At 68.1% G+C, this 56,348-nt stretch carries 56 protein-coding genes and 4 tRNA genes (1 of these 60 running past the window's edge); 36 read left to right on the forward strand and 24 right to left on the reverse strand.

Features of this window, described 5'->3' with window-relative positions:
• From JWQ81_RS27665 to JWQ81_RS27680, 4 genes are all read right to left on the reverse strand, one after another.
• On the reverse strand, positions 1-483 hold a 483-nt coding region (locus JWQ81_RS27665), incomplete at its 3' end, for a carotenoid biosynthesis protein (RefSeq protein ID WP_297546052.1).
• A 55-nt stretch (positions 484-538) separates the two neighbouring features.
• Positions 539-2,047, reverse strand: coding sequence for an FAD-dependent monooxygenase (locus tag JWQ81_RS27670; protein ID WP_297546054.1), 1,509 nt, complete (start codon positions 2,045-2,047; stop codon positions 539-541).
• Positions 2,044-2,949, reverse strand: a complete 906-nt coding sequence (locus JWQ81_RS27675; RefSeq protein WP_297546056.1) for an alpha/beta hydrolase — start codon at positions 2,947-2,949, stop codon at positions 2,044-2,046. The genes JWQ81_RS27670 and JWQ81_RS27675 overlap by 4 nt, the downstream gene beginning before the upstream one ends.
• A complete protein-coding gene (locus JWQ81_RS27680; RefSeq protein WP_297546057.1) occupies positions 2,946-3,740 on the reverse strand; it encodes an alpha/beta hydrolase in 795 nt (264 codons plus the stop codon). The genes JWQ81_RS27675 and JWQ81_RS27680 overlap by 4 nt, the downstream gene beginning before the upstream one ends.
• Before the next feature lie 215 nt (positions 3,741-3,955).
• Here JWQ81_RS27680 and JWQ81_RS27685 point away from each other — a divergent pair, with 215 nt between their 5' ends.
• Positions 3,956-4,609: a TetR/AcrR family transcriptional regulator gene (locus JWQ81_RS27685; protein WP_297546058.1), complete on the forward strand. Its 654-nt coding sequence runs from the start codon at positions 3,956-3,958 to the stop codon at positions 4,607-4,609.
• Between the two features lie 293 nt (positions 4,610-4,902).
• Here the strand turns inward: JWQ81_RS27685 and JWQ81_RS27690 are convergent.
• From JWQ81_RS27690 to JWQ81_RS27700, 3 genes are all read right to left on the reverse strand, one after another.
• A tRNA-Lys gene (locus tag JWQ81_RS27690) sits at positions 4,903-4,978 on the reverse strand.
• A gap of 249 nt (positions 4,979-5,227) precedes the next feature.
• Positions 5,228-6,076 (reverse strand): SAM-dependent methyltransferase, encoded by an 849-nt coding sequence (locus JWQ81_RS27695; protein ID WP_297546060.1) that lies wholly within the window; start codon positions 6,074-6,076, stop codon positions 5,228-5,230.
• 22 nt (positions 6,077-6,098) lie between these two features.
• Positions 6,099-7,040 carry an MlrC C-terminal domain-containing protein gene (locus tag JWQ81_RS27700; protein WP_297546062.1) on the reverse strand — a complete coding sequence of 314 codons (942 nt, stop codon included), beginning with the start codon at positions 7,038-7,040 and terminating at the stop codon, positions 6,099-6,101.
• Between the two features lie 62 nt (positions 7,041-7,102).
• Here JWQ81_RS27700 and JWQ81_RS27705 point away from each other — a divergent pair, with 62 nt between their 5' ends.
• The 3 genes from JWQ81_RS27705 to JWQ81_RS27715 are packed head-to-tail and all read left to right on the forward strand — an operon-like array spanning position 7,103 to position 9,890.
• Positions 7,103-7,348, forward strand: a complete 246-nt coding sequence (locus tag JWQ81_RS27705; protein WP_297546064.1) for a hypothetical protein — start codon at positions 7,103-7,105, stop codon at positions 7,346-7,348.
• Complete coding sequence (locus JWQ81_RS27710; RefSeq protein WP_297546065.1) at positions 7,348-8,976, forward strand: ABC transporter ATP-binding protein; 1,629 nt, start codon at positions 7,348-7,350, stop codon at positions 8,974-8,976. The genes JWQ81_RS27705 and JWQ81_RS27710 overlap by 1 nt, the downstream gene beginning before the upstream one ends.
• The gene (locus tag JWQ81_RS27715; RefSeq protein ID WP_297546066.1) at positions 8,973-9,890 is read left to right on the forward strand and encodes an ROK family protein; all 918 of its coding nucleotides are present in this window, start codon (positions 8,973-8,975) and stop codon (positions 9,888-9,890) included. The genes JWQ81_RS27710 and JWQ81_RS27715 overlap by 4 nt, the downstream gene beginning before the upstream one ends.
• On the opposite strand, the gene JWQ81_RS27720 is transcribed toward JWQ81_RS27715, so the two are convergent.
• Together JWQ81_RS27720 and JWQ81_RS27725 are read right to left on the reverse strand one after the other, a co-directional pair.
• A complete protein-coding gene (locus tag JWQ81_RS27720) occupies positions 9,871-10,407 on the reverse strand; it encodes a universal stress protein (protein ID WP_297546068.1) in 537 nt (178 codons plus the stop codon). The genes JWQ81_RS27715 and JWQ81_RS27720 overlap by 20 nt on opposite strands.
• Before the next feature lie 214 nt (positions 10,408-10,621).
• Positions 10,622-11,494 carry a LysR family transcriptional regulator gene (locus JWQ81_RS27725; RefSeq protein WP_297546069.1) on the reverse strand — a complete coding sequence of 291 codons (873 nt, stop codon included), beginning with the start codon at positions 11,492-11,494 and terminating at the stop codon, positions 10,622-10,624.
• Between the two features lie 90 nt (positions 11,495-11,584).
• On the opposite strand from JWQ81_RS27725, the gene JWQ81_RS27730 reads away from it, so the two are divergent.
• On the forward strand, positions 11,585-12,994 hold the full coding sequence (locus JWQ81_RS27730) for an MFS transporter (protein WP_297546070.1): 1,410 nt from the start codon (positions 11,585-11,587) through the stop codon (positions 12,992-12,994).
• A 122-nt stretch (positions 12,995-13,116) separates the two neighbouring features.
• On the opposite strand, the gene JWQ81_RS27735 is transcribed toward JWQ81_RS27730, so the two are convergent.
• Both JWQ81_RS27735 and JWQ81_RS27740 read right to left on the reverse strand, forming a co-directional pair.
• Positions 13,117-13,494 carry a hypothetical protein gene (locus JWQ81_RS27735; protein ID WP_297546395.1) on the reverse strand — a complete coding sequence of 126 codons (378 nt, stop codon included), beginning with the start codon at positions 13,492-13,494 and terminating at the stop codon, positions 13,117-13,119.
• Between the two features lie 22 nt (positions 13,495-13,516).
• Positions 13,517-13,879 (reverse strand): hypothetical protein, encoded by a 363-nt coding sequence (locus JWQ81_RS27740; RefSeq protein ID WP_297546397.1) that lies wholly within the window; start codon positions 13,877-13,879, stop codon positions 13,517-13,519.
• Positions 13,880-14,333: 454 nt separating this feature from the next.
• Here JWQ81_RS27740 and lanKC point away from each other — a divergent pair, with 454 nt between their 5' ends.
• From lanKC to JWQ81_RS27760, 4 genes are all read left to right on the forward strand, one after another.
• Positions 14,334-16,940 carry a class III lanthionine synthetase LanKC gene (lanKC, locus tag JWQ81_RS27745; protein WP_297546072.1) on the forward strand — a complete coding sequence of 869 codons (2,607 nt, stop codon included), beginning with the start codon at positions 14,334-14,336 and terminating at the stop codon, positions 16,938-16,940.
• Positions 16,941-16,976: 36 nt separating this feature from the next.
• The gene (locus tag JWQ81_RS27750; protein WP_297546074.1) at positions 16,977-17,132 is read left to right on the forward strand and encodes a SapB/AmfS family lanthipeptide; all 156 of its coding nucleotides are present in this window, start codon (positions 16,977-16,979) and stop codon (positions 17,130-17,132) included.
• Positions 17,133-17,259: 127 nt separating this feature from the next.
• Positions 17,260-18,927, forward strand: coding sequence for an ABC transporter ATP-binding protein (locus tag JWQ81_RS27755; protein WP_297546075.1), 1,668 nt, complete (start codon positions 17,260-17,262; stop codon positions 18,925-18,927).
• Entirely contained in the window at positions 18,924-20,642 is a 1,719-nt protein-coding gene (locus JWQ81_RS27760) for an ABC transporter ATP-binding protein (protein ID WP_297546077.1), read from the forward strand. The genes JWQ81_RS27755 and JWQ81_RS27760 overlap by 4 nt, the downstream gene beginning before the upstream one ends.
• A gap of 84 nt (positions 20,643-20,726) precedes the next feature.
• Here the strand turns inward: JWQ81_RS27760 and JWQ81_RS27765 are convergent, their stop codons facing one another.
• Positions 20,727-21,134, reverse strand: coding sequence for a thioesterase family protein (locus JWQ81_RS27765; RefSeq protein ID WP_297546079.1), 408 nt, complete (start codon positions 21,132-21,134; stop codon positions 20,727-20,729).
• Positions 21,131-22,414: a hydroxyacid-oxoacid transhydrogenase gene (locus JWQ81_RS27770; protein WP_297546081.1), complete on the reverse strand. Its 1,284-nt coding sequence runs from the start codon at positions 22,412-22,414 to the stop codon at positions 21,131-21,133. The genes JWQ81_RS27765 and JWQ81_RS27770 overlap by 4 nt, the downstream gene beginning before the upstream one ends.
• A 135-nt stretch (positions 22,415-22,549) precedes the next feature.
• Here JWQ81_RS27770 and JWQ81_RS27775 point away from each other — a divergent pair, with 135 nt between their 5' ends.
• From JWQ81_RS27775 to JWQ81_RS27855, 17 genes are all read left to right on the forward strand, one after another.
• Positions 22,550-24,202, forward strand: a complete 1,653-nt coding sequence (locus tag JWQ81_RS27775) for a thiamine pyrophosphate-dependent enzyme (protein ID WP_297546083.1) — start codon at positions 22,550-22,552, stop codon at positions 24,200-24,202.
• A gap of 262 nt (positions 24,203-24,464) precedes the next feature.
• The gene (locus JWQ81_RS27780) at positions 24,465-25,400 is read left to right on the forward strand and encodes a fatty acid desaturase (protein WP_297546085.1); all 936 of its coding nucleotides are present in this window, start codon (positions 24,465-24,467) and stop codon (positions 25,398-25,400) included.
• A 23-nt stretch (positions 25,401-25,423) separates the two neighbouring features.
• Complete coding sequence (locus JWQ81_RS27785; RefSeq protein ID WP_297546087.1) at positions 25,424-25,600, forward strand: hypothetical protein; 177 nt, start codon at positions 25,424-25,426, stop codon at positions 25,598-25,600.
• Between the two features lie 239 nt (positions 25,601-25,839).
• Positions 25,840-26,043 (forward strand): cold-shock protein, encoded by a 204-nt coding sequence (locus tag JWQ81_RS27790; RefSeq protein ID WP_297546089.1) that lies wholly within the window; start codon positions 25,840-25,842, stop codon positions 26,041-26,043.
• 77 nt (positions 26,044-26,120) lie between these two features.
• Complete coding sequence (locus tag JWQ81_RS27795) at positions 26,121-26,336, forward strand: heavy-metal-associated domain-containing protein (protein WP_297546091.1); 216 nt, start codon at positions 26,121-26,123, stop codon at positions 26,334-26,336.
• Between the two features lie 73 nt (positions 26,337-26,409).
• A complete protein-coding gene (locus JWQ81_RS27800; RefSeq protein ID WP_297546093.1) occupies positions 26,410-26,592 on the forward strand; it encodes a hypothetical protein in 183 nt (60 codons plus the stop codon).
• A gap of 23 nt (positions 26,593-26,615) precedes the next feature.
• On the forward strand, positions 26,616-27,764 hold the full coding sequence (locus JWQ81_RS27805; protein ID WP_297546095.1) for a histidine kinase: 1,149 nt from the start codon (positions 26,616-26,618) through the stop codon (positions 27,762-27,764).
• Entirely contained in the window at positions 27,761-28,447 is a 687-nt protein-coding gene (locus JWQ81_RS27810) for a response regulator transcription factor (RefSeq protein ID WP_297546096.1), read from the forward strand. Before JWQ81_RS27805 ends, JWQ81_RS27810 begins: the two co-directional genes overlap by 4 nt.
• Positions 28,448-28,552: 105 nt before the next feature.
• On the forward strand, positions 28,553-29,989 hold the full coding sequence (locus JWQ81_RS27815; RefSeq protein WP_297546098.1) for a hypothetical protein: 1,437 nt from the start codon (positions 28,553-28,555) through the stop codon (positions 29,987-29,989).
• Positions 29,990-30,012: 23 nt separating this feature from the next.
• Complete coding sequence (locus tag JWQ81_RS27820) at positions 30,013-30,963, forward strand: glutamate ABC transporter substrate-binding protein (RefSeq protein WP_297546399.1); 951 nt, start codon at positions 30,013-30,015, stop codon at positions 30,961-30,963.
• A 545-nt stretch (positions 30,964-31,508) separates the two neighbouring features.
• Positions 31,509-33,899, forward strand: a complete 2,391-nt coding sequence (locus JWQ81_RS27825; protein WP_297546401.1) for a serine/threonine-protein kinase — start codon at positions 31,509-31,511, stop codon at positions 33,897-33,899.
• Between the two features lie 41 nt (positions 33,900-33,940).
• A complete protein-coding gene (locus JWQ81_RS27830) occupies positions 33,941-34,711 on the forward strand; it encodes an ESX secretion-associated protein EspG (RefSeq protein ID WP_297546100.1) in 771 nt (256 codons plus the stop codon).
• 31 nt (positions 34,712-34,742) lie between these two features.
• Positions 34,743-35,294, forward strand: coding sequence for a hypothetical protein (locus tag JWQ81_RS27835; RefSeq protein ID WP_297546102.1), 552 nt, complete (start codon positions 34,743-34,745; stop codon positions 35,292-35,294).
• A gap of 445 nt (positions 35,295-35,739) precedes the next feature.
• Positions 35,740-36,234, forward strand: coding sequence for a hypothetical protein (locus JWQ81_RS27840; RefSeq protein ID WP_297546104.1), 495 nt, complete (start codon positions 35,740-35,742; stop codon positions 36,232-36,234).
• A 32-nt stretch (positions 36,235-36,266) separates the two neighbouring features.
• Positions 36,267-36,785 carry a DUF3558 family protein gene (locus JWQ81_RS27845; protein ID WP_297546402.1) on the forward strand — a complete coding sequence of 173 codons (519 nt, stop codon included), beginning with the start codon at positions 36,267-36,269 and terminating at the stop codon, positions 36,783-36,785.
• A gap of 14 nt (positions 36,786-36,799) precedes the next feature.
• The gene (locus JWQ81_RS27850; protein WP_297546106.1) at positions 36,800-38,260 is read left to right on the forward strand and encodes a hypothetical protein; all 1,461 of its coding nucleotides are present in this window, start codon (positions 36,800-36,802) and stop codon (positions 38,258-38,260) included.
• 229 nt (positions 38,261-38,489) lie between these two features.
• Complete coding sequence (locus tag JWQ81_RS27855) at positions 38,490-38,702, forward strand: DUF397 domain-containing protein (RefSeq protein ID WP_366942343.1); 213 nt, start codon at positions 38,490-38,492, stop codon at positions 38,700-38,702.
• A gap of 76 nt (positions 38,703-38,778) precedes the next feature.
• On the opposite strand, the gene JWQ81_RS27860 is transcribed toward JWQ81_RS27855, so the two are convergent.
• Positions 38,779-39,357, reverse strand: coding sequence for a PaaI family thioesterase (locus tag JWQ81_RS27860; RefSeq protein WP_297546108.1), 579 nt, complete (start codon positions 39,355-39,357; stop codon positions 38,779-38,781).
• 189 nt (positions 39,358-39,546) lie between these two features.
• Here JWQ81_RS27860 and JWQ81_RS27865 point away from each other — a divergent pair, with 189 nt between their 5' ends.
• Positions 39,547-40,905 carry an MFS transporter gene (locus tag JWQ81_RS27865; protein ID WP_297546110.1) on the forward strand — a complete coding sequence of 453 codons (1,359 nt, stop codon included), beginning with the start codon at positions 39,547-39,549 and terminating at the stop codon, positions 40,903-40,905.
• 168 nt (positions 40,906-41,073) lie between these two features.
• Here the strand turns inward: JWQ81_RS27865 and JWQ81_RS27870 are convergent, their stop codons facing one another.
• From JWQ81_RS27870 to JWQ81_RS27885, 4 genes are all read right to left on the reverse strand, one after another.
• Positions 41,074-41,556 carry a hypothetical protein gene (locus JWQ81_RS27870; protein WP_297546111.1) on the reverse strand — a complete coding sequence of 161 codons (483 nt, stop codon included), beginning with the start codon at positions 41,554-41,556 and terminating at the stop codon, positions 41,074-41,076.
• 6 nt (positions 41,557-41,562) lie between these two features.
• The gene (locus JWQ81_RS27875) at positions 41,563-42,114 is read right to left on the reverse strand and encodes a SigE family RNA polymerase sigma factor (protein WP_297546112.1); all 552 of its coding nucleotides are present in this window, start codon (positions 42,112-42,114) and stop codon (positions 41,563-41,565) included.
• A 12-nt stretch (positions 42,115-42,126) separates the two neighbouring features.
• The gene (locus JWQ81_RS27880) at positions 42,127-42,435 is read right to left on the reverse strand and encodes a hypothetical protein (RefSeq protein WP_297546113.1); all 309 of its coding nucleotides are present in this window, start codon (positions 42,433-42,435) and stop codon (positions 42,127-42,129) included.
• A gap of 91 nt (positions 42,436-42,526) precedes the next feature.
• A complete protein-coding gene (locus tag JWQ81_RS27885; protein ID WP_297546406.1) occupies positions 42,527-43,735 on the reverse strand; it encodes an Ig-like domain-containing protein in 1,209 nt (402 codons plus the stop codon).
• Positions 43,736-44,140: 405 nt separating this feature from the next.
• Between JWQ81_RS27885 and JWQ81_RS27890 the strand changes: the two genes are divergently transcribed.
• Positions 44,141-44,344, forward strand: a complete 204-nt coding sequence (locus JWQ81_RS27890; RefSeq protein WP_297546115.1) for a cold-shock protein — start codon at positions 44,141-44,143, stop codon at positions 44,342-44,344.
• 115 nt (positions 44,345-44,459) lie between these two features.
• Here JWQ81_RS27890 and JWQ81_RS27895 read toward each other — a convergent pair whose 3' ends face one another.
• Complete coding sequence (locus JWQ81_RS27895; protein WP_297546116.1) at positions 44,460-44,879, reverse strand: hypothetical protein; 420 nt, start codon at positions 44,877-44,879, stop codon at positions 44,460-44,462.
• Positions 44,880-45,481: 602 nt separating this feature from the next.
• On the opposite strand from JWQ81_RS27895, the gene JWQ81_RS27900 reads away from it, so the two are divergent.
• From JWQ81_RS27900 to JWQ81_RS27915, 4 genes are all read left to right on the forward strand, one after another.
• Positions 45,482-45,736: a hypothetical protein gene (locus tag JWQ81_RS27900; RefSeq protein WP_297546117.1), complete on the forward strand. Its 255-nt coding sequence runs from the start codon at positions 45,482-45,484 to the stop codon at positions 45,734-45,736.
• A 407-nt stretch (positions 45,737-46,143) separates the two neighbouring features.
• Positions 46,144-46,216 (forward strand) — tRNA-Glu (locus tag JWQ81_RS27905).
• Positions 46,217-46,316: 100 nt separating this feature from the next.
• Positions 46,317-46,390, forward strand: a tRNA-Asp gene (locus JWQ81_RS27910).
• Between the two features lie 37 nt (positions 46,391-46,427).
• Positions 46,428-46,501, forward strand: a tRNA-Phe gene (locus tag JWQ81_RS27915).
• Positions 46,502-46,611: 110 nt separating this feature from the next.
• Here the strand turns inward: JWQ81_RS27915 and JWQ81_RS27920 are convergent.
• The 4 genes from JWQ81_RS27920 to JWQ81_RS27935 all read right to left on the reverse strand — a co-directional run bounded on the left by JWQ81_RS27920 (position 46,612) and on the right by JWQ81_RS27935 (position 50,820).
• A complete protein-coding gene (locus JWQ81_RS27920) occupies positions 46,612-49,269 on the reverse strand; it encodes an EAL domain-containing protein (RefSeq protein WP_297546119.1) in 2,658 nt (885 codons plus the stop codon).
• 110 nt (positions 49,270-49,379) lie between these two features.
• On the reverse strand, positions 49,380-49,622 hold the full coding sequence (locus tag JWQ81_RS27925; protein WP_297546121.1) for a toxin-antitoxin system HicB family antitoxin: 243 nt from the start codon (positions 49,620-49,622) through the stop codon (positions 49,380-49,382).
• The gene (locus tag JWQ81_RS27930; protein ID WP_297546123.1) at positions 49,619-49,867 is read right to left on the reverse strand and encodes a hypothetical protein; all 249 of its coding nucleotides are present in this window, start codon (positions 49,865-49,867) and stop codon (positions 49,619-49,621) included. The genes JWQ81_RS27925 and JWQ81_RS27930 overlap by 4 nt, the downstream gene beginning before the upstream one ends.
• Positions 49,868-50,058: 191 nt before the next feature.
• Positions 50,059-50,820, reverse strand: a complete 762-nt coding sequence (locus JWQ81_RS27935; RefSeq protein ID WP_297546124.1) for a rhomboid-like protein — start codon at positions 50,818-50,820, stop codon at positions 50,059-50,061.
• Between the two features lie 159 nt (positions 50,821-50,979).
• Here JWQ81_RS27935 and JWQ81_RS27940 point away from each other — a divergent pair, with 159 nt between their 5' ends.
• Both JWQ81_RS27940 and JWQ81_RS27945 read left to right on the forward strand, forming a co-directional pair.
• Complete coding sequence (locus tag JWQ81_RS27940; protein ID WP_297546126.1) at positions 50,980-51,525, forward strand: hypothetical protein; 546 nt, start codon at positions 50,980-50,982, stop codon at positions 51,523-51,525.
• A 107-nt stretch (positions 51,526-51,632) separates the two neighbouring features.
• Complete coding sequence (locus JWQ81_RS27945; protein WP_297546127.1) at positions 51,633-53,576, forward strand: amino acid transporter; 1,944 nt, start codon at positions 51,633-51,635, stop codon at positions 53,574-53,576.
• On the opposite strand, the gene JWQ81_RS27950 is transcribed toward JWQ81_RS27945, so the two are convergent.
• Positions 53,509-54,873: a nucleobase:cation symporter-2 family protein gene (locus JWQ81_RS27950; protein WP_297546408.1), complete on the reverse strand. Its 1,365-nt coding sequence runs from the start codon at positions 54,871-54,873 to the stop codon at positions 53,509-53,511. The genes JWQ81_RS27945 and JWQ81_RS27950 overlap by 68 nt on opposite strands.
• 181 nt (positions 54,874-55,054) lie before the next feature.
• Between JWQ81_RS27950 and JWQ81_RS27955 the strand changes: the two genes are divergently transcribed.
• Positions 55,055-55,897 (forward strand): IclR family transcriptional regulator, encoded by an 843-nt coding sequence (locus JWQ81_RS27955; protein WP_297546129.1) that lies wholly within the window; start codon positions 55,055-55,057, stop codon positions 55,895-55,897.
• A 31-nt stretch (positions 55,898-55,928) separates the two neighbouring features.
• Positions 55,929-56,348: the beginning of a cytochrome P450 gene (locus tag JWQ81_RS27960; protein WP_297546131.1), read on the forward strand. It continues 771 nt past the right edge of the window; the window shows 420 of its 1,191 coding nt (coding positions 1-420); its start codon is at positions 55,929-55,931; the stop codon falls past the right edge of the window.

Consider the following 56,348-nt stretch of genomic DNA (forward strand, 5'->3'; position numbering starts at 1 on the left):
CCAGATCCAGGTTTGCTTGATGGTCGAGCTGGAGGGGTCGAAGGCCAGGTCCCAGGCGGTCATGGCGAATGCGCCGATGACGGGGGTGCCGATGGTGGTCAGCCAGGTCGAGTTGCGGCGGACGTCGCCGAGCAGGACGGTGGCCACGATCCAGGCGAGGTAGCCGGTGGCTAGGTAGGCCGGGCCGATGAACCACGGCACCTGGAAGATCTTGCCGCCACTGGTGTAGTGGTAGTGCCCGAACGGGAAGCCGGTCCGGATGCTGAGGTTTTCCAGGATGTTGCTGATCACGAGACCCGCGGCGACGAAGACCCCGATGGCGCGCCAGCCGTAGCGCCGCGCTCCGTGCAGGAGCGCGAACCCCACCTGCACGACGATCAGCGGCAGCTTGACCCCGGGAACGAAGGCCGAAACGAGCAGTCCGCAGACGACCAGGGCGGTGACGGCCCACAGGGTCCGGGCGGAACGAGAAGTGGTGGACATGCGGCAACTCCAGGGTTTCGGGCCACATCCGGGCGTGCGCCGGGTGCTGGCGTGTTCACAGTGCGGCGAAGACTTCGGTCCCGGCATCGAAAGCGGCGATCAAGTCGGCCGTAACGATGCTCGCGATGTATCCGTCCGGGCGGATCAAGATCAGCGTGTCCCCGGTTATTCCGTAGCTACTGGCGATCAGGCCCGTGGTGTCGGCGAGCCCGTCGGCATCGCTACCTTGCCCGGCGTGGATCGCATAGCGGTGTATCTCGGCACCGCCGGTCGGCCAGCTCAGGTCGGGCAGCGAGTCGATGGCGTTGGGGCCAAAGGCCAGCAGGGTGAACTGCGGTCCTTTGTAGACATCGAACAGACGCTCGACCCCGGGCCCGGCGCAGGGGGCGTCCGGGGCCCGGTCGCCGGTTCGCAGCGTCTTGGTGGCCGCACCGACGGCGGGGGCGAGCGGACCGCCGTGGTACGAAAGCCCAAGCTGTCGTTCCTCGTCTCCGCGTTTGAGGCTGGCGAGGCGGCGTTCATCGAGGCCGGCATACAGTTCGGTGGACTTGCCGAGGACCCGGGCGGCGACGGGTTGCCGTTCGGCCTCGTAGCTGTCGAGCAGGGAGTCCGGCGCGCCGGCGATGACCTGACCGAGTTTCCAGCCCAGGTTGTACGCGTCCTGCACGCCGGTGTTGAGTCCTTGGGCCCCGGCCGGGGTGTGCACGTGGGCGGCGTCGCCCGCCACGAAGACCCGGCCGGCCCGGTAGTGCTCGACGATCCGGATGTTCGGCCGGAACACCGAAGTCCAGGTGACGTCGTGGAGCCGAAGGCCGGTGGCCGAGCGGAACCGGGCCGCCAGCGCGGTTTCGTCGATCTCCGGGGTCTCGTCCGGCCGTAGCTTGATCATCAGCTGGAATTGGTCAGAGTGGGGAAGCGGGCACGCCCCGACGAATTTGCCGCCCGTGCCGGGCCAGACGTGCCAGCGCTTGCGGGACAGCCCGTCGATCGTGGCGTCGACGATGAGGGTCCGGTCGGACTGGTCGGTCTCGCCGGCGAACCGGAGACCGGCGGCCTTGCGGACCGCGCTCGAACCGCCGTCGGCACCGACGAGGTACTTGCTGTGGATTCGCTCGCCCGAGGAGAGTGTCGCTGTCACGCCGTCGTCGTCTTGCTCGAAGCCTTCCAGCGCGACACCGAACTCGATGCGCAGGCCGAGGCGGTCGAGCAGGCCGTGCAGGATGGCGTCGGTGCGGGATTGCGGCAGCAGCAGGATGTTCGGGTAGGGCACGTCCGGGGTCGGCTGGTGCCGGCGCTGCATCCGCCACGGCACCGTGACCGGCCCGAGGTGGATACCCATCAGCGGGTACATGCCGCCTTCCGCGTGTGCCTCGGCCAGCACGCCGAGGTCCTCGAAGACCTCCTGGGTGCGCGGCTGCACCCCCTTGGCACGGGAGCCTTCGAACGCGTGCGGCGCCTTGTCGACCAGGCGGACGCGCAGGCCCCGGCGCAGCAGGTCGGCGGCCAGCGTGGAGCCGACCGGGCCGGCTCCGACGACGAGGACGTCGATGTCGTGTTCGGTCATGTCGGTCGACCTCCGATGGTCTGCTGGATGAAGGCGGTGAGCAGGGTTGCGGTGCCGTGCGGGTCCTCGAACGGGACCATGTGCCCGCACTCGGCGATCACGTGGCACCTGTCGGGGCGGAGGAGCTCCCGGACGGCGTCAAGGTGCTCGATGGGCGTGACCTGGTCGTGCTTGCCCCACACCACCATCGTGGGGAAGGGCTCCCGGCCGGCCCGCCGGTAGAGGTCCTGCTGCGCGGTGAGCGGGTAGTCCCTGAGAGTGGACAGCAGTGCGTAGATCGAGCCGTGGAATCGGCAGGGCTCGCCGACGAGACGAACGAGCCGTTCCGCGTCGTCGTTCGAGCGGACGTTGTGCGCCAGATGTGTGCTCAGAGCGCGGTGCCCGAAGACCTTCCCCAGGATGCGAGCCGGCGGATCGATGGCCAGCAGCCGCGTGCCGGCCTGGCGCCGCGCGGTCAGCCCCGCCGGGCCGATCAACGTCAGCGACAGCGGTTTCGGGACATCGTCGCGCGTGGCGTAGGCCATCGCGATGAGACCGCCCATGGACGTCCCAACGACGTGCACCGGGTCTCGAACCTCGACCGCGTCGAGAAGCTCGTCCAGCTGGCGAAGGAACAGGGCCTGGCCGTAGCGGCCCTCGACGCGGTCGGACCATCCGCGGCCGTACGCGCTGTAAGCCAGCGTGCGCAGGCCTTGCGCTCGCAGGTCCACGGCGACCGCGTCCCAGTAGCCGAGCGGAATCGTGATGCCGGGGACCAGTACCACGAGCGGGCCGGTGTCAGGTCCGGCGAGCTCGTAGTGCGTCACCCCGTCGGAGAGCGTGACGAACGAGCCGCGGGCCGCGGCGCGCGCGGACTCGTCCAGGACGAGGTCTTCTCCCCTGGCAATGTAGGTGCGCGTCACCTGAACTCCAGGATGGCGTCGGCGACCTCGGCCGGGGCTTCCTCCGGCATCAAGTGGCCGACACCGGGAAGCACGATCTCCCGACTGCCCGGGATGTCCCTGGCGAAGTGCTGGCCGTCGATGCCATCGCCGCGCAGGACCAACGTAGGCACACGCAATCCTCGAAGCTCAGCGGAGCGGCCGGCCTGTTCGGTGTTCGCGAAGTCGACGAAGGCGGCACTGTTGCCCGGCCGGCTCATCATGGCGTGGACCCGGTCGGCCATCTCCTCGGACACGGCGAAGCCTGCGCCCACCGAGCCGCGCAGATTGCGCGCGACGACGCCACGCGAACCCGCCCGGCGCACCAGCGGCCGGGTGATCGGGTTGCGGGCGAGGCGAATCGCCGTGGGCAACGACTTGCCGGGATAACCGGTCGCGTTCATGAGCACCAGGCGCCGCATGCGTTCGGGGAAGGTGAGTGCGAAGTTCCACGCGATGTTCCCACCGAGGGAGTTGCCGGCGACCGTGCAGTCCGCCACGGACTGCACGTCGAGGAATCGGGCGAGGAAGGCGACGTACGACTCGATGCGGTAGTCCCGGTCCGGCCGGGGACCGGTCAGCCCGAACCCGGGCAGATCCAGCCGGATCACGTCGCAGGTCGAGCGCAGCCTGGCCGCGATCCCGTTGAACGCGTCCAGTGAAGAGCCGGAGCCGTGCAGCAGTAGCACTGGTGGCCCCTCTCCTTCGCGCACGAAACGCACCCGCATCCCGTCGATCGATGTGAACGACGATCCTTCCGCGAGCTTGTCCATCGCGCTCACCTCCCGCAAATAATGGCCACACTGTTGCCGATATATTTCGGCTACAGTGTATCCGAAATTAGGCGGATCAGGCAACGGCGCTAGTCGGCGGGTGAGGCAAGGTGGTAGCCGTGAGTCAGAGAGATCCTCGGCCGGGGAATCCACGCTGGTGGCGGAGTCGCCCTCGCCCGGACAACGGCGCTGGGCAGGGGCCAGGGCGTCCCGCGATGCCGGTCGATCGCGTTATCGCCGCTGCCGTCGAGCTGGTCGATGAGGTGGGGCCGGGCGAGTTCAGCATGAGGCTGCTGGCCCAGCGGCTGCGGTCGAGCACGGCAACCCTGTACCGTCACTTCGCCGGCAAGGACGAGATCTTCGTCCACGTCGTGGAGCACGTACTCGGCGAGGTGCCACGACACCTGCCCGAGCTCCCCGACGAGCCGACATGGCAGGACCTGCTCGGCGCCACTGCCGATGCGCTGTTTCGCACGTTGAAAGAACACCCGAACGTGGCCGCGCTCTTCGGTGATCAGGTTCCGCTCGGGCCACGGGCTCTCGCCGGCCGGGAGGCCGCGATCGGCATCCTGCTCGCCGGCGGGTTTACCGCCGAGGTGGCCGCTAAGGCGTACACCGCGGTCGGGCACTACGTCGTCGGCTTCGCCACCCAGCTGCGCGCCGGCGGTACCTCCGATGAGAAGGAGGAGAACCACGATCTCCGCGAGTTCTATCGCACCCTTGATCCCGCACGGTATCCCGCAACCGTGGCCTCGGCCGCGTTCCTGCCGATCTCCCTCGACGACGAGTTCCGGTTCGGACTGCAGCTCATCGTCGACGGACTGGCCCGACAACTGCCCCATGCGGGAGACCGAGCACCACGCGGGTGAGAGCGTCATTGCGCGGCGACGGGTACCGGCCCGGTGGCCGACTTCCCTCGCGAGCGGGACCGACTGCCGGGTCTGAGAGGTGACAGCCGGTCCGGCCGGTGTTCCGAGAAGGTCAGGCGCGGGATATGGGAGATCCCTGCCAGGCCGTGTGGGCGGGTACCGACCCCGCGGCCATGACCAGTGAGCCGGCGCCGGCCGGGCTGCGCGACGCCGGCGCACTGGACCCCGTCCTGGACCAGCTCGCACCTTGGAACAACGAACAACACCCCCGCTGGTCGGCGGGGGTGTCGGGTTGGTGGGTCGTGTGGGACTCGAACCCACAACCAACGGATTAAAAGTCCGGAGCTCTGCCAATTGAGCTAACGACCCTCGGCACTGAGGATACCGGCCCCCGGCGGCGTCGGGTTGGGGGGTCCGGGCGGGAATAGGTCAGCGGGTGGGGTGGTTGTAGCTGTTGGTCGACGCGTCATCGTGTCCCCCGGGCTCAACCTATTGCCCTCGCGGAGTTCCGTTCGGCTGGAACCGCGTCGCGCCACCTGCCGTGAGGCGAACCGGGCGTGTCGACCGAGTACGAGACGATGGCCCTCCACCAGGCTCCGGTGGAGGGCCATCCTCGCGTTATGCACCGGGTTTGCGGGCTACGCCGCCGATCACGCGGGACTCCGAGGGCGCGGCGGCGAACAGGGTGGCGGGGTCCGGGTGCCAGGCCGGGGCGTAAACGAGGCCAGGGTCCAGGAGCGGCCAGTCGCCGTAGAACCGGGCGAACTCGGCCTTGGTCCGCAGGAAGCCGGGGTTCGTGGTGGTCTCGTAGTACTCGATGAGGTCGACCAGCGCCTGGCGCTCGTTCTCGTCGACCGGGTTCTCGTTCGTCATCTGCGAGAGCACCAGCAGTGACCCCGGTGCCACCTGGTCACGGTAGAAAGCCAGCAGGTCATCGGGGTTTTCGTCGTCGTTGACGAAGTGCATGACGGCGTTGATCACCAGCGCGAGCGGCCGGTCGACGTCGATGATGCCGGACTCGGTCACGCGCTCCCACAGGTCTTCGGGCTCGAGGAAGTCCGCGGCCATCGCGCGGAAGCGGCCGGGATCGGCGGTCTCGGCGAGCAGCAGGGTCGAGTGCGCGAGCGCGACGGGCTCGTTGTCGAGGTAGAGGACGTGGGTGTCCTTCTCGGGGCGGGTCTCGTCGGCGACTTCGTGCACGTTGCCCGCCGACGGCAGGCCCGAGCCGATGTCGACGAACTGGGTGAGCCCGGCCGCCGAACACGCCCGCACGGCCCGCCCGAGGAACTGGCGGCTGGTCCGGCAGTACTCGCCGATCAGCGGCAGCCGGTCCCGGACCTTCTCGGCGAAGTTCCGGTCGATGGCGTAGTTCGTCGTCCCGCCGATGAAGTAGTCGTAGACCCTGGCCGCCGACGGCCGATCGAGACTGCCTTCCACCGCTGTCAACGCGTCATAGTGATTGATCATCAAGCCCCCTCGACCATCCACCCTAGAGCAGTTCCGGGGTCAGCTGCGGCTCGGCCATGTCCGGATCGAAGGGGTACATCGGCCGGACGATCCGGTGGTGTCCGAGCCGCAGCAGGTCCTGGTCCACCCCACCCGGGGTCAGCGCCAGCAGCCAATCGGCGGCCATCTCGTACAGCTCGGGCTCCAGGTAGCCGATCTTCACGATCACCACGTCCGCCTCGCGCGGCTTCAGGCCCAGCGCCGCGAAGTCGGACTCCAGGTGGTACGGCTTGCGGCGAGTGGTGACGATCACGTGCAGCCCGCCGACAGCGAGGGTCACGGCCGTGCCGGCGACCGGGTCGGTTGTGTCGACGGCGGCGACACGCGCGGTCAGCGTGATCGGGCCGTGCGGGCCTGCGTCGACCTTCCCGCCGACGTCGACAGTGACCGTGGCCCCGACGCCCGCCGCGGCGGCTGTCGCGGTCGCTTCCGGGTCGGCGATGGCGGCGTAGATCGTGGTCAGGCCGGCGAGCTCCGACATGCCGAGCAGCTGGGCAAGGCTCCACGACGTATCGCCGGCGCCGCCCGCGGTCGGGTTGTCGCCGGAGTCGCTGATGAAGAACGGACGCGCGGTGCTCGCGGCGGCCTGCCCGACACATTCGGCCAGCGTGCCGGTGGGCGCGACGAACACGAAGTCCCGCCGTGCGTCCCAGTACGCGCGGGCCAGCTCCTCCGCCTTTGCGCTGATCACGGCCTTGTCGTCGCCGGTCACGACGACCGCGGCCTGGCAGCGTGGCTCGTCCGCCCAGGCGTAACCGACCCAGATCGCGGCGTCCAGCACACCGTCGGCGGCTTCGACCTCATCGACCTTGGCGTACACGCTTTTCGCCGGTTCCAGCCGTGTGCTCGTCTTCTCGCCGGGCAGCAGCACGGGCACCTGCACCCACGCCTTGTGCGGGCGCCCACCGGACCGCAGTCGCGCCACGAGGTTGCGGGCCGCTCGTTCGCGCGTGTCCCACGCGTCGGTGTGACGCGATCGGCACGGTGATGGTGACCGCGACGCTCCGCATCGCCGAGTCGATCCTGCTCGTCGCGTACGTCAGCTTCCTCGGCCTCGGCGTCCCGGCGCCGACCACTGATTGGGGAGCCATGCTGAGCAAGGGAATCACCTACACCTATGACGGCTCGTGGTGGCTGATCCTGCCGCCCGGGATCGCGATCGTGCTGGTCGTCTGCGCGATCAACTTCCTCGGTGACGGCCTGCGTGACGCGTTCGCGGTGAAGGGGCGATGATGGGCGAAAATTCCGTTGAGCCGGTGCTCGAGATCAAGGACCTGCGGGTGACCTATGGCGACGGACCCGCAGCGCTTGACGGTCTGTCCTGTGTGGTCGGTCCGGGTGAGATCGTCGCGTTGGTCGGCGAGTCCGGTTCGGGCAAAACCACTGCCGCGCTTGCCGTGCTCGGGCTGCTGCCTGAGGTGGCCACGGTGGACGGATCGATCTTGCTGGGCGGGCAGGACGTACTCGACCTGCGCGGAGAAGCGCTGCGCGCGATCCGCGGCCGCGGCGCGGGAATGGTCTTCCAGGAGCCGATGACCGCGCTCAACCCGTTACTGACCATCGGGTTCCAGCTGGCCGAAGCTATCCGCAACCACGACCCGGAGCGCAAGCGGCACCGGCACTACCGGGATCGGTGCGCGAAACTCCTTGACCGTGTTGGCGTTCCGGAACCGACCGCGCGACTGCGTCAGTATCCCCATCAGCTTTCCGGTGGGCTGCGTCAGCGGGTGATGATCGCGATCGCCATCGCGGCCGAACCCCGGCTGATCATCGCCGACGAGCCGACGACCGCGCTCGACGTTACCGTGCAGCAACAGATCCTCGACCTGCTGCGCGACATTCGCGACACCGAAGGCACACCGACGTTGCTCATCACGCACAACATGGCTGTGGTAGCGGATATCGCGGATCGTGTCCTGGTGCTGCGCGGCGGCAAGGTCATCGAGGAATCCGCTACGACAACGCTGTTCGAGCGGCCCGAAGCCGACTACACCAAGCAACTTCTCGCCGCGGTGCCGCGCCTGGGCGGCAACGAGCACGCCGCCCAAGCCGAGACTCTGGAAACGCCCGCGCTGGTGTTGTCCGAGGTCGTCGTCGAATACGGCGGACGTCGTGCCGTCGACACCGTCTCGTTGAGTTTGGCAGCGGGGGAAATCCTCGGCCTGGTGGGAGAATCCGGGTCGGGTAAAACGACCGTCGGCAACTGTGCCCTTGGGTTGGTCTTGCCGAAGTCCGGCGGCGTCGACGTCTTCGGCGCGCCGCTGCCGAAAGGCACCGGCAGGGCCGCCCGTGCCGTGCGCAAACGGATCGGGGCGGTCTTCCAGGATCCTGCGTCCTCTTTGGACCCAAGGATGTCGGTCGCGCAGACCATCGAGGAACCACTGATCGTGCACACCGCCGGCGGGCGTGCGGAACGGCGCCGACGCGTGCGGGAGCTACTTGACGCCGTCGAACTTCCTGAGGCGATGCTGGCACGTTACGGACATGAGCTGTCCGGCGGTCAACGGCAGCGGGTCAGTCTGGCCAGGGCGATGGTGCTCGGCCCGAAGCTGCTCATCGCGGACGAGCCGACCAGCGCACTCGACGTCTCGGTTCAGGCTGCGGTGCTCGAGGTAGTGAAACGGTTGCACGCCGAGTTCTCGTTCGCCTGCTTGTTCATCAGCCACGACCTCGCGGTGGTGGACAGCCTCTGCGACCGGGTCGCGGTGATGCGTGCCGGGCAGGTGGTCGAGGAAGGTCCAACCGGGACGGTCCTGAGTGCGCCGGAACATCCTTACACCCAGGCGTTGCTGTTGTCCTCGCCGGTGCCCGACCCCGCGTTGCAGCGCGAGCGCCGCGAAAAGCTGGCTGAGTCGGCGTGAGTGGACTCTGGGCGGGCGTTGATATCGGCGCTTCGAAAACGCTGGTCGTGCTCTGTGACGATGGCGGCGTCGAGGTTGCCGACGCGGCGGTTCCGACGGATGCCGCGCACAGCGGCGGAGAGTCCATTCTGGACACAGCGGCTCAGCTGATCGCGCAGCTCGTTGCGGGCGCGGAGTTGTCGGGGGTCGGCGTAGGCGCTGCCGGTGTGATCGACGACATCGCCGGGCTGGTGGTGGCCACCGGCGACTCGTTCACCGGCTGGGCGGGCACCGCGATCAACGCCGGACTGTCCGCGCGGCTCGGCGGGGTGCCGGTGCGGGCCGACAACGACGTCAACGCTCTCCTGCTCGGCGAACTGTCCGAATCCGGCGACGTCCGACAAGCGCTCGGGATCACCCTGGGCACCGGCGTCGGCGGGGCGTTGCTGGTGGACGGCAGGTTGTTGCACGGCGAGGGAAACACCGCGGGGGAGATCGGCCACATTGGACGGTTCGGCGACGCCCCTTGCACCTGCGGGCAGCGCGGACACCTCGAGGCCTACGCCTCGGGCCGGTCGCTGTCCCGCCGGTACACCGAAGCGACCGGCCGGAACCTATCCGCCGCGGATGTCGCGGCGGCCGCCTCGGCCGGTGACGTCGATGCTGCGGCGGTGTACGAAGAGGCTGGCCGCTACCTCGGCGTCACGATCGCCCAGACCGGAGGGCTACTCGGGTTGGGCCTGGCGATCCTCGGCGGCAGCGTGACCAGATCCTGGCCCCTGCTGGAGAAGTCGGTCCAGCGGGCCCTCGACGAGCAGCCGCTCCTGTCCGGGAACCCGGTGACAGTGCGGCTGTCCCGCCTGGGCGCGAAGGCTGTCGCCCTCGGTGCCATCGAGCTGGTCAGGCCACGGCTGGTCAGACCTCGGAGTGGCTGACGAGCTCGTCGACCGCGCGACGGCGTCGGATGCCTCGCAGCATCAGCCCGCCGTCCAGCTTGCGAGCCAGCGGCGACGGCGGCACGGCGAGCACCGCACAACCGGCTCGCGCGGTGCAGTAACGCGAGACTGACGCGGTCACTGCGCGGCGGAACACGTTCCGGCTGCCGGCACCGATCACCAGGAGGTCGGTCTCCTTGTCGGCCAGGCCCACCAGCACCCGGCCGGGATTGCCGCGCGCGACGAGCAGGCGCACGTCGACGTCGGACGGAAAGCCGCCGAACGCCTCCTCCCACGCGTGCTGCAGCTGCTCCCAGGCCGACCGCTCCCAGTACCGGCGCAGATGCGGGCTGGGCGCCCGCCGATCGATCGCTTCGCCGCCAGGCGGCATCCACGCGAGCACGCCATACACGGTCGCACCAGTCAACCGGGCTTCCGCGACGCCGCGGCGCAACGCCCGCAAGCTGCCGACCGACCCGTCCACGCCGACGATAATGCGCCGAACGCCGTCTTCCACGCCCTTTGTCCTTTCACTACAACACTTCTGCTCATCCCACGATCGCACCCGTTTCCGCTGGCCGAGCTCTCCCTTGACGTTCCCCCAACGCCCCTCACCCCCACCTTGACGCCGCCTTTGCGCGTGGCCTGACATCAGATCCAGCGCCCCCTCAGGGGCACCTTGAGTGCGTTCAACGCTGCGTTCAACGCCATAGGGTGGCCCTGAGGGAACCTCAGGCACTCAGAGCGAGGGCCAGGAAGGCGTGGGCGGCCGGGGACAGCGGGCCGGCGCGGTGGACCAGGCCGACGCGCCGCCGGATGACCGGCGTCGTCGTGCACACCCGGGCGCCCCGGTTCCGCGCGTCGACGGCGAGCGACGTCGGCAGCAGTGTCGCGCCGGCGCCGGCCAGCACGAGCGGCACGATCGACTCCCGATGCCCGGTCTCGACGGCGATGTGCGGGACGACGCCGACCGACGACAACGACTGGTCGAGCAGGGCCCGGGTCGACGAGCCGGCCGGGCTGGCCACCCACGGCAGCGTCGCGAGGTCCTCGAGCGCCAGCACGTCGATCGACGGGTCGAGCAGGCTGTCCGGCAGGACGACGAGCAGCTCCTGCTCCCCGAGGTCGCGCTCGACGAGGTCGCCGGCGGCCAGCGGCAGATGCGCGACGCCGAGTTCACACTGTCCGGTGCGCACCAGGTCACCGACCGAACCGGTGTCCTCCGGCTCGGCCAGCCCGATCACCACGTCCGGGAACGCGCGCCGGAACGCGCCGATCAGCGGGGCCAGCGGGTCGACGGCCAGCGTCGACAGGCTTGCCAGGTCGAATCGGCCGCCGGTGAGTCCGATCACCTCCTGGACGGACGCGCGGGCCGTCGCGGCGTCCCGGATCATCTGCCGCGCGGGCCCGACCAGCGCGTCCCCGGCCGCGGACAGCACGAGGCGGCGGCCGACCCGGTGGAAAAGCTCGGTCCCGAAGTCCTTTTCCAGCGTTTTGATCATCTGTGACAGCGACGGCTGCGCGATTCGCAGCGCGGCCGCCGCCTTGGTGACGCCGTCGTGGTCGACCACGGCGAGGAAGTACTCGAGATGCCGGAGTTCCATATAGGAACATCCTATGCCAATGACGTGAATCTTGTCTTTGACCTCTGAATCGCTCGGTCTTTGAATAGAAGGGGAGCTGAGGAGGCTGACGTGTCGGTGCTGGACGTTCGACGTCGGATCTTCACCGAACCCGCGCCGCTCGCCTCGATCGCCGCCAGCCCGCGTGCCCCCTGGTACGCCGTCGCGACCGTGTGCGTCGGCGCGTTCATGGGCCAGCTCGACGCCAGCATCGTCACCCTTGCCCTGCCGACGATGAGCCGCGACTTCGGTGTCAGCGTCGGCGCGGTGGAATGGGTGTCGCTCTCGTACCTGCTCACGGTCGTCGCCGCGGTCACCGTCTTCGGCTGGCTCGCCGACGCGATCGGCCGGAAGCTCTTGTACACCTACGGTTTCGGCGTGTTCGTGCTCGGCTCGGCGCTGTGCGGCTTCGCGCCGAACCTCGGGTTGCTCATCGCCGCGCGGGTGCTGCAGGCCCTCGGCGCGGCGATGTTGCAGGCCAACAGCGTCGCGCTGATCCGCCAGGTCATGCCGCCGGACCGCCTCGGCCGCGGGATCGGCGTCCAGGGCGCCGCGCAGGCCGTCGGCCTCGCGCTGGGGCCGACGGTCGGCGGACTGCTGATGACCCTCGGCGGCTGGCCGTTGATCTTCCTGGTCAACGTGCCGTTCGGGCTGGTCGGGTTGGTGGCGGGCCGGTACCTGCTGCCGCGCAGCGCGCCCTCGTGCCGGAACCCGTTCGACACGGTTGGCGCCGCCTTGTTCGTCCCCGCCTCGGCGTTGCTGCTCGTCGTCGTCTCGCTCGGACGTGAGCTGCGCTGGGACTCCGTGCTGCCGTACGCAGTGCTGGGCGGGGCCGTCGCGCTCGCCGTCACCTTCGTGCGGCACGAACGCCGGACGCGCTATCCGTTCGTGGCGATGTCGTTGTTCGGCAACCGGACCTTCGTCGCTGGGGTCACCACGGCGCTGCTTTCGTACCTGGTGATGTTCGGGCTGCTGTTCGCCGCGCCGTTCGTCCTGCAGTACGCCCACGGCCTGTCCCCAGCCCACGCCGGACTGCTGCTGGGGGCGTTCCCCGTGTGCCTCGCGATCACCGCGCCGCTGGCCGGACGCCTGGCCGACGCCGTCGGCGCCCGGGTCGTGACTGCGTGCGGGCTCCTGCTGACCACGGTCGCGCTCGCCTGGCTGGCTTTCGCCGCCGGCACGACCGGGCTGGTCGTCGGCCTGGCGGTCGCCGGGATCGGGCTCGGCGCGTTCACCCCGGCCAACAACGCCGCCGTGATGGGTGCAGTGCCGCGCGAGCGCGCCGGCACCGCGGGCGGCCTGCTCAACATGATCCGCGGCATGGGCACCGCGCTCGGCGTCGCGGTCACCGGAGTCGTCTACGAGGGCTTCGCGGGCAGCGGCGCCGGAGGCGGATTCCGCGCGGCAGCCCTGTTCCTGGCCGCCGCGGCCTTGGCGGGGGCGGCGTTGTGCCTGAGCGTGCGGACCCAGCGTGGCTCGTGAGTGTTGCGGCCGCGCCCGTGGCTGACGATTCCCTTCTTCCGGAGCACTAGCGTCAGTTCCCTCGGGGCCACCCTTGCGGCTTCTAACGCCACAAGGGTGGCCCCGAGGGGTCCTTCGCGAAGTCAGGACTCGGCGGCGGCGGTGCTCCTGGAGGTGTGGCGGAGCCAGAGGAGGCCGAGGATCGGCAGGACGAGCGGGATGAACCCGTAACCGCGGCCGTACACCGACCACACGGTGGCGTCGGGGAACGCGGCGGTGTCGAACACGCTCAGCGTGCCCACGACCAGCACCCCGAGGAACTCGATGCTGCACGAGACGAGCGCGACCCGCCGCCAGGCGTCCTTGGTGCTCGCCAGCGCGACGGTGGCGAGGATGTAGATCACGGCGGCGACCGCGGAGAGCAGGTAGGCCAGCGGGGCTTCGTGGAACTTCGTGCCGATCTGCACGCCCGCCCTCGACGTCGCGGCGAGCGCGAAGATCGCGTAAACCGCGACCAGCACCCGGCCTGGCCCGGTCACGCTCTTATGCTCTGCCACTCCACACCTCGTTCAATCGCAGGACCATCACCGGGATCGCCAGGCAGGTGATCCCGAGCACCACTGTCGAGGACCGGCTGCGCTCGGCCAGCGCCCACACCGCGCCCACCGGTAGGACCAGCAGGCAGCCGATCAGGTACGCGAGGTACGTCGCGATGTTCCCGGCGAGCCCGCCGCGGATCAGCAGCACGACCCCGACGACCAGCTGGGCGACGAGCAGCAGCTCGATGAAGGCCAGCCCGGCGAGCAGCGGGCGCTCCGGCGGCCGGTTGCGGCCCGCCTGGACGAAGCTCCACACCGCCACGAGCAGCGCGCACAGCTCGATCGCCACCGCGAACCCACCGACCACCATTCCTCCATTTGCCACTTGAGGATCAAAGTACTACGAGGCCGCACACCCAATCGCCGCCGACCTTCGACAGCGGCGTCCGGGCGTGCGGGGAGCGCCCCGGAAAGTCCATTGTGGACGCCCACGGCCGCCCAGCTCCAGGGCGGGAGTGAAAATAATTATCCAACTGAAGTTAATGACATAGTGCCAATTCGGTGGTTAGAATTCAGGTAGGCAGCTTCGACCAGCCGTGATGACGGCGAGGAATTTCGTTACGCCCCGATTGGGTGGTTATTCTTTTCGTGACTCTCACCCTGTGTCGGCCTACTGCCGGGTAGCGGGCATTGTTGCCTACCCTGAACAGACCAGTTGAACCCCCGGTATGGCGGATTGGCTGTAGGGGTCTCGGCATGGGGGAATGTTCCACGTCCGCCGCAGGTGTCGGCGGCGGGAATTCAGCCGGGAAAGGGCCCCCATGGATCTCAGGTACGAGGCGTTCTGCTTCGCGGATCCGTTGTTCTTCGACGAGCAGCGTGATACCGGTGTGCCTGAGTCCGACTTCGCCGGCGCGCTGCCCGTCCCGGCGTCCGGCTGGGTGTCCGGTGAGCACGGGGTGTGGCGTATGCTTCGGCCCGAAGGGCAGGATTTACCCTTACAGGGCTGGAAGATCCACGTCTCGGCTGGTCTGGACAATGCTGACAGCGTGCTCGCGACGGTGCACGCGCATTGTATCGAGCACGTAGTCGCCTTCAAGCATCTGCGAACCAGGTCGATACTGCTGGCGCGCAATTCGAAATACGCCCCGCGTGAGGGCAGCGGCAAGCTGCTCACCCTTTATCCGGCCGACGAGGACGAACTCGAGCAACTCCTTGTTGATCTTTCGCCGAAGCTCGAGGGCGAGCCGGGGCCGTACATACTCAGTGATCTTCGATATGGTAATGGCCCGCTCTATGTGCGTTACGGCGGATTCGCCGAGTTATGGGTCGAGTCCGCCGGCACGCGGGTCCTGGCCATCCGCCGCCCCGACGGAACGCTGGTCCCGGATAAGCGGGAACCGACGTTCTCGACCCCCGATTGGGTGAAAATTCCGAATTTCCTGGTCCCGCACCTGGCGGCCCGGAAGAGTGGTGATCCGGCCCAGTTCCCCTACCACGTCACCGGCTCCCTGCATTTCTCCAACGGCGGCGGTGTCTACCTCGCCGAGCGCAACGCCGACGGCGAGCGGGTCGTGCTCAAGGAGGCCCGCCCGCACGCCGGCCTCGATGCCCACGGTCTCGACGCCGTCGCCCGGCTGCGCGGCGAGCACGAGGTGCTCACCGCACTGGCCGGCATCCCGGGCATCCCGCGGGCCCACGACCGGTTCATCGTCTGGGAACACCACTTCCTCGAGATGGAGTACATGCCCGGGGTGTCGCTCGGCTCCTGGTTGGCCCGCAACTACCCGCTGACCAGGCGTGACCGTACCGAAGCGGACTTCGCCGAGTACACCGCGCGAGCGCTGGAGCTGCTGGACCGCATCACCGGCATCATCGACCAGGTCCACGAACGCGGTTTCGTCTTCGGCGACCTCCACGGTCTCAACGTCCTCGTCGACATCGAGGCGAACGGACGCGACTTCGGCCAGGTTTCGCTGATCGACTTCGAGCTCTCGGGCAGCGTCGAGGACGGCGGCAGGCGGGCGCTGGGCGCCCCCGGGTTCCGCGCCCCGGCCGATCGCACCGGCTTCGAAATCGACGCGCACGCCCTCGCGGCGTTGCGGCTCTGGCTGTTCCTGCCCTTGAACACGCTGCTCGAGCTGGCCCCGGCGAAGCTGCATGGCCTGGTCGACTTCATCGAGCGGCGCTTCGACCTTCCCGACGGCTACGGCGCGTCGATCCTGCGTGAGCTCGAACCGCGCACCGGCGCGGCCGTCGTCCCACAGCACACCGAGCTCGACCATGAGCGCCCCGACTTCAACGTCGTCCGCAAGTCGATCGCCGAAGCCATCCTGGCCAGCGCCACTCTCGAGCGGTTGGACAGGCTGTTCCCCGGCGACATCGACCAGTTCCGGCTCGGCGGTTCCTGCTTCGGTTTCGGGGCAGCCGGTGTCTTGCACGCGCTGGACGTCACGGGCGCCGGACGGTACCCCGAGCACGAACGCTGGCTGCTCGACTCGGTTCGCCGCAACCCGCCGGCCCGTCCAGGGTTCTACGACGGTTCGTACGGGATCGCGTACGTCCTGGAGAACTTCGGCTACTCCGCCGAAGCATCGGCGCTGCTCAGCGCGTCCGCCGGCCTGGTCGAAACGACCGAGGACCACAGCCTCGAGAGCGGCCTGTCCGGCATCGGCCTCACGTTGCTGCACTTCGCGGTTTCCCGGGGGGACAACGAGTTCGGCCGCCGCGCGTTGGCCATCGGGGTCCGCCTGGCACATCAGCTCGAGATGGCCGCGTCGCCGGGCAAGTTCGCCCGCGCCGGCCTGCTCAGCGGCTGGTCAGGGCCCGCGCTGTTGTTCATCCAGCTCTTCGAGCGGACAGGCGAGCCAGGCTGGCTCTCGTTTGCCGACCAGGCGCTGTGCCGTGACCTCGAAGAGTGCGTCACCGCGGACGACGGTTCGTTGCAGGCGCGCGACGGCGAGAGGCGGACGCTGCCGTATGTCGGTGTCGGCAGCGCGGGCGTGCTCATGGTCATCGAGGAGCTCGCGGCGAAACTTCCCGTGGCACCCGGAGTCGACGCCCGCAGCGTGGACAGCCTGGCCGGCCTGCGGCAAGCCTGCGAAGGCGAGTTCATGGTCTACCCGAGCCTCATGTACGGGCGGGGCGGGCTCATGTCCGCGCTGGCCATGGGCGAGCGACGCGCTCCGGAAAACACGACGTCCGACACTCGCGCGCTGATCGACCGGCACCTGTCCCGGTTGGCCTGGCACGCCGTCCCCTACCACGGCGGACTCGCCTTCCCCGGCAACGAACTGCTGCGGTTGTCGATGGACGTCAACACCGGCGGCGCGGGAGTCCTGCTCTCGCTCGCCGCCACCCTGGACGGAACCGCGGTGCTGCCGTTCTTCGGCGCCGCGCATCCGTCCCCACGAGCCCCCGGTCATTGACGGCCGGTGGAGTTTCACCAACGAAAGGGAACCACCATGGACCTCGTACTCGACCTGCAGGCAATGACCGCTCCCGAAGCGATGGAAGGCCACGAGGGCGGCGGACACGGCGGCGGTCACGGCGGTGCCCAGAGCAACCTGAGCCTGCTCGCCGCGTGCAGCAACAGCACGCTCAGCCTGCTCGCCTGCTGAGTTCGACTGACCAGCTGTAGTCCGGATCAGTAAGGCGCGGGAGCGGCACAGGCCAAGTGCGCCGCTCCCGCGCCTTTGATTCTGCGGTAGTCATGACTCTTTTCGGTAGTTTTCGAGAGGTTTTCACATGTCGGGACCGGGAGATCGGCTGCTGGCCGAGGTAGCCGGCCTCGACCGGTTCCGGCTCGGCCTGACCGTGGTCGTGGCGCTGGTCGCCACCGCAGCCGGGCTGTTGCTCCCCGGCGCGCTGGCGTCGGCCGCGAACGCGGCGATAGCCGGCCGAGGCAGCCTGCCGCAGGTGCTCTGGCTGCTCACGGTGGGCGTCGTGGAAGCCGCCGCCGACATCGTCGGTGGTCTGGTCGCGGTCAAGCTGACCAGCTCGGCGACGGCGTGGCTGCGTCGCAAGCTCTCCGCTCATCTGCTCGCCCTCGGCACGCGCTCTCAGTTCGCCGAAGGCGACGCCCTGAGCCGGCTCACCGTCGACTGCCTCAACGCGGGCGGCGTGTCGGCGCTGTTCGTCCAGCTCGGGTGTTCGGTCCTGCTGTCGTCCGGCGCGATCGTGTTGCTGGCGTTGCTCGACTGGCGCCTGGCCGTGGTTTTTGTCGCCAGCGTGCCGCTCGCGCTGTTTCTGGCCCGCAGCCATCTGCGGGCCACGGCCACCGATGTCCTGAGCTACCAACGGGTTTCCGGTGAGCTGTCGGCCAGGCTGCTGGACGCGGTCGCCGGGCTGCGCACGATCGCCACGTCCGGGATCGCCGATCGCGAGTCCGCCCGGGTGCTGCGTCCGCTGCCGGAACTCAACCTCGCCGGACGCGGAATCTGGCGCACCCAAGCACGCATGGTCTGGCGGGCCGGTCTGCTGCTGCCCGCGGTCGAGGTCGCCGTGCTGGTCGCGGCCGGGTTCGGGCTCGCGGCCGGTCGGCTCGGCGTCGGCGACGTCCTCGCAGTGCTCGGCTACGTGGCGCTCGGGATGAACATGGTGTCCCAGATCCCAGTGCTGACAACACTTTCCCGCGCACGTTCGTGTGCGGAGCGGATCGCCGAGGTGCTCGAAGAGCCGATCCCGGAGACGGGCACGCGAAGCGTCCGCCACGGCGGCGGCACGATCGAACTGCGACACGTGTCCGTGGCGGGGGAGCTCGAAGAGCTTGACCTGACCGTCACGGGCGGCACGTATCTAGCCGTTGTCGGCCGTTCGGGCTCGGGGAAATCGGCGCTGGCAAGCGTCCTTGGCGGGCTTCGGGCGCCAAGGAGCGGGCAGGTGCTGCTCGATGGCGCACTCATGTCGAGACTGCGTCCAGAGGAACTCCGCGCCGTCATCGGCTACGCGTTCGAGCGGCCGGCGCTGCTCGGCGCCACGGTATCCGACGCGGTCGGCTACGGCTCGTGGGCGGGCGACACGGCCGTTCGCACGGCGTGCCGGCTGGCGCAGGTGCACGACGTCGTCGTCCGCCTGCCGGACGGCTACCACACGCCGTTGACCGAAACCCCGTTGTCCGGCGGGGAAGCGCAACGCCTCGGGCTGGCGCGGGCGCTCGTGCACAACCCGCGCGTCCTCATCCTCGACGACGCGACGGCGAGCCTCGACACCGTCACGGAAGCGGCTGTCGAGCACGCGATCGACACGGCGTTGCCCGGCCGTACCCGGATCGTCGTCACCCGCCGCACGACCACCGCGGCGAGGGCGGACATGGTGGCGTGGCTGGAGGACGGGCGGGTCCGGGCCGTCGCGCCGCACGACGCGCTGTGGCGGGAACCGGCGTACCGCAAGGTGTTCACCGAGGACGAGACGTGAAGGGCCTGTCCGGGCTGTATGTGACGGCGTTGGCCGAGCAGTGGCGCGGCGGGCTCGTCCTGCTGGGCTGCTCGGTGTTGGAGAGCGTGCCCGCGTTCTTCTCGGGACGGCTGGTGGAACTCGCCGTCGACCGGGGTTTCGCCGCGGGCAAGACGTCGGCGGGAGTGGGCTGGCTGGCCGTGTTCGGGTTGGTCGCGGTGGTCGGCGCGCTGGGTTCGCGGCTCGTCTGGCACCAGCTTGGCAAGGTCATCGAGCCGATGCGGGATGTGCTCGTCACGGCTGTCGTGCGGGGGGTTCTGCACGATCCGACGCCGCCGCGGAACACCCCGGACGCCAGCGGCGTCGCCCGGATCACCCAGCACGTCGAGATCGTCCGTGATGCCACCGGCGGTCTGTTGGTGCAGGCCAGGGGCATGGTCGTGACCATGGTCGCGGCGATGGCCGGGCTGTTCAGCGTCGCCGGTTCGCTGGCCTGGCTGGTGGCTGTGCCTGTCGTCGGTTCGCTCGCACTGTTCGCCTGCCTGCTGCCGACCCTTGCCCGGCGGCAGCGGATCGCGGTGCTGGCCGACGAGCGCACGGCTGAGATCGCGGGCACGACGTTGGTCGGGATGCGTGACGTCGTCGCGTGCGGTGCCGAACCGATCGCGAGCATGGAGATCTTCGACGCCGTCGACAGGCAGGCCGCGGCCGCGACGGCGATGGCGCGTTCGACGGCGCTGCGGACCGTGGTGATCACCGTCGGCGGGTTCCTGCCGCTGTTGCTGTCGCTGCTGATCGCGCCGGGCATGGTCGCGTCGGGGACGCTGACCGCCGGAGCCGCACTCGGCGCGCTGGTCTACCTGGCCACCACCCTGCAGCCGGCGTTGCGCGGGCTCGCCGCGACGGCCGGGACGGTCATCCTGCGGCTGCTCGTGGCGTTGCGGCGGCTCGCGGAGACGACCGAAGTACCCGACGCGGTCGACGGACACGCTGTGCCTTCCGACGCGCGGATGACCGTCCGCGGGTTGACGTTCGGCTGGGGCGCCGGCGCTGAACCGGTTGTCCGGGGGCTCGACCTCGACCTCTCGCCGGGGGAGCATCTGGCGGTCGTGGGGCCGAGCGGAATCGGCAAATCGACACTGTCCGGGCTGCTCACGGGGTTGCTGGCGCCGCAGGAAGGGCAGGTGCTGCTGGGCGGTGTGCCGGTGCGGGACGTGCCGGCGGACGTGCGGCACCGGCTCGTCGCGTTGATCCCGCAGGAGGCGTATGTCTTCGCGGGAACCGTCCGCGAGAACCTCGCGCTGCTGACGCCGTCCGCGTCGGACGCCCAGTTGCTCGCTGCGGCCGAAGCCGTCGGCGCGGGCCGGTTGATCGAGCGTCTCGGCGGGCTGTCCGGGGAAGTCGGGCATGGAGGCGAAGGCGTCTCGGCGTCCGACGCGCAGCTGCTGGCGTTGGCGCGGGTCTACGTCGGGCCGGCGCGGATCGTCGTCCTCGACGAAGCGACGTCGAACCTCGACCCGGGCGCGGAAGCGTTGGCAGAGCGGGCTTTCGCCGCGCGTGGCGGAGTGCTCGTCGTCATCGCGCACCGCCTGTCGTCCGCGTTGCGCGCGGGCCGCGTCCTCGTCATGGACGGCCAGGAAACCTCGCTGGGCGACCACCCCACCCTCCTCACCATCTCCCCCCGCTACGCCGCCCTAATGTCCGCCTGGACCACCCCCACTCCCACCACCGTCTAACGCAACTCGACGGCGAGTTGCGATGCTTAGCGTGCGCAAGGACCGCAAGTCGCCGTCGAGTTGTGGGTGCCGGGGCGGCGGGGGTTAGGGACGGAGGAGTTCCAGGGAGGCGCGGAGGGGGCCGGCGAGGGGTTTGGGGCGGCGGGTCTTCCGGTCGACGAACACGTGCACGAAGTGGCCTTCCGCGATGACCTCCGCCCGGTCCTCGCGGTGGATGCCGATCTCGTAGCGGACGCTGGACTTCCCGAGATGCGCCACCCGCAGCCCGATGGCCAGTGTCTCCGGGAACGCGACCGAGCCGTGGTAGTTGCAGTGCGACTCCACACACAGCCCGATCGTGTCCCCGTTCTCGATGTCGAGGCCGCCGCGCTCGATCAGCCAGGTGTTGATCACGGTGTCCATCAGCGAGTAGTGGACGACGTTGTTGACATGCCCGTAGACGTCGTTGTCCTTCCAGCGCAACGGAACCAGCTGCCAATGCGGATACGTCACCAGAGCTCCACCGAATCGCGCAGGATCTTCGCCAAGTCCTCTTCGGACGCTTCACGTGGAGCAGTGGCGAGCAGTCGCTGCTGTTTGAGCGTGCCCTGCACCAGTTCGTCCACATCGGACTCCCGGAAGCCGGCCGCGCCGATCCCGTTGGGGATGCCGATCTCCCGCATCAGGTTCATCAGCACCACGGGCAGGTGCTCGGCGGCATCGCCGGGCCACTCCAGATCCGGTGCCAGCAGCCGGGCGACGTGCTCGTGCCGCTTCGGCGCGGCCTCGTAGGTGAATCGGAACGCGGCCGGCGCGGTGAGCGAAACCGCCATCCCGTGCGGCACCATCGACTCCTCGTCGGGGTAGCCCGCTGGATGGAAGTCACGGACCTGACCGGCGATCGGATACGCGTTCGCGTGCGGGATGTGCACGCCGGCGTTGCCGAACCCGAGCCCGGCGAACGTCGCGGCGAGCGCCATCGCCTCGCGAGCCCGCATGTCCTCGCCGTTCGCGACGGCCGCCGGCAGCGCCCACGACAGCAGCCGCAGCGACTGCTCGGCGAACATATCGGCCAGCGGGTTCGCACCGCAGTAGGGCACCCGCTCTTCGGGCCGCTTGCGGTCGAACTCGGTGTACGGCTTGGCCGTGTAGCTCTCGGCCGCATGACAGAGAATGTCCATTCCGCTGGCCGCGGTGACCCCCGCCGGCTGGCTGACCGTCAGCCGCGGATCGACAACGGCGAGCGTCGGCCGCAGCCGCAGATGGCTGATCCCGCTCTTCACTCTCAGTGACAGAACGTCGAGCACGCAGACCGTGGTGCTTTCCGAGCCCGTGCCGGTCGTCGTCGGTACCGCGACGAGCGGCTTGAGCGGCAACGCCGGCGCGCGGCCGCCGCCGACCGGCGCGTTGACGTAGTCCATCAGCTCGCCTTCGTTGCTGGTCAGCAGGTTGGCGGCCTTCGCGGTGTCGATGCTCGACCCGCCGCCGACGGCGACGAACGCGTCCCACGGCCCGCTGCCGCGCGCGAAGTCGACGGCCTTCTGCATGCTGACGTCCGTCGGCTCGACGTGGACGTCGTCGAAGACCTCGACCTCCAGCCCGTACCCGGCGATGCCCTCGGCGATCCGGGCCGGCCAGCCGGTCGCGGCGACCCGCGGGTCGGTGATCACCAACACCCGGCGGGCCCCGTAGCCGAGGAGGTCGTACCCGATTTCGTCGCTCGATCCCGGCCCGTATTTCAAGGCCGGGGCCCCATATGTGAAGACAGTTTCACGTTCGTTGGCCGAGGTCACTGTGCTGTTTCTCCCTCGCTCAAGTGTGCTGACAACGGTCAAAACCGACTTTCCCCCGGAGATACCGTGATTAAGGGAAAGATCACTTGACTGGACTAATCGCCGCCCGCGAAGCTTCGCGGTATTACACATCAAGTGGGGTCGTCCGTCGCCCAGACGGGCGTACGCGTCCTGGCCGAGGCTGGGATCCAACGCGTCTATGCAGTGTTGGGCGAGTCGTTCCTCGAGCTGCTCGACGCGCTGCAGCGCGAGCCGTCGATCGCGGTTGTCGCCGCCCGCAGCGACAGTGGTGCCTCGTTCATGGCGGAGGCCGACGGCAAGCTCACCGAACAGCCCGCGGTGCTGCTGGCGAGCCGCGGACCGGGGGCGGCGAACCTGGCGATCGGCGTGCAGACCGCGTATCAGGACGAAACGCCCATGGTGGTCCTGCTGGAGACGCCGCCGTCGACCCCGGTGGTCACTGGCGGTCACCCCACGAGCGATCTGACGGCGATGTTCGAGCCGCTTGCGAAGTGGACGGCGCTGGCCGAGGAGCCCGACGACGTCCCCGGGCTGCTCGTCGAGGCACTGCTCATCGCGCGGTCCGGGAGGCCCGGCCCGGCGGTGCTCGGCGTGCCGAGTGACGCGTGGGGAGTGCCGTTCGACTCCGAGAGGCCGGTCGCTTCGGCCCGGCCACCTGTCATCGGCGGGCTCGGGCGTTCGGCGGACGCCGTGGCGCAGCTCGTCGACGAAGCCCGCTACCCGGTGGTCATCGTCGGCGGCCGGGCGCGTTCGGCCAGGGAGGAGCTGATCGGTGCCGCGGACGAGCTGGGCCTGTCCGTCTACACCGCGTTCCGCAGGCAGGACGCCTTCCCCGAGAACCACGCGCGCTACGCCGGACATCTCGGCCTCGGCATCCCGCCCCGGCAGCTCGACGCGCTGGAACGCGCCGACCTGGTGCTCGCGCTCGGCGCCCAGCTCGATGAGGTCACCACACAGTCCTACCGCTATCCCACGGCGGCGCAAACCCTGGTCATGGTCGGCACCGGGCTCCCGGAGCTCGGCAGCAGGCGCGGGCTGACCTTCCGGGTGGAGTCCGAGGTCGAGCCGTTCGTCAAGGAACTGCGAGCCCTCGCGACGCCGCGCGAGCGGCGCGCCGCGTCGGCCGCCAACGCGGCTGTCCACACGTTCATGACCCCACCGGACACCAGCCGCAACACCCGTATCCACCCCGCCGATGTGGTCCGCGTGCTGCGGAAACTCGCCCCCGAGGACACGATCGTCGCCAGCGACGCCGGCAACTTCGCGCAGTTCGTCCACCGTTACTGGTGCTTCACCGCGCCGCGCAGCCAGCTCGGCCCGAGCAACGCGGCGATGGGGTACGCGGTGCCCGCGGCGGTGGCCGCGAAGCTCGCCGAACCGCGGCGGACGGTGGTGGCGATGGTCGGTGACGGCGGCACGCTGACGACCGGCCAGGAGATCGAGACGGCCGTTCGCTACCGCACGCCGGTCATCGTGATCGTCTTCCAGAGCGGCCTCCACGGCCCGTTCGCCGTGCACCAGGCGAAAGCGCACGGACGGCTATCGGGGGTGTCCGCCGGGCTCGTGGACTTCGCGTCGTGGGCGCGCGGGCTCGGCGCGGCGGGGTACACCGTCGACGACCGTGAGGAGCTCGAGCCGATCATCACCAGCGCGCTGGTCCGCCAGCGACCGTGTGTCATCGACGTTCGCACGGACCCCGACGTCGTCACTCCGGACGTCCGCCTGAGCACCCTGCTTGCCGCGAGCCGTCCCGCTCGTCGGGAGTAGCCGGCCGGCTCGACACATCCCGGCACAGTTCTCAGCAGAAATTCAGAAACTGCCCACTTTGTGAGTTTTTGGTGTGGCAAACAGGGTTTTCTCGCCGGATCCTGGCGTCCGGGGTGGCCCTCAGGTACCGTCGCGGAGGTATGCAGAGTTGGCACAGTGCCCCTGCCCGGACGGAAATGTATTTTCGTCGACGCGCCTTCACCGCCGGATCGCGTCTTTGGTGATCACGAAATTGCTCTTCCCCCGATAATTTGAGGTGTACATGCCGGCAACCGAAACCCCTGTGCGGCCCGCGAAACCGATCATCTCCGGCACGACTTCGCTGCCGGAACACGTAACGGTCAAGGTTTTCGTCCTGTTACCGGTGGTCGCGCTCGCCGTTGCCGTGCCCTTCGCCTGGGGCTGGGGGCTGAGTTGGCTGGACATCGGCATCGGGGTCTTCTTCTTCGCCCTCACCGGACTCGGCGTCACCGCGGGTTTCCACCGGTACTTCACGCACGGCTCGTTCAAGGCCAAGCGTCCACTGCGGATCGCGCTGGCGGTGGCGGGCAACATGGCCGCGCAGGGCCCGGTCATCATGTGGGTCGCCGACCACCGGCGGCACCACGCGTTCTCCGACCGGGTCGGCGACCCGCACTCCCCGTGGTTGTTCGGTACCAGTCCGGCGGCACTCGCCAAGGGCTTCTGGCACGCCCACATGGGCTGGCTGTTCGAGCGTGAGGTGACCAACGCCGAGCGCTTCGCACCGGACCTGCTTGCCGACCGTGACCTGCGGATAGTCGACAAACTGTTCCCGCTGTGGGTCGCGGTGACCTTCCTGCTGCCCGGGGTCGTGGGCGGGCTCATCACCTGGTCGGTCTGGGGCGGGGTGACCGCGGTCTTCTGGGCCGGGATCGTCCGGGTCGGACTGCTTCACCACGTCACGTGGTCAGTGAACTCCATCTGCCATATGATTGGGGAGCGTCCGTTCGCCAGTCGTGACAAAGCTGCGAACTTCTGGCCGCTGGCAATCCTGTCCTTCGGCGAATCGTGGCACAATCTGCATCACGCCGACCCGACCTGCGCTCGACATGGCGTGCTGCGGGGGCAGCTAGACATCTCCGCGCGACTGATTTGGATCTTCGAGAAGTTCGGCTGGGCCACCCAGGTCCGCTGGCCGACACCCACCCGCTTGAGCCGGATCACCGCGGATCGTTAGACAGTCAAGACTAAGGGGCAGATATGGCCGAGGACACAACGCGGCACGAGAAGACCAACTCCCCTTCGGGGGTGTCGCCGATCGTATTCAGCGCGGTCACCGAGACACACGACACGGCTATCGTGGCCACCGATCGCGACGCGATGAAGCGCTCTCCGTTCGGGGCCGGTGTGGCCGCCTCCGGGGCAACCGGCGAGTAACTAGTGTTGCCAGTCCCGAGGCCGCCGGGTGTGCCTGGCAGGGTGAGTCGGGTTGTCTCCTACCCCCGACCTGTGCTTTACTTCCGGCGGTCTCAGTTTTTGTGTTCGTGTTAGCTCACGCTCGCAAGGCTTAGCGGGCGTAGTGTCTCCTCCGATCGCGAGGAAGCAAACCGTCTGATATTCGACCCGGGTTGCTGAAGTGGCTTCCTCGTTTTGTTTGTTACATATGGAGACTTTTTATGACTGAGGGCACCGTGAAGTGGTTCAACTCCGAGAAGGGGTTTGGCTTCATCACTCCCGACAACGGCGGCGGCGACGTCTTCGTTCACTACAGCGAGATCCAGGGCAACGGGTTCCGTAGCCTCGAAGAGAACGCGCGCGTCTCGTTCGAAATCGGCCAGGGCGCCAAGGGCCCCCAGGCCACCGCGGTCAACGTGATCTGAGTCAGCGTCACGTTTTCAGCTTTGTGAAGAGGCCGTCACCCGATCGGGGTGGCGGCCTCTTTCGTACACTCCCGAGCATGACCCAGACCAGCTACACCGTCACCGGGATGAGCTGCGGCCACTGCGCCCAGTCCGTCACCGAAGAGCTCACCGGACTCGCCGGTGTGTCCGAAGTCACCGTCGAGGTAGCCACCGGTGAAGTCCTGGTGACCAGCGAATCCCCGCTCGCCGAGGACGAAGTCCGCGCCGCCGTCGAAGAAGCCGGTTACCAACTCGCCGTTCTCGTCTCCTGACTCGCGATCTCCACCCGGGTCTCCACCCCTCGATGGTCCCGATCCACCCCGCTTGATTCCTACTGTTCTCGCCATGGACAAAAACGAACTGATCCGGCTGGCGGCGAACAGGGCACAGGAATCTCTGCAGGGGGGCAAGCTGAAGGGCAAGGCGTGGATCGCGATAGCGGTCGCCGGAGTGGTGCTGCTACTCGGTTTCCTCGCGTATCGGCTGATTCTGATCGAACTGGTGACCCGGCTCAGCGATCATCACTGACGGGTCCGTGGTGAGATCGGCTGATGGGTGAGCGAAAGGGCATGCGGCGGCCGCTGCTGCCGGACACGATCGCGCCCGGCTGGCTCGTCGTACAGGTGCTCGGCACGCTGTTCATCGCGGCGACCCTGATCACCACGCCCGAAAGCTCGCCGTCGGTCTGGACCTGCTACGCGGTGAGCGCGGCGGGCTGGGTTGTTTTCGTGGTCACGGAACAACGTTGGCCGAGATTCGGGGCGGGCCTGCTCGGCGTCGCGGCGGTGCTGCCCGCCGTGGCGCTGGGCTCTGCCGCAGACTCGTCCGCGCTGATCCTGGCCGTCATCATGCTCGGCCGGTTCGCCACGCTCGTGTCGCCGAGTGTCGTGGCGATCACGCTGATCAGCGTCGTCGACATGGCGTTGGCGTTCGCGCCGTTCTTCGCCGGCCGATCTTCGGGCTGGGAGGCGCTGGGCAACGCTTCCCTGATGCTGGTGCTGGTCCTCTTCGGACTCAACCGGCGGCAGTACGAGGTCCAGGCCACCCAAACCGAGCTGCTGCTCGAGCAGACGCGCCGCGCGCAGACCGAGCAGGCGCGGGCCGCCGCGCTCGACGAGCGCACCCGCATCGCCCGCGAGATCCACGACGTCCTCGCGCATTCCCTTGGGGCACTGGGGGTTCAGCTCGAACTCGCCGAGGCGTTGCTCAGCGAGTCGCAGGACGTCGACGCCGCGTTGGTGACGATCCGGCGGTCGCGCCGGCTCGCCGCGGACGGGCTTGCCGAAGCACGCAACGCGGTCGTCGCGCTCCGCCGGGACGTGCCGTCGCTGACCGACGCGCTCGAAGCACTTGCGGACGGCCACCGCGGGGACCATCAAGTGGCCGTGCACTTCACCCCGGCAGGGGCAGCGCATCCGGTGTCTTCGGGGGCAACGGTGTCGCTCGTCGCCACGGCCAGGGAGGCGCTGACCAACGCGGCGAAGCACTCCCCGGGAGCCGAAATCACGATGTCGCTCGACTTCTCCCCGGAAGCCGTCCGGCTGCGCGTGCGCAATGACCTGCAGGAAGGGTCCGCTACGACGCCCTCGCCCGGCTATGGCCTGGCAGGCATGCGAGAGCGGCTGGCCCTCGCGGGTGGGACCCTGACTTCGGGGCGCGCCGATGGCGCCTGGGAAGTGACAGCGGAGGTCGTGCGGTGATCAGGGTGGTGGTGGTCGACGACCAGCAGGTGATGCGAGAGGGCCTGGTGGCGCTGCTCGGCCTGCTCGACGATGTCGACGTCGTGGGTTCGGCCGGTGACGGCCGGCAGGCGGTCGACCTGCTCGACGGCGTCAGGGCCGACGTCGTCCTGATGGACCTGCGCATGCCGGTGCTCGACGGCGTCGAGGCGACCCGGCGCATCACGTGCGACCATCCGGAGACCGCCGTGATCGTGCTGACCACCTATGCCGACGACGAGTCCATCGCCGGGGCGTTGCGGGCCGGCGCGCGCGGCTACCTGACGAAGGACGCCGGTCGCGCGGAGATCGCGGCGGCCATGCGGTCGGCGGTCGCCGGCCAGTCCACCTTCGCCGCGACGGTGTCCGGCCGGCTGGTCGCCGCGCTGGAAGCCACGGTGTCCAACGGCTTGGCACCGAAAGCATCGAAAGCACTGCAAGCACCGAAGCCGAAGGTCGAGCTCCCGGACGGCCTGACCGCCCGGGAAGCGGAGGTGCTGGGGCTGATCGCCGCCGGGCTGAACAATCCCGAAATCGCCGCCGACCTGTTCATCGGCGAGGCCACGGTCAAGACACACATCAACAACGCGTTCGCGAAGATCGGCGTGCGCAATCGTGCGGAGGCGGTGCGCTACGCGTTACGACACGAACTCGGACAGGGCTGATCGGGTTACGCCGAGGCTTCAAACCGGTCCCAGCCGTGGTGTCGCTGGCTGGGTCGATCCCGACTCGGCTACCTTTCACCCCGTAAACAGGGGAGGTCTGCCGACATGACGAGCACTGCCACGCGGCCGGGGGCGCCGGGAGGCCCTCGGCCACCAGCGGGTCCGGGTCCGCAGCCGCCAGCCGCGGGGAACGAGCCGCAGGGCGGGCGCGAGCGGACCGGGATCGCCGGTCTGCTGGACCTGCCGGCCACCGCCGTGCGCGGGATCATCCGGTCGTCCGCGACGACCCCGGGCCGGCTGTCCGTGATCGCCGTCGGGCTCGTCCTGCTCATCCTGGTGACCGGGGTGGTGGCCACGGTCTCCGTGCAGGGCAAGAAGAACACCATCAACGACCTGATCGACCAGCGGGAACCGCTGGCCGCGGCCGCGCAGCAGGTGTACCGCTCGCTGTCCGACGCCGACGCGACGTCGGCGAGCGCGTTCCTGTCCACCGGGACCGAGCCGCCGGCCCTTCGCCAGCGTTACGAGCAGGACGTGGCGGAGGCCGGCGCCGCGTTGGCCAAGTCCGCGTCGGACTCCGCGGGCGTGGCCAACGCGGCCGCCCAGGTCAACATCCTCAGCCAGCAGGTCCCCGTCTACACCGGGCTGGTCGAGACGGCGCGGGCCAACAACCGGCAGGGCTTCCCGGCCGGCGCGTCCTACCTGCGCGAGGCGTCCGAGCTGATGCGCGTCAAGATCCTGCCGGCCGCGCAGGACCTGTACCGGATCGACACCGACCGCCTCTCCGCCGAACAGGACGAGGCCAACGGCTTCCCGTGGTGGACGCTGCTGCTCGTGCTCCTGTCGCTCGCCGCGCTGGTGGTCACGCAGGTGTACCTCACACGCAAGACCAACCGCGTGCTGAACGTCGGGCTGGTGGTCGCCACCGGCGCCGTCGTCCTCGGCCTGCTGTGGAGCTCGGTCGGGCTCATCGTGCAGAGCGTGCTCGTCGACAGCGGGCAATCGAGCGGAAGCCACCAGGTGGACGTCCTGGTCCGCACCCGCATCGCGGCGCTGCAAGCCAGAGCCGACGAGACGCTGACCCTCGTGGCGCGCGGTGACGGTGCCACGTACGAACAGGACTTCCAGGGGCTCGCGGCGCAGCTGGTCGGCAAGGACGGCAAGAGCGGCCTGCTCGGCGAGGCACAGGGGCTCGCCGCCGGCGGCGGGCCGTCGCAGCAGGTCGACGCCGCGATCCGGGACGCCGACGCCTGGCTCACGGCTCACACCCAGGTCCGGCTGCTCGACGACGGTGGCGAGTACCAGGCTGCCGTCGACAACGCCGTCGACGCCACGAAACCGGACGGCGCCGCCGGCGCGTTCGGCCGCCTGGACGGCAACCTGGTGTCCGCGATCACGGTCGGGCGCCAAGGATTTCTGGACGAGACCCGGGGCGCCGACCGCGCGCTGACCGCGCTCGCGCCCGGACTCGCGGTACTCGCCGTGGTCGCCGCGGCCGGCGCGACGATCGGGATCCGCGAACGGCTGAGGGAGTACCGGTGAGCAGGAAGAAGCGCGCTGCGCGGATGGTCGTCCTGGCCGCCGTCGCGATGCTCACGGTGGCGTGCGGCAACGCGGGGGTGCCGACGGACCCGGCGCCGGTCGGGGCGGTCTCGCCGCCGCAGCCGGCGGACGTCGGCGGGGCCGACAAGACCAGCAGCGGCACGACGGTGAACACCTGCAACGCGCTGGCCAGCCAGCGGCCGACCAACGGCACGTCCGTGCTGAACGGTTCGACGATGGAGAAGATCAAGGAACGCGGGAAGCTGATCGCCGGCGTCGACCAGACGACGTTCCTGTTCGGGTTTCGCAACCCCACCACGGGCACGCTCGAAGGCTTCGACATCGACATGGTCAAGGCGGTGGCGAAGGCCATCTTCGGCAGCGACGACTCGAAGTACATCCAGTTCAAGGCGATCTCGTCGCAGCAGCGCGTGCCAGTGCTGCAGAAACATTCCGTCGACATCGTGGTCCGGACCTACAGCATCACCTGCGACAGGCTGAAGGACATCGACTTCTCCACGGTGTACTACGTCTCGGGGCAGCGGATCCTGGTCACCGGCAACTCGCCCGTCGCCAAGCTCACGGATCTCGCCGGCAAGCGGGTCTGCGCCACCAAGGAATCCACCTCGCTGACGAAGATCGAATCCGATCCGTCGAAGCCGGTCCCGGTGTCGGTGGACAACTGGTCGGACTGCCTGGTGATGCTGCAGCAGGGACAGGTCGCCGCGGTGTCGACCGACGACGTCATCCTGGCAGGCATGGCCGCCCAGGACCCGACACTGAAGATCGTCGGCGACCCGTTCACCGAAGAGGACTACGGGATCGGGATCCCCAAGGGTGAGGACGACATGGTGCAGTTCGTCAACGCCGTGCTCGAACACGTGCGCAGCGACGGGCCGTGGCAGTCGAGTTACCAGCGCTGGATCCAGCCGCGGCTACCGGGCTTGAGCCCGCCGCAGGCGCAGTACAAGTAGCGGCGCGGCAGGTTTTCGCGTTCACGGCCTAGGATCATGTACGGGATTTGTCGCGGGAAGCTCGGGAGGTAGCTGTGTCGGAGGAGTCACGCCGTCCTCGGCACGCGGCGCCGGACGAAACGGGGGCAGCCGAGTCAGCCGAGGCCACTCCGTGGACACCGCCGCCGTTTCGCTGGGAGTCAGGGGAGGCCGAGCCTTCGGTGTCCGGTGAGATCGCGGAGGCCAAGGAGGAGCCCGTCGACGAGCCCGGCACCGGCTGGACCAGGTCGCCGAACGTGCTGAGGGGCACTTCGGAGCCCGCCGCGCCGCCCGCTGCTCCGCCGCCCGCCGCGCAGCCGCCTGTCGCCGAGCGCACGGTGTACCAGCAGCCCGTCCGTCCGCCCGTGGCCCCACGCAACCGGCCGTACGCGCCGCAGCAGCAAGGCTTCCCGCCGCAGCAGCCGCCTCAACAGCAGCAGCCCCAGTCACAGCCACCGCAGCCGCCTCAACAGCAGCAGCCACCGCAGCAGCGACCCCCGCAGTCGCAGTTCGCCGATCTGCCGACGCTGCGGCCAGGCGAGTTCCCGGTCGTCGCGCCGCCGAACCAGCCCTATCGGGAAGCGCCCAGCGACCCGCAGCCGACCAGTGTCCTGTCCTCGCCGACGCCGGAGACGCAGAGCATCATGCCGCCTGCGCCGCTGGCGGTCGGCTCCGACGTGGCGCTGCCCGACCCCGGCACCGAAAGCGTGCTCCCGGATCGGGGCACTGGTTCTGGGCCGGTCACGGGGACCGGTAGCGGCAGCCAGGGGACCGGAGTGGGAACCGGCTCCGGGACAGGCTCGGGCTCGTTCCCGGGCACCGGGCGCCGGACGTCGTCGCGCACGTCGCGTCGTGGCCGGCTCGGCGCCGGGCTGGTCGACGTGCCGCGGGTGCCGTATCTCGACCCCGCGTCGGCGGTACTCAAAAACCCGATGGTGTCGGAGGAAAAGCGCTTCTGCAGCAGCTGTTCGACGAAGGTCGGGCGCGGCGCCGGAGGCGAACCCGGCGATCCCGAAGGCGTGTGCGAGAAGTGCGGGACCCCGTTCTCGTTCGTCCCGAAGCTCAGTCCGAAGGAGATCGTCGGTGGCCAGTACAAGGTCCTCGGTGCGCTCGCGTACGGCGGTCTCGGCTGGATTTACCTTGCACAGGACGGAAACGTCAGCAACCGCTGGGTCGTCCTCAAAGGACTGATCGACACCGGTGACGAGACCGCGATGGCGGCCGCGGCGAACGAGCAGCGCTTCCTCGCCGAGGTCGAGCACCCGAATATCGTCAAGATCCACAACTTCGTCCAGCACCTGGACGCGAAGACGGGCAACTCCGTCGGCTACATCGTGATGGAGTACGTCGGCGGTCAGTCGCTGCGTCAGCTCGCGCTCGCGCACCACCGGGAGACCAAGCGCCCCGAACCGCTGCCGATCAGCCAGGTCATCGCGTACGGGCTGGAGATCCTGCCCGCCATGGGGTATCTGCACGGGCAGCAGCTGCTGTACTGCGACCTCAAGCCCGACAACGTGATCCAGACCCACGAGCAGCTCAAGCTGATCGACCTCGGCGCGGTGCGCCGCATGGACGACTACGAAAGCCCGCTGTTCTTCACCACCGGGTATAGCGCGCCGGAGCTGGCGAAGCAGGGTGCTTCGGTGGCGTCGGACCTGTACACCGTCGGCCGCACGCTGGCCGTGCTGAGCTTCGAGTTCACCGGGTACACCACCAAGTACAAGGCGGCCCTGCCGGCGCCGAACGAGATCCCGCTCTTCTCGCTTTTCGGTTCCTACTACCGGTTCCTGAAGCGCTCGACGCATGTGGACCCGGATCGCCGGTTCATTTCCGCCGAGGACATGGCCGACCAGCTCACCGGGGTGCTGCGCGAGATCATGGCGCTCGGCACCGGCGAGCCGCGCCCTGGCGCGTCGACCGTATTCGGGCCGGAGAGCCGTACTTTCGGCGTCGACATGGTCGTGCCGGAGCCCGGCAAGAGCGTTCCGCTGCCGGACGCGCGCGAAGTCGTCATGGGCCTGCCGGTGCCGCAGGCCGACACCGACGACCCGGCGGCGGGTGTGCTCGCGACGTTGACCTCGGCCGATCCACGGGAGGCGATCGAGTCGCTGGCCGGTGCGCCGCGCGAGTCGATCGAGGTCCGGCTGCGCATCGTGCGTGCGCGGATCGAGCTGGGCGAGTTCGCCGAGGCCCAGCGGCAGCTGCAGGCCGCGCAGTACCTCGCGATCAAGGCAGGTTTCCCGCACGACTGGCGGATCGACTGGTACCGGGGGCTGATCGAGCTCGCCGGTGGCCGTTCGCGTGTCGCGCACGTGGCGTTCGAGTCGGCCTACGACGAGCTGCCCGGCGAGATCGCCCCCAAGCTGGCGCTCGCCGTCAGCGCTGAGGGCGTCGGCGACTACTTCGGCGCAGCCCGGTACTACGAACTGGTCTGGCGCACCGATCACACCTACGTCAGCGCGGCGTTCGGCCTGGCCCGGGTGTATCTCGCGCAGGGAGCACGTGCGGGCGCGATCGAGGTGCTGGAGTCGGTGGCGCAGTCCTCGACCCATTTCGTCGCGGCGCAGGTGGCCGCGATCAAGATCAAGACGCGGCTCAGCGGGCCCAAGGAGACCACGCCGATCGCGGAGCGCGATCTGGTGGAAGCCGGCGTCCGCCTGGAGCGGCTGGCACTCGACGCCGAACGGCGCACCAGGTTGTCCGCCGAGGTCCTCGAGGCGGCACACTCGTGGGTGCGGGCCTCGGGGAACAAGGCACAGACCAGCTCGAAAGTGCTCGGGTGCGCGCTGGCCGAACGTGACCTGCGCCTCGGGCTCGAACGCTGCTACCGCACGCTGGCCAGGCTGGCCGGTACGACGGACCAACGTGTCGAGCTCGTCGACCGGGCCAACGCCATCCGCCCCCGCACGCTGACGTGACGCTACGCTCGGTGGTGTGAGCGGATCGAGGGGAAACGCAGGTGCCTGAGGAGTTCTCGCTGGCTTTGACCGAGGTGGCGGTGGCCGTCGAACGTGCCGGCCTGCCACCGAACTGGCGTCCGTTCGAAATCCCCAGCGTGGGATTCACCGTGGACGAGCACGTCAAGGCCCATACGGACGCCTGGGACGCGCTCTGTCGGCGGGGCTTGGCCAGGGGCGACAAGCTGGACCTCGACGTCGAAGACACCCTGCGCACCTGGACACAGCCGGACGTGCTGATCAACGTCCGAGCCGCGGAACTCGTCGACCAGCGGCACGTCTACTACCGAGCTGCGTCCGCGAAGGGCCTCGGCGTGTTCTCGGAGCACAACGCCGACGGCGGCATCCTGTTCACCCAGGTCAGAGCCGAGCGGCTCGTCGACATGGTCGTCGGCGCTTTGCCGCACTACAACCCCGTCCCCCTGCGCGAACTGGTGACCGTCAGCGGCACCCCCACGCCAGAGCGGGACCTTTCCGACGAAAGCCTCATCAGCGCCCGCCGCCCCCGCAACACCGTCTCGGACAAGGAAGCCATCGCACGGTTCGCCGCCTGGCCCCTGCACCGCCACGGCTCGGTGGAACTGTCCGTCAAGCAGGGCCTCGGCACCCTGCACCACGTCGGCTCGGTGCAGTTCCTCGACACCGACGGCGGCCGGTTCCTGACCTTCACCGACAACCTCCCCGGCGGCGAAACCCGCTACCGCTTCGTCCCGTCCGACGGCTCCCACCTGCGCCGATGGCTACACGACAGCATCGCCGACGACCGCAGGTGACTCACCGACTTGTCGACCCGAACGAGGACCTGTGAACCGCCGATGCCTGGTCGCGGTGGCGCCGTTCTTTCTCGTCGCCTTCGCTGGTTGCACAAGTACGGTCAGTGGTCAGCCCAATCCTGCAGTCGTCAGCAGCAGTGCAACCACTCCGGCACCTGGCAGCTCAGTGTCCGACCCGTTCGCGGGAATCGATCTGTGCTCCCTTGTCGATCAAGCCGTCGCTGGTCAGGGCTTTCCTGCTGTGCAGCCCAACGCTGATTTCGTCGCTTCTGGTAGGCGGGAGTGCGAAACCAAGAAACCCGAATTCGGAACCGTTGGTATTCAAGTCCAGGTTGGCGCGACGTTCGATAAAGACTTACCTGCGGGTAGTACAGGTAGGTCTGGTCATCTCAATGGGCGTCCATTCATCCAGGCCACGAATATTCTTGGCACTCTCGATGGCTGTGACATCGTGATGGAGGTCAAGCCGAACTCAAGGGCGATTGTGGGTGTCACGTTGTCGACGGGTACGACCGACGACGCTTGCACTTACGTCGGGCAGTTCGCTACCAAGGTCGAGCCGTTGTTGCCGAAGGTCCGCTGAGAGAGAGTTGCAGGTGTGCCCCAGGCCTTCAAGTGACACGGGTACTCCTCGACGCGCCTACGAGTACGGGTGTCAAGGTGCTCTGTGTGCAGCATACAACGTGGCAACATACTATTCATGCAGGTCAGGGCCGGTAAGTATCTCGTCCGTGGTCACAGGGGCGATGAAGCGATCGCCAGTTTCGTTGCCTCGCTCTGGCTTCGAATCGACACAGTGGAGAGTCTGACTGCCGGTTTCGTCACCTTCGCCGATGACCTCGTGGATGGCGGAATTCGCTACCCACTTGTCTCGTCAGAGTGCTCCCACCTGCGTCGATAGCTCCATGAGGCGATAACCTGTGACCGCAGGTGACAGCTGTCTGGAGGGAACCACTGACACGCCCCGTGCGTCACCATTACAGTGAACGTGTCGCCACGCGGGGTGGTCGACGACGGGAGGGGCAGGTATGGCTGAGACCGGCGCACACTTCGACGGACCGGCGACGGTAGTTCCTCCGGCTGCTGGTGACGCCGCACTCAACTTTCTCACCGACTTCGGCAACGCATCCCCGACTGACACCGCCCAAGCGCAGCGGATCAGCCAGGCTGGGCAGCAGATGAAGTCCTTGGCTCTGAGCGGCGGCTTCGCCATCAGCCAGGAGGGCTTCGACCGCTACAAGAAGGCTTGTACCGATTTTCTGGACGGCTACACGGACGTCGTTCACGACCTTGGGACCGTTGCCTATCCGGCTCCGATGGGGTCAAGCCCCTACGCCTACCAGGTGGCGAATTTCAACGTAAAGGTTGCCGGCGGTGACGATCAATCGCTCATCCCCAACTTGAATCTGATGAAGAGTGGCGTCGAACAAGCCCTTGAGGCGTTGGAGATAGCTCGCAAAAGTTACTCCGAGGCCGACGAAGCCCACAATCAGTCTCTCACCAAGCTGAATGGGGATCTGTGAACCGCCGGAACCGTCTTACTGTTGCGGTGTTCGTGCCGCTCGCTGTTGCTGTCCTGGCAAGCTGCACCAGTACAGTCAATGGGCAGCCCAATCCCGAGTCTTCCAGTAGCGGCCCTACAACGTCTGCGAGTTCCAACACGGGCGACCCGTTCGCGGGGCTGAGCACTTGTGTGCTCGTCGATCAGGCCGTTGCGGGGCAAGGCTTCCCCCCCTCGCAGCCTGATCCCGTAATCGACCCGAGTAGGCGACAGTGCGGAACCAAGAAGCCAGGCTTTGGAAATATTGGCATGGAGCTCCAGGCTGGCCAGCCATACAACACGAATTTGCCGGCCAACGGCACTCGTACTGAAGGCGACATCAGTGGTCGCCCGTCCGTCCAGCTGCAGAACACTGTCAGTGGTGAGGGTGGTTGCGACGTGGTGATGGAGGTCAAGCCCAACTCTAGGGTCATCGTCCTTGCAACTCTGTCAACGGGAACGACAGCCCAAGCCTGTGATTTTGTTGGTCAGGTCGCGACTAAAATCGAGCGTTTGTTGCCGAAGAACAACTGAGGGGGAGTTCAGCCGTGACTCAGCCGAAGCCGGAGCAGCGCAAGTACGAAGCGGACGTCTACGGCGATGCCTACAATGCCCAGGCGAAGCCGCCGCCGCAGTTGTCCCCTGAGGACAAGGCCAGCGAGCACGACTCCGCGACCAAGGTGGCCGAGCAGGCTGCGTCTCAGTACTCGGTCTCCCAGAGCGACCAACTGCTGAAGAACAACGTGACACGGGGCGACGGCCCGGCACCGGATGCCAACTACGCCGCGTACTCGCACGAACAGCTTCACGACATGGTGAACACCAACCTCACTGTTGGAACCATCGACGAGTACGGCCGTATCATGAACAAGCTCGGCAATTTCCTTGCCAGCACGTCCGATGCTTTCACGGGCGCGACGAGTGCCAGTCAGGCTGATTGGCAGGGGCCGGCGGCGGAGCAGGCTCATGGGTTTTTCGCCTCTACTGGTAACTATGCGGCGCAGGCGAGTGACGCTGCGGGGTTGAGTTCGAACCACTACTCGCAGCAGGCTGCCGCTGCTGGTCACGCGCAGACGGCTATGCCTCCGCCCACGGGGTTCGATCAGAAGGCCGCGATGGACAAGGCCACTCAGCAGTTGACCTCTGGCGACCTGATGGCAGGGGCCAACACCATTAACGCGATTCCTGCGCAGCAGGCGAAGGCTGACGCTGCGCATGCGCAGGCTGTGCAGGTCATGCATGACATGGACTCGACGTACCACACAACGGCGGGTACTCAGCCCGCGCTGAGCCCGCCGCCCCCGATCAATCAGGACGGGCAGACGACGGCGAGTAGTGCGAGCACCAGCATGGTTGGTGGCGGAGGCAACGGCGGTGGCAGCTTCGGCGGCACCGGTGGCGGTGGTGCTGGCGGTGGTGCGGTTGGTGGCCAGGGTGGGTTCAACCCGGCCGGCGGGCTTGGGGGTAGCTCGGGTGGCGGATCCAGCCTTGGTGCGGGTGCGTCCAGCGGCGGGTTCAACGGGTCGAACGCGCCGACGGGTGGGTTCCGTGGGCCGGGCGGCGGGTTTACGCCTGGTGGTGGCATACGGCCTGCTGGCGACCTGTCGATGATGCCGGGCGGCGGTGGTGGCGGCGCGGGTTCGGGCCAGGACATCGTCCGGAGCGGCAAGAGTCCGGGGTCCGGGTTCGCAGGGTCTCGGGTTTCTGGTGGCGGCGCCAAGTCCGGGGTCGGAGCCACCGAGGAACAGCTTGGGAACGGCAAGAGCAGCGGTGCCGGAAAGGCCGGCGGCGCGGCAGGTGAGCGCGTGGCGCCTGGTGGGTCGGCGGCGAGTGCCAAGGCTGGTGCGAACGGTGCTTCCGGAGCCGGCGGTGGCGGCAAGAAGAAGGAAGAGGACAAGGAGCACCAGAGCAAGTACGACCTTTCCGAGGATGCCGAAGAGGTCTTCGGGCTCAACGCGGAGCGCGGACCTGATGGCGAGGTCATCGCCCCGCCGACCATCGGAGGCTAGCTTCACGGGCGGTCGGTGAGCTCGTCGAAGTACGTCAGTTCGACGTCGGCGACCCGGCCCTCCCGGATGAGCGCGCGCCCGGCTGAGGCGTAACTGCAGTCCCGCTGCGGTCGGAGTACCAGGTGAGGGCATGTGGTGTGCCGTCCTCGTCCTGGAATTCGATGCCTCAGCTCGACACGCTGGATGGCTGCTGTAACTGAGCGACCTGCCCAACATCACCTTGCAAATTTTGCCTACAGCGCACGAGGCCCCCGCGATGTCCGCCGAGCAGCCCGAGTCCACCTGGCGGAAGTCCAGCTTCAGCGGGAACGACACCAACTGCGTCGGGGTCGGCAGCGGCAGCGAGGTCGTCGGTGTCCGCGACACCAAAGACCCCCACGGCGGCACCCTGCTCATCGCCCGCGACGCCTTCGCCGCCTTCCTCCGCGCGAGCGTCGCCTAGCTGGTCGGGTCTCGTGAGCGTTCCGGCCGGTTCTATCCAGGTTCTAAGCGGCCGGAACACTCACGAGTCTCAGGCGTCAAGGGTTGATGTCCCAGGAGCGTTCGACCTTCTGGCGGGCGGCGCTCAGGGTCTTCAGGGCGTCGGCGTCACCGTGGGTCGTGAAGTGTTCGAAGTCCACGATCACGAACAGTGCCCGCGCGCGGACTGCTAGTGGGCCGTCCGGCGCGTTGAGGCGGCCGTCGGCGCTGGCGTAGATCTTCCGGCCGGCCATGCCGTCGAGTTTCGCGGTGATGTACAGGGTCGAGCCGACCGGGACCGGGCGTTTGAAGTCCGTTTCCAGCCGTCCGGTCACCGCGGGCCGCCGCATCATGTTGCCGACCGCCGAGCCGAGCGCCTCGTCGAACGCGCACGCCAGGAGGCCGCCGTGGGCGAGTCCCGGCGCGCCCTGGTGGGCGGCGGTGACGACGAACTCCGACTGCACGGTCTCCTGCTCACCGACGGTCGACCGCAGGTGGAGCCCGCCCTCAAGATTGTCACCGCACCCGAAGCACTCATGGAAGTGAACGCCCAGTTCGCTGCCCGGCGCGGGGGCTTTCGGATGTGCCACCGCCGGCTCGACATCCACCGGTGGCCACGGCTGCGCAGATCTGGTCATGGCTTGACGCTAACCCGCCGCCTCACGCACCGGAGCACCGGCGTCACCCCCGGTGAAAAGCCACCCAGGAAAGATCTTGTAAGAAAATTTCTGTTCTGCCGATTATTCCCCAATGAGAAACACTAGGGTCGACGACTTGATCCAACGACCTGTCTGATCAGCGATACGCACCGAGGAGGATGTCGCCAAATGTCCGAGGCAGCGACACAAGAACCGGCCGTAGACCCCAGAACGGTCAGGAGAGCCGTGCTGGCGTCGGCGATGGGTAACGCCACCGAGTGGTACGACTACGGAGTGTTCACCTCCGGTGCCATCGCCACCGCGATCGGCACGGTGTTCTTTCCTGGCGAGGGAAACGCCGTACTCAAATCACTGGCACTGGTCGCCGTCGGCTTCATCGTCAGACCGTTCGGCGGAGCGTTCTTCGGCCCACTGGGCGACAAACTGGGCCGCCAGAAGGTCCTCGCCGTCACGATTCTGCTGATGTCCGGCTGCACGTTCCTGGTCGGCTGCCTGCCAACGTACGCCGGCAGTTACAGCATGGGACTCGGCGCTCCGATCGCGATCTTGTTGCTACGCCTCATCCAGGGGTTCTCGACTGGCGGCGAGTACGGCGGCGCCGCGACGTTCATCGCCGAGTACGCACCGACCAAACGACGTGGTTTCTTCGGCAGCTTCCTCGAGCTCGGCACGCTGGCTGGTTACGTCCTCGGTAACCTCGTCGTGCTGACCGTGACGCTTTCCCTGAGCGCACAACAGGTTACCGACTGGGGCTGGCGGATCCCGTTCTTCGTCGCGCTGCCGCTGGGCCTGATCGGGCTCTACCTCCGTAACCGGCTCGAGGACACCCCGGAGTTCAAGCACCTGGAAGCGACCGGCACCAAGCCGAAGAAGGCTCCGCTGCGCGAGATCTTTGTGCGCAATTGGCGCATGATCCTCAACCTGATCGGGATCGTTATCCTGCTCAACGTCGCGGACTACATGCTGCTGACGACAATGCCGACGTACTTCACGGATACGCTGAAGATCAACGACAACACCTCGACGCTGATCATCATCGGGGTGGAGATCGCGCAGATGGCGCTGATCCTGCCGCTCGGCGCGCTGTCCGACCGGATCGGGCGGAAACCCATGCTGATGACCGCGGCGATCGGGTTCATCGTGCTCAGCTGGCCGTCGATCAAGCTCATGCAGTCCGGCAGCACGTTGTGGCTGGTGGTCGGCTTCGCGATCGTCGCGTTCCTGCTGGTGCTGATGCTCGCCGTGATCGGTTCGACCTTCCCGGCGATGTTCCCGACTCGAGTTCGCTATGGCTCGTTCGCGATCGGGTACAACGTGTCGACGTCGTTGTTCGGTGGGACGTGCGGGGTGATCGTGACCGCGTTGATCAAATCCACCGGGAACGAGGACTGGCCAGCGTACTACCTGATGGCCGCGGCGGTGATCGCGATCATCCCGATCATGCGGATCCCGGAGACAGCGCAGGTCCCGATCCGCGACATCGACACCGCGGACCAGAGCGGACACCTGGCGTCAGCCTCGCGCTGACTCCGACGGCGGCACAAGTAGGGCACTTTTCCACACAAGTGCCCTACTTGAGCGCTCAACGAGGGCACAAAAGTACAAAAGTGCCCCTTCGGCCGTCTGTGTGGGGTGTCTTAGCTTCTAAGAGACCGCAACTCGACGGCGAGTTGCGGTGATGGAAAGCCCGACTGTCTACTTTGGACCGCTGGTGCCGGCGGTGGGTGGCGTAGGCGTGCCAGTGGTGGTGCTCACGCGCGGCGGGTGGGTCGTGCTGGCCGACGGGGCCGACGGCGCTCGCTCGATGGTGCTCCGGCTAGTCGTGTGGGTCTGCGGCGCGGTCGTTGGGGTGACGCCCTGCTGCCTCGGATCGGGGGTGGTGACCGGCATGGGGGCGGGGGTCGGGGTCACGGATTCGGTCGTCAGCCCCGGGCCGGCGGGTTCGATCGGGTTCGGGCCGGCCGGCGAACGGCCGACTCCCAGCGCGACCGCGGTCACGGCGACGACCGCCACCACGGTGGCCGCGGAGCTGCCGATCACGGCGAGCCGCTTGCGGCGTCGGCGGATCCGGCCGCCACGCTCGATGATGTCGTGCACGTCGATGCCCAGCGGCGGCCCTTGGACCGCCCCGGAGAGCACGATCTTGACGGCGTCGGTGTCGTTATTCTCGTCGGTCATGTTCGGTCACCTCCCGTCGGTTCCGCTGAGGGCAAGCTCACTGAAGTGCGGGCCCAGCCGTTTCCGCAACGTCGCGAGCCCGCGGGAGCTCTGGCTCTTCACCGTGCCGGTGGAGCAGCCGAGCGCCGCAGCCGTGTCCTCGACGCTGAGATCGTTGAAGTACCGCAGCACAAGCACGGCCCGCTGCTTCGGCGCGACTGTCGCGAGTGCCTGCCGGACCAGCATCTCGTGCTCGGTGCCCGACTGCTCGGCGGCCGTCTCCGGCGGCTCGTCGGTCAGGCGTTCGCGTTTGCGCCACGCCCTCCGGTGTTCGGAGAGGAACGTGCGCAGCACGATCTTGCGGGCGTAGGCGTCCAGCGCGTCATGCCTGGACAGCCGCGGCCAGGCCAGGTACAGCTTCAGCAGCGCGGCCTGGGTGATGTCCTCGGCCTGGTGCCAGTCTCCGCAGAGCAGGTACGCCGTCGCCCGCAGGTTGTGCGCGCGCTCGCCGAAGTACCGGGCGAACTCACCGTCCCACGGTGAGCCCGACCCGGTCGACGGGACGTGACCTTCGATCATCAAGAGCTGGTGTCAGTCACCTTCGGTAATGGCAGGCAGGTGGAGGTCACCTGTCGGGCCGGCCGGGACCGCGCGCGGCACGGTGACCTTGCCGGGGTTGCGAGTGGTCGTCGGTGCCGGGGCCTTCGTGCCGCTCTGGGCGGGGGTCGTGACCTCGGTGGGCCGGCTTGTGGGCATGGCGGTGGGCGCCGGTGCCACGGTGGTGCTGGTGACGCGCGGGGGCGTCGGGGTGGTCGTGGCGGCACTGGCCAGCGCTGTCCCGGCGAACGCGCCTGCGGCGATCACGAAGGCACCCACGGACAAAACGATTCGAGTACGCACTACGTCTCCTCGGCTACGAGCGTCGTCTCTGTGCGGCGACGTCTGTGCCGTTAGACATGCGCCCGGCACCCCGCCGGGTTGCATCGGATTTTCAGCTGTTCAGCGCGGACATCTTGCTCCAGTCGGCCCAGTTGTACGTCCAGTCGTGGTAGTCGCCGTCGGCCGCGCCGAGCGTGGTGCCGGAGCCGGTGATCTCCACCGGGTCACCGATCTGCGCGAAGTCGAAGTACGACTTGGCGTTGTCGGTCGACAGGTTGACGCAGCCGTGCGAGACGTTCCTATTTCCCTGCGCCCAAACGGATGCCGGCAGCGCGTGGATGAACTCGCCGTTGTTGGACACCCGGACCGCCCAGCGCACGAACACGTCCTTGTAACCACCGCGCGGGTTGCTCATCAGGTACGTCGGGTCCTTCTCCATCACGACGTGGATGCCGTTATGGGTGTTGCGCCAGTCGACCGAATCCAAGCCATAGCTGGCCGGGTAGTCCGCGACCTGTTTCCCGTCCTGGAACACAAGCATGCGGTGGGTTTGCGTGTCGCCGCGGACGATCTGCGAGTGCCCGATGCTGAACGACGCCGACACGTCCTGCTTGCCATAGGTGCCTTCGGCGAGCTTGACGCCGTAGAGCTTGGCGTTGACCACGACCTTGGTATTGGCCGCGTAGTAGTCCTTCGGCCGCCAGTGCACCGAGGTGTCGCCTTCCATCCAGGCCCACGAACCCTCGGTCTTCGGCGTGGTCTCGACGGTCAGCGCCTTCTCCACGGCCGCCTTGTCCGCGACCGGGTTGGTGAAGTTCAGCGCGATCGGCATCGCGACGCCGTAGGTCTGGCCGTCGCCGACGTTGAGGTGGCCGGCGACCTGGCGCTTCGGCTTCACCGTGCCGAACGAACCGCTGATCGACACGGTCTTACCGTCGGTGCCGACGGCGTTGCCCGACCAGTTGTACGTCTTGCCGTAGCCGAGCGATTCAGTGGTGGACCAGCTGTGCTTGTCCGCCGCGGGGGAGCCGGCGACCTGCTTACCGTCCGCGTTGGTCAGCGTGACAGCGCCGATCGTGCCGTCGGCGACGGTGATCTTCACCGGGTCTCCGGGGGAGACGTCCTGTGCGCCGCCCGCGGGAAGCGCGACCACCTTCGCCGGGCCCGCCGGGGGCGTTTGCCCGCCGCCGGCCGGCTGGCTCGACGATGTCGGCGCGCCTGCCGGAGCGGCTGCCGGTTCGCTGCTGCACGCACCGAGCGTGAGCGCCACCGTCAGGCCGAGCATCGCAGCCGGTACCCAACGTCGTTTCGTGCTCTTGATGACTGTCACGGTTGCCCCCTTGTTCTCCCCTGTTACCCCATATGACGCGTGACCTAGCGCGAACGTTGAGCTCGCGCACCGTGACGCAGGTCACCTTTTTGGCGGAGTCGGCCTGTTTCGCAGCGTAGCCGGTGGGTACGACAGAGGGCTGACTGGCGTACGACGTTCCGGTGATCTTGGGGCTGTGGCTCGGTTATCCCCGGTTTACGGGGTTCAGATTTCGCCAGATCCCGGTACTCTGCTCGTAGGCCGTCGTTTTGCGTGTTCGTGGCTTCACACTCGCGGAACTTCTGACGTGAGTAATGAGCCGGATGTGCTCTTCGCTCGACTCGTTGGAACCGCCCGGGATGGCCGGGGTGGCACCCCGGTGGCACCTGAAGCGGCTCTGTAACGAGGAGTAAAGCGGTGGCGCAAGGCACTGTGAAGTGGTTCAACGCGGAGAAGGGCTTCGGCTTCATCGCGCAAGATGGCGGCGAGGGCGACGTTTTCGTGCACTACTCGGAGATCGACGGTCGCGGATTCCGCACCCTCGAGGAAAACCAGCGAGTGGAGTTCGAGGTCGGCCAGGGTCAGAAGGGGCCGCAGGCCCAGAAGGTCCGTCCCCTGTAAGAGCCGGTCCTGACCGCTCTTTGACGAGAACAGCTGTAGCGGAATGAAGTGCGCCCCCTGCCTGGATTCCTGGGCAGGGGGCGCGTTCTTTGTCTTGCTGGGCTGGAAAAGTGGGTTACTGGCGGCCGGCGATCGGCTGCTCCCACGCCTGCGCGTCGAGGTGGAGCTCCTCGGTGTGCGCTTCTTCGTGGCGGCGCTGCTGCGCGGAGGTGGCCTGACCTTCCCACGAGAGGCGCTCCAGGATCCATTCCTGGGCCAGTGCGTGGGGTGAGGTGCCGCGTTCGAGGGCGATGTCCTTGAGCTGCTCACTGGCGATGACGTTGACGCGCAGTTGGAAAACCTGCGCTTCGCCGAACCGCTTACCGGTGCCGGTGCTCTCCGGATCGGAATCCGGGGACAGCGCGGCGAGGTAGCTGGTGAGCTCGTGGTCGTCGACTACCTCGACCGCCTCTTTGGCGGGGTTGCGGTGACGACCGGGGTTGACCGCCTTGAGGTTGGTCTTGGTACTCAGGCGTCCTAGCGAGGGAAGAGGCACTCCGCCACGATAACGGTTGGGTCTCGGCAAGCAAACCTCTGTGACCCACGACACGCCTATTTTTCTCCCGTTCGGAGCAACCTGGCCACCAGATGGCGCAATTTATCGCTTACGCCCCGGATAGTTGCCAGCTCAAACACCCCATCAATCGATGTTTGCCGACGGCGAACGCTGCATTTCGGGCGGCGGGCCGCTGAGTCGGCAAGCGTGGCGATTCGGACCTGTGACCCGCTTGCGGCGGGGTGGTCCGAGAGGGGCTGGAGGCGCTCCGCGGCGGCTGGTGAAGGCGGGCGGAAAAAACACCCCGGACATGGAGGACCCCCGCGCCAGGGGGAGGAACGCGGGGGTCGGAGGGGATCTCCACAGGCGCTGACCGGGGGTGTGTCAGCCCGTTGATTGTTGCACGACTTCTGGCTCCGGGGGAGGCCTCAACGGGAAAAAACCCGGGCAGGTGTCACTTTCACGTTGCCTGCCGTTCATGTTGAGGAATAACCACTGCGCGTACCCAGCGTATTCGGAGGTTCACTCTCCGGGGGGCTGTGGGCGGAGCCCTGCGCTGGCTAGCCTCGCGGCGAAGCTGTCCGAAACCGTGTGGAGGAGCTATGAGCGGGTCTCTCGAAGTTCGACAGTTCCTCGTCCGGCACGAGGGGGCGGATACCGGGACGCCGGCGCTGACCGCCGGGGTGCCGGCTCAACGCACAAGCCAGGCCGACTCGCATCGGGTGTCCAACGACCAAGTCCGCCGCGCCCGGCTCGCGGTGGCCAACGGCGCCGTCGGGGTGGAGGACTGCGTCCAACTGCTCGACATGCTGGGCCTGATGCTGGACGACGACGGGCGGGCTCCGATCCAGCGCTGAGGCGCGCCGCAGGGCGCTCTGCGTGGTGCGCCCTGAACCTGAATCGGGCCGTCCGGCTGCACACCCCCTGGTGGTGCAGCCGAACCGGCCCGGCGAAAAGATACGACTTCCGCACCTACTCGGGCAATCGATTTCCCGGGACTTCCCCCGGATGGCCGGGCAACTGCGACCTTGCCGTGACCTGATGCTGATCTCCGGGTGGATCTCGGGACGGCGGGCGGGCGGCGGCCTGGGGTCGCGCCGCGGCGGCGTCGAGGCGGAAAAAGAAGACGTTTGCGCAGGTACGAAGATCGGCGGAGGATAGGGGTGCCCCCCTTACGGGGCACCGAAACCAGGTGCCCTATGCTTAGTCTCGCTCCCGGGGACAACCGAGAGCGCGGTCGGGTTGGTTCACCGAAATCGGCCGGGCTCCCATCGTCCAGCGGCCTAGGACTCCGCCCTTTCAAGGCGGCAACGCGGGTTCGAATCCCGTTGGGAGTACGCAGTAGAGTTGAGAAGCAGCAAAGCTAGAAATGCAGTGCCGGTACCGCGGCGAAAATCAGTACAGTGACATCGGTACACTGAGGAAGCAGTACAGCAAGGCCCAGTGGCGCAGTTGGTTAGCGCGTCGCCCTGTCACGGCGAAGGTCGCGGGTTCGAGTCCCGTCTGGGTCGCATTGCGTTCGGCAAAGAGAAATGTGGCCGGCGTCAAGGCCAGGTAGCTCAGTTGGTACGAGCGCTCGCCTGAAAAGTGAGAGGTCGCCGGTTCGACCCCGGCCCTGGCCACCGCTCCAGTCAGCAAAGCCCCTGCTCCCCGCGGGGGCTTTTTGCTGTGGTGGCGTCTACGGCTCGTGAGTGTTTAGGCCGCTTCCAACCAGCCGGAACACTCACGAGCCCTAGGGCAGCGGCAGGGTCTGGTCGGGGCGGACGAGCGGGAACAGGTCCCCTGCGGCGGCCGGTTTGCCGAGGTAGAAGCCCTGCGCCTGATCGCACCCCAGCCGTCTCAGAATCTCCAGCTGACCGAGATGCTCGACGCCCTCCGCGACGACCGTCAGGTCCACGGCGTGCGCCATCGCGATGATGCTGGTCACGATGGCCTCCGAATCGGCGGACTCGCCGAGCCCGGTGACGAACGAGCGATCGATCTTGAGCGTGTCCAGGGTGAGCCGCTGAAGCTGGGCCAGCGAGGAGTATCCCGTCCCGAAGTCGTCGATCGCCAGCCGCACGCCCAGCCCACGCAGTGCGCGCAGCACCTCGGTCGCGGCGACCGGGTCGCGCATCAACGCGCTTTCGGTGACCTCCAGGCACAGCGTGTGCGGCGGGAGGCCGGTGCTCGCCAGCGCGTCGCGGACGGCAGGCACCAGGCCGGGGTCGTCGAGCTGGCGGGTCGAGATGTTGACCTTCAGGTGGATGTCCAGCCCGAGCTCGTCCCGCTGCCGGGCCAGTTCGCGGGTGGTCACCTGCAGCATGTGCGTGCCGAGGACGTTGATCAGGTCACTTTCCTCGGCCAGCGGGATGAACTCGACCGGCGAGATCTGGCCGTGCACCGGGTGCGTCCACCTGGAGAGAGCCTCGACGGCCACCATCCGGCCGGTGGTGATGTCGATGAGCGGCTGGTAGGCGGGCCACAGCTGGCCGTCCCCGCTTCGCAGCGCGTCTCGGAGGTCCTGGTCGAGCTGCAGCCTCCGCTGCATGCGTTCCCGCAGACCGACGTCGAAGAACTCGTGGCGCCCCCGGCCGAGCGTCTTGGCCTGGTACATCGCGACGTCGGCGTCACGCAGGACGTCCTCGGGGCACCGGTCGTCCTCGGACTGCGCCAGTACGATCCCGATGCTCGCGTCGATGCGCAGCTGGCGGCCGCTGATGGTGACCGGCGCGGTGAGCGACTCCCGCAGGTGCTCGGCAAGCGCCTTGACCTCACCGGGTTCGGTGAGCGCGGTGCTGACCACGACGAACTCGTCACCGCCGAGCCTGCCGACGAGGTCCTTCGGGCCGACGCCGCGTCGCAGCCGCTCACCGGCGATGCGCAGCACTTTGTCGCCCACGCCGTGGCCGAGGGAGTCGTTGATGACCTTGAACTTGTCGAGGTCGATGAACAGGACCGTGGTGGTCTTCGCCTTGCGAAGCGCTGTCCCGATCTTCGACAGCACCAGCGTCCGGTTGGCGAGCTCGGTCAGCGGGTCGTGGCTGGCCTCGTGCTCCAGCCGCTCGCCGATGGCGCGCCGCGCGGTGATGTCGGTGAACGACGTGACCACCGACGTCGGGCAGGTGTCTTCGGGGTTGAGCAGCCTGGACGTCAGGGAGAGCCACACGTTCCGCCCGTCGGGGCGCCGCAGGCGGATCACCCGGCGGGTCGGTGGCGAGCCGGCCCGCCGGGCGTCCGTAGCCGGGTAGTGGTGCGGCGGAATGCGCTTCCCGTTCTCAGCGTAGAGCTGCAGGCGCGTCGAAAGCAGCCCGATCAGCTCGTCCTCGCTGAGGCCCAGAATGCGTTGGGCAGCCGGGTTGGCCGATTCGATGTGCCCCTTCGGGCCCACCACGATGACGCCTTCGTCGAGCGAAGCGACGACAGTGCTGAAGTGGCTTTCGGCCCGGCGCCGAGCAGTTTCGTCAGCACACAGGAGGACGTACCCGCTGTCCATCTCCGCCGCGGACACCCGGATGGCGAGCGAGCCGCCGTCGGACCGGCGGTGTGCGGTCTGCAGGAAACCGCCTGCCCGCAGCACGGCCGCGGGGTCCAGTGGCGCGCCGACGACGTCGGCCACGGCCCGGCCCACCGCCTCGGACGCGGGCCGGCCGTAGACGGTCTCGGCGGCGGGATTCCAGCTGGTCACCACGCCGCGGCTGTCCGTGGCGATGATCGCGTCGCTGACGTGGCCGACGAGCGCGGCTTGGTAGCGCAACGCGGCCTCGGCCGCTTTTTGGGCCGTGACGTCGCGCATGACGACCTGGGAGGCCGGGCGACCCTCCCAGGTGGTCCGCACCGACACGGTCTCGACCGGCATGGACGAGCCGTCGAGGCGGGTGAGCACGATTTCGCTTGCGCCCGATGTCGGCGGTTCGCCCATCGATGCCACCTCCGAGAACGGGCGGCCGACAAGGTCCGCGGGGGAGTCCGCACCGAGAAAGCGCACGGTAGCGGGGTTCACATAGGTCAGTTGCCCGCCCTCGTGCACGCAGACGGCGTCCGGGCTGAGTTCGAGCAGGAGCCGGTAGCGGTCGGCGAGGTCGGCCAGCGCCTGCTGGTCGGCGTGGCGGCGGGTGGTGTTCGCGGCGGTGCCGAGCAGGCCTTCGGTCGTGTCGGCGCCGTAGGTCCGCGCCAGCAGCCGGATCCATTCACCGGAGTCGCTGCGCTGCTCCAGTTCGAGATTGCGCGGGGTCGAGTCCGCTGCGGCCGTTTCGATCAACGGCTCGATCAGCGTCAGCAGCCGGGCCCTGACCAAGTGGTCGGCGGCGCCGGTCATCCCGAGTACTTCGTCGAGCCCGGGGAGCCAGGACAGCGACCCGTCGGCGAACCCGAAGGACCACATGACGGCGGAGGCGGCTTCGGCCCGCATATGTCCACGCCCCCGATCGGTCCGGTGAGGTCCAGACCATTGCGGTCTGTCTGTGTTCACATTATGCGGCGTCGGGCCCTGAGGCACGCCTTCTTTTCAGGTCGTCTGTCCTAACTGGGAAACTGCCGCTCATCGGTGGTTTCGACGTCTTCGGCCTCGTCCTTTCTGGGCCGTCCCGGCCGGCGGATCTGGCCGGCGTCCTTCGGGAGGCGCCCGGCGTCGCCCAGCGCGCGGCGGAGGAGGTACTCGATGTGTGCGTTCGTGCTCCGCAGCTCGGTGGCGGCCCACCGCGCCAAGGCGTCGTGGACCGCCGGGTCGAGCCGCAGCAGCAGCTTCTTCCGCTCTGCCGTCACTGATACAGCGAACCCGTGTTGACGACCGGCTGGGTGCCGCCGTCACCGCAGAGCATGACCTGGGCGATCTCGGGGGCGTAGGACAGTCGCGTGATGCGGGACTCGACGACCCGGACCCCGGCGGCGACCAGGATCGGGTTGCCGCCGGCGTGGATCGTCCCCTTGTAGCGGCCCATCAGCTGCACGACTCGCGCTTCACCAGGAGCGACCCCGGTGAGGCCCTGCATCGGACTTGCTTCGGTCATGGCCTGCGCTCACTTCCCCCGCGCTACCCCATCGGCAGCGATATCATAGCGATATCAGGTTTTGGGGCGGCTGGCCAGAGCCTGACTCGGGGGATGTTTCGTACAATTCAATTGTACGAAACATCCCCCGAGTCGCTTTCTTGTGACGTGAGGGGCGCGTGTGGGTGATGTCGGCTAGGGCAACGCCAGGATCACGGCAGCGCGGGGATCGGGGCGGTGGGGGCAGTGGGGCTGGAGGGGGTGGAGGTGCGCTGGCGGCGGCGGAGCCACGGGCCCCACCAGAAGTACCCGAAGTGCGCGGCGACGGCATGGCCGGCGACCGTCACGATCGACTCGATCGACGCCGGGTCGTCGGACACGTAGATGGCCACGATGAACAGCTCGATCAGCAGCATCGCGGGCAGCCGCCACCGGCGGTTCAGGAGGAAGACGAGCGCGCCAGCCGTGGTGAAGAAGCCGTAGCTGACGCCGATGTCGAGCCAGCGTCCGTCGGCCTTGGGCAGGAGGCCGACGCTGATCGCCACCATGATCGGCACTTCCGTGACCAGCGTGGCCAGCACGTGTCCGCTGAAGAAGATCCCAGCCGTCCGCCAGCCGCCGAGCCGGCGTTCCAGCGGGGCGATCGCGACGGCGAAGATGACCGCGTACGGCACCCACTCCTCGCCGCTGAGCCACACAGCGCTACCGAGCAGCGCGACCAGCGGCCGGTGCCACAGGTTGTGCGCGTCGGTGCTGGAGACCTCGAGCAGCTTCGACGCCAGCATCGGGCTGGCCAGCCTGAGCAGGGCGGTCGTCCCGAGCAGGACGACGAGGTAGCCGAAAGTGAACGGCGTCTTGTGCGGCGTCGGCACGAACCGGACGAAGAGCGCGCGCCAACGAGACATCACGCTGAGTTGCGGAATGTCGACGGGTAACTCTGCTCGCTGAAGCACCTGCCCAGCTTGGCTGGTCATCCTGGGAGTATCGCTACGAAGGGCTGTGAATACGCTGTGAGCGACTCACCCGTAAGAGTGAGTGTGTGCGCGAGTAAATTGTTTCTCAACTTCGTCCGGAGTTGCCGATTTCTCCGGTAAGAAGACGCCCACCGCGTTTCCTGTGCGAAAGGTCCCCGTGTGAAGAACGAGGTCTCGGTAGCCGAGTTGTTGGTGCGCGAAGGTTGGGGCGACCACGTGCCCGCCAGGTCGTCCCGGTCGCGGTGGCGCGTGGTGGCGGTGATGGTCGCCGTCGTGCTGGGCTGCGGGGTCGCCGCGCTCCTGCGCTTCTCCTCCGGGCCGTCCCATCCGTCGAACCCCGACCAGGTCACGCTCATCGGCATGCCGACGCGCACGTCCGGACTCGCCGGCGCCGACGCCACGCCGTCCTCGGACAACCCGGTCCCGCCCAACGGGACGGGCGCAGGTGGTCCGGCCACGGGCACGCCCGCCGGGCACTCCAGCCGGGGCCTGACACCGTGGATCACCAGCTCGGAGACGACTCCGCCGTCGGTGCCGCAAACCAGCGAGACGACGTCACCCCGTGGCGATCCTCCGCCCACGGATTCCACGACGACTCCGCCGAGCTCACCGACGACGTCCCCGACCGCGCCGTCGCACAATCCGCCGTCGACGACGACGCCGACGCAGCCCAGCGCCTGTCTTTTGTTCATCATCTGCATCTGACCGGATTTCCTTGACCCCGCTGTGCTCCACATTGCCCGCTTGAGCGCCCCGCGTGCCACCCCGGGATGATGGACGGGCAATGCAGTCCAGGGGGAGGAACAGGCATCGTGACGGAGCCCACAAAGACTCCATCGAAGGCCGCATCGTGGTTGTTGGAGGGCGAACACAAGCGCGCTCAGCAGATGAAGGGCGGCCGGAGCGAGCCGGTCAAAAGCCATGAACATCCCTGGTGGAAGGTCATGTGCCTGACCGGTGTCGACTACTTCTCGACACTCGGCTACCAGCCCGGCATCGCGGCGTTGGCCGCCGGAGTCCTGTCGCCGATCGCGACGCTCGTCCTCGTCGTGCTGACGCTCGCCGGCGCGCTGCCCATCTACCGCCGCGTCGCCGCCGAAAGCCCGCATGGCCAGGGCTCGATCGCGATGCTCGAGAAGCTGCTGTCGTGGTGGAGCGGCAAGCTGCTCGTCCTCGTCCTGCTCGGCTTCGTCGCGACAGACTTCGTGATCACGATCACCCTGTCGGCCGCCGACGCCAGCGCGCACGTCGTCGAGAACCCGTTCGTCCCCGACTTCTTCCACGGCAAGCAGTTGATCATCACACTGGTGCTGGTGGCGTTGCTCGGCGGAGTGTTCCTGAAGGGCTTCGCCGAGGCCATCGGGATCGCGGTCGTGCTGGTAGGGATCTACCTCACCCTGAACGTCGTGGTGGTCGTCGTCGCGCTCGGACACGTCTTCAGCGAGCCGCACCTGGTGCTGGACTGGAAGAGCCTGCTCATCTCGCAACATCCCAATCCCTGGCTGATGATCGGGGTCGCGCTGCTGGTGTTCCCGAAGCTGGCGCTGGGGCTGTCCGGGTTCGAGACCGGCGTTTCGGTGATGCCGCTGATCAAGGGCTCCCCACGGGACACCCACGCCGACCCGGCAGGCCGCATCCGCAACGCCCGCAAGCTGCTGGTCACCGCCGCGTTGATCATGAGCGCGTTCCTCGTCACGACGAGCTTCGCGACGACGGTGCTGATCCCGCAGAAGGAGTTCGAGGCCGGCGGTCAGGCGAACGGGCGCGCGCTCGCGTTCCTGGCGCACAACTACCTCGGCGACATCTTCGGCACGTTCTACGACGCCAGCACCGTCGCGATCCTGTGGTTCGCCGGCGCGTCGGCGATGGCCGGGCTGCTCAACATCGTGCCGCGGTACCTGCCGCGCTACGGGATGGCGCCCGACTGGGCCAGCGCGACGCGGCCGCTGGTCATCGTCGTCGCGGTGATCGCGTTCGTGATCACCTGGATCTTCGACGCCAACGTCGAGGCGCAGGGCGGCGCGTACGCGACCGGGGTGCTCGTGCTGATCACGTCGGCCGCGGTCGCGGTGACGCTGTCCGCGCGCCGGAAGAAACAGCGGAAGGCGTTCGTCGCCTACCTGGTCATCACGGTCGTGTTCGCGTACACGACCGTCGCGAACGTCATCGAGCGTCCCGACGGTGTGAAGATCGCAGCGTTCTTCATCTTCGCCATCGTGCTGACATCGTTGATCTCCCGCGCCACCCGTTCGCTGGAGCTGCGTGTCGACGAGGTCGACTTCGACGCGGCGGCACAGCGGATCCTCGACAAGGCCGTCCGCAGCGGGCACGTCCGGATCATCGCGAACGAGCCGGACGAGCGCGACGAGAAGGAGTACGAGGAGAAGGAGCGAGAAGCGCGGGAGGACAACAATATCCCGTACGACTGCGCGCTGATCTTCCTCGAAGTGACCATCTCCGACGCGTCCGAGTTCGAGTCGACCCTGCGCGTGCACGGCGAAAAGCGTTACGGCTACCGGATTCTGCGGGTGAAGAGCCCGACCATCCCCAACGCCATCGCCGCGATCCTGCTGCACATCCGGGATGTGACGGACAACCGGCCGCACATCTACTTCGCCTGGACCGAGGGCAATCCCTTCCGGTTCATCGTGCGGTACCTGTTCTTCGGCGACGGCGACATCGGGCCGGTCACCCGTGAGGTGCTTCGACGGGCGGAGCAGGATCCGGAACGTCGTCCGATGGTGCATGTGGGCTAGTCGCCGCAGGTTCCAGATCGGCTGAGCGTTTCGCGCCAAGGTGGTTGAACAGCAGGTTCAGCAGAAAGGCGAGGATTGCCGTCACGGTGATCGGGCTGCCGCAGATCGTCTGCACCCAGTGCGGGAAGTGCGCGAAGAACACCGAGCCGCCGAACCGGTCCAGCGCGACAGCGGGCAGCATGCCGACGCCGATGGCCACGGCCACGACGAAGGTGTTGTGGTTGCCGGTGTATTCGACCTTCCGCAGGGTCTGGACGCCGACCGCGGCCACCATCGCGAACATCACCACCGCGACCCCGCCGATCACCGGCTCGGGGATCGCCGCGATGAACGCGCCGACCTTCGGCACCAGACCCATGACCAGCAGGAACCCGCCGGTCACCGCGACCACCCAGCGACTGCGGACGCCGGTCATTTGGACCAGCCCGACGTTCTGAGCGAACGCGGTGTCGGGGAACGAGTTCATCACGCCACCGAGCACCGCGGACACGCCGTCGGTCGCCAGGCCTCGCGCGAGGTCGCCGTCCGTCAGCTTCTTGCCGGTGATCTCGGCAACGGCGAGCAGGTCCGCCGTCGACTCGGTGTAGGTCACCAGCATCACCACGCACATCGACAGCACGGCGGCCACGGGGAAGGTCGGCGCGCCGAAGTGGAACGGCGACGCGAGCCCGAGCCAGTTCGAATGTGACACCCCGCCGAGGTCGACGAGTCCCATCGGGATGGCGACGACGAGGCCGATCGCCAGCGCGAGCAGCGGCGCGATCTGGCTGGCGAAGCCGCGCAGGAACCGGGTGAACAGCACGAGCAGCGCGATGACCAGGAACGCGAGCCCGATGTGCGACGGCGCGGCGTAGTCGGGTGACTCGGTGTCGTGACCGGCGATGAGCGCCGAGCCGGGGCCGATCAGCGAGACCCCGATGACGACCAGCAGCGTGCCTGAGACCAGCGGTGGGAAGAACCGGATCATCTTGGCGAACGGTTTGGCGATGATCAGTCCGAACACCCCGGACGCGAGCATCGCGCCGTAGACCGCGGGCAGCCCGTACTGCGCGCCGATCATGATCATCGGGTTGACCACGCTGAACGTCGCGCCGGCCACCACCGGCAGCCGGATGCCGAGGATCTTCCCGATCCCGATCGACTGGATCAGCGTCGCGATACCCGCGACCAGCAAATCCGCGTTGACCAGCAGGCCGATTGTCGGTTTGTCGAGCTTCAGCGCGGCGCCGACGATCAGCGGTACCGCGACCGAACCGGCGTACATGATCGACATGTGCTGCAGGCCGAGCAGGGTCATCCGGCCCGGCGGCAGCACCTCGTCGACCGGGTGTTTCGTCCGATGCGACACCGTGAACCCCCTTAGCGACAGTGAGACGAGGGAATTCCTACGTCACGCGCGTGACCGTAGGGCTTCGCGGGGGTGATCGGCGTGTTTCACGAGGCGCGCGCCGGGGCGGAATTTGTGTGACGATCGGGCAATGCGGCACACGGGCGAAAGCCCGCCTTCGGTTTCGGAGCGGGTGCTCGACGTCCTCGACGCGTTCAGCTCGGAACGTCCGGCCCTGAGCTTGTCCGAGCTGAGCCGCCGGACCGGGATCCCGCTGTCGAGCACGCACCGGATCGTCGCCGGGCTGGTCCGCCGGGGTGCGCTCGAACGGGATGGCGCGAGCCGATATCGCGTCGGCCTGTGGGTGTGGGAGGTCGCGTCGCTTTCTTCGCACGGCATGGGCCTGCGGGAGAGCTCGATGCCGTTCCTTGAGGACCTTTATGAGGCCACGCACCAGAATGTCCAGCTCGCGGTGTTGGACGTGCCCGATGTCGTCTACCTGGAACGGATTTCCGGCCGTGGTGCGGTGAACGTCGTGTCGCGGGCCGGTGGGCGGCTGCCCGCGCACGCGACCGGGGTGGGCTTGGTCCTGCTCGCCCACGCGCCTGCCGAAGTCCAGGAGGACATGCTGGCCGGGCCGTTGAAGCGCTACACCGACCGGACGATTTCGTCGTCTTCGCAGCTCAGGCGGGTTCTGGCGGACGTCCGCCGGGACGGGTTCGCGATCAGCGACGGTCAGATCGAGCTGCCCGCGCTGTCGGTCGCGGCGCCCGTCCAGGGCCCGGGGGACCACGTCGTCGCCGCGATCTCGGTGGTCGTCCCGTCGACGGGAACCGACCCGCGCACGCTCGTCCCGGCCGTGCGCGCCGCCGCCCGCGGCATCTCGCGGGCACTCGGCGCCCCCAGCGCGACCCGGATGTCCCGCGAAGCGTTCCGAGAGACTTCCACTGAGTGGAAGGAGCGTGGCGGGGCGGAGGCAGGGAACGCAGGCTGAGCGGTACCTCCCGAGACCGGAAAGGCCCGCCGTGACCGCCACCGCCGTCGTCCCCCACAGCGACCTCGACCCGTTTTCCGACGCCTTTCTTGACGACCCCTACGACGCGCACCGAGCGCTCCGCGACGCCGGTCCGGTGGTGTACCTCGATCACTACCGCGTCTGGGCGTTCGCCAGGTTCGCGCAGGTCCGGGCGGTACTCACCGACCCGGCGACGTTCTGTTCCAGCGCCGGCGTCGGGTTGACGGACTTCCGCAAGGAGACGCCGTGGCGCGCGCCGAGCCTGCTGCTGGAGGCGGACCAGCCGGAGCACACCCGCGCCCGCCACGCGATCACGAAGGTCCTCACGCCGAAGGTCGTCCGCCGGTTCCGGGACACGTTCACGCAGGCGGCCGAAGTACTCGTCGGCAAGCTGCTGGACAGAGGGACTTTCGACGTCGTCGCCGACCTC

Source organism: Amycolatopsis sp. (assembly GCF_025464955.1).
Classification (GTDB): domain Bacteria; phylum Actinomycetota; class Actinomycetes; order Mycobacteriales; family Pseudonocardiaceae; genus Amycolatopsis.

Excerpts from the sequence above, each read along its gene's own strand:
- JWQ81_RS27670 (WP_297546054.1), bottom strand. The coding sequence starts at position 2,047 with ATGACCGAACACGACATCGACGTCCTCGTCGTCGGAGCCGGCCCGGTC.
- JWQ81_RS27680 (WP_297546057.1), bottom strand. The coding sequence starts at position 3,740 with ATGGACAAGCTCGCGGAAGGATCGTCGTTCACATCGATCGACGGGATG.
- JWQ81_RS27685 (WP_297546058.1), top strand. The coding sequence starts at position 3,956 with ATGCCGGTCGATCGCGTTATCGCCGCTGCCGTCGAGCTGGTCGATGAG.
- JWQ81_RS27695 (WP_297546060.1), bottom strand. The coding sequence starts at position 6,076 with ATGATCAATCACTATGACGCGTTGACAGCGGTGGAAGGCAGTCTCGAT.
- JWQ81_RS27705 (WP_297546064.1), top strand. The coding sequence starts at position 7,103 with ATGGTGACCGCGACGCTCCGCATCGCCGAGTCGATCCTGCTCGTCGCG.
- JWQ81_RS27710 (WP_297546065.1), top strand. The coding sequence starts at position 7,348 with ATGGGCGAAAATTCCGTTGAGCCGGTGCTCGAGATCAAGGACCTGCGG.
- JWQ81_RS27725 (WP_297546069.1), bottom strand. The coding sequence starts at position 11,494 with ATGGAACTCCGGCATCTCGAGTACTTCCTCGCCGTGGTCGACCACGAC.
- lanKC (WP_297546072.1), top strand. The coding sequence starts at position 14,334 with ATGGATCTCAGGTACGAGGCGTTCTGCTTCGCGGATCCGTTGTTCTTC.
- JWQ81_RS27750 (WP_297546074.1), top strand. The coding sequence starts at position 16,977 with ATGGACCTCGTACTCGACCTGCAGGCAATGACCGCTCCCGAAGCGATG.
- JWQ81_RS27755 (WP_297546075.1), top strand. The coding sequence starts at position 17,260 with ATGTCGGGACCGGGAGATCGGCTGCTGGCCGAGGTAGCCGGCCTCGAC.
- JWQ81_RS27780 (WP_297546085.1), top strand. The coding sequence starts at position 24,465 with ATGCCGGCAACCGAAACCCCTGTGCGGCCCGCGAAACCGATCATCTCC.
- JWQ81_RS27785 (WP_297546087.1), top strand. The coding sequence starts at position 25,424 with ATGGCCGAGGACACAACGCGGCACGAGAAGACCAACTCCCCTTCGGGG.
- JWQ81_RS27790 (WP_297546089.1), top strand. The coding sequence starts at position 25,840 with ATGACTGAGGGCACCGTGAAGTGGTTCAACTCCGAGAAGGGGTTTGGC.
- JWQ81_RS27795 (WP_297546091.1), top strand. The coding sequence starts at position 26,121 with ATGACCCAGACCAGCTACACCGTCACCGGGATGAGCTGCGGCCACTGC.
- JWQ81_RS27800 (WP_297546093.1), top strand. The coding sequence starts at position 26,410 with ATGGACAAAAACGAACTGATCCGGCTGGCGGCGAACAGGGCACAGGAA.
- JWQ81_RS27805 (WP_297546095.1), top strand. The coding sequence starts at position 26,616 with ATGGGTGAGCGAAAGGGCATGCGGCGGCCGCTGCTGCCGGACACGATC.
- JWQ81_RS27815 (WP_297546098.1), top strand. The coding sequence starts at position 28,553 with ATGACGAGCACTGCCACGCGGCCGGGGGCGCCGGGAGGCCCTCGGCCA.
- JWQ81_RS27820 (WP_297546399.1), top strand. The coding sequence starts at position 30,013 with ATGGTCGTCCTGGCCGCCGTCGCGATGCTCACGGTGGCGTGCGGCAAC.
- JWQ81_RS27840 (WP_297546104.1), top strand. The coding sequence starts at position 35,740 with ATGGCTGAGACCGGCGCACACTTCGACGGACCGGCGACGGTAGTTCCT.
- JWQ81_RS27860 (WP_297546108.1), bottom strand. The coding sequence starts at position 39,357 with ATGACCAGATCTGCGCAGCCGTGGCCACCGGTGGATGTCGAGCCGGCG.
- JWQ81_RS27865 (WP_297546110.1), top strand. The coding sequence starts at position 39,547 with ATGTCCGAGGCAGCGACACAAGAACCGGCCGTAGACCCCAGAACGGTC.
- JWQ81_RS27870 (WP_297546111.1), bottom strand. The coding sequence starts at position 41,556 with ATGACCGACGAGAATAACGACACCGACGCCGTCAAGATCGTGCTCTCC.
- JWQ81_RS27875 (WP_297546112.1), bottom strand. The coding sequence starts at position 42,114 with ATGATCGAAGGTCACGTCCCGTCGACCGGGTCGGGCTCACCGTGGGAC.
- JWQ81_RS27900 (WP_297546117.1), top strand. The coding sequence starts at position 45,482 with ATGAGCGGGTCTCTCGAAGTTCGACAGTTCCTCGTCCGGCACGAGGGG.
- JWQ81_RS27920 (WP_297546119.1), bottom strand. The coding sequence starts at position 49,269 with ATGCGGGCCGAAGCCGCCTCCGCCGTCATGTGGTCCTTCGGGTTCGCC.
- JWQ81_RS27930 (WP_297546123.1), bottom strand. The coding sequence starts at position 49,867 with ATGACCGAAGCAAGTCCGATGCAGGGCCTCACCGGGGTCGCTCCTGGT.
- JWQ81_RS27935 (WP_297546124.1), bottom strand. The coding sequence starts at position 50,820 with ATGACCAGCCAAGCTGGGCAGGTGCTTCAGCGAGCAGAGTTACCCGTC.
- JWQ81_RS27950 (WP_297546408.1), bottom strand. The coding sequence starts at position 54,873 with ATGACCCTGCTCGGCCTGCAGCACATGTCGATCATGTACGCCGGTTCG.
- JWQ81_RS27955 (WP_297546129.1), top strand. The coding sequence starts at position 55,055 with ATGCGGCACACGGGCGAAAGCCCGCCTTCGGTTTCGGAGCGGGTGCTC.